At 72.7% G+C, this 56,219-nt stretch carries 55 protein-coding genes and 2 tRNA genes (2 of these 57 running past the window's edge); 28 read left to right on the top strand and 29 right to left on the bottom strand.

Going from position 1 to position 56,219, the window contains the following annotated elements:
- From lysA to ABTY40_RS14960, 3 genes are all read right to left on the bottom strand, one after another.
- Positions 1-369: the beginning of a diaminopimelate decarboxylase gene (lysA, locus tag ABTY40_RS14970; RefSeq protein ID WP_352059868.1), read on the bottom strand. 1,023 nt of this gene lie to the left of the window's left edge; the window shows 369 of its 1,392 coding nt (coding positions 1-369); the start codon lies at positions 367-369; the stop codon falls past the left edge of the window.
- 16 nt (positions 370-385) lie between these two features.
- Positions 386-1,360: an ArgS-related anticodon-binding protein NrtL gene (gene nrtL / locus ABTY40_RS14965; protein ID WP_352059867.1), complete on the bottom strand. Its 975-nt coding sequence runs from the start codon at positions 1,358-1,360 to the stop codon at positions 386-388.
- Positions 1,361-1,467: 107 nt separating this feature from the next.
- Positions 1,468-2,001 (bottom strand): response regulator, encoded by a 534-nt coding sequence (locus ABTY40_RS14960; protein ID WP_352059866.1) that lies wholly within the window; start codon positions 1,999-2,001, stop codon positions 1,468-1,470.
- Between the two features lie 160 nt (positions 2,002-2,161).
- On the opposite strand from ABTY40_RS14960, the gene ABTY40_RS14955 reads away from it, so the two are divergent.
- Both ABTY40_RS14955 and ABTY40_RS14950 read left to right on the top strand, forming a co-directional pair.
- Positions 2,162-2,233 (top strand) — tRNA-Arg (locus tag ABTY40_RS14955).
- Positions 2,234-2,465: 232 nt separating this feature from the next.
- Positions 2,466-3,188, top strand: coding sequence for a hypothetical protein (locus ABTY40_RS14950; protein WP_352059865.1), 723 nt, complete (start codon positions 2,466-2,468; stop codon positions 3,186-3,188).
- 8 nt (positions 3,189-3,196) lie between these two features.
- On the opposite strand, the gene ABTY40_RS14945 is transcribed toward ABTY40_RS14950, so the two are convergent.
- The 10 genes from ABTY40_RS14945 to ABTY40_RS14900 form a co-directional block, all read right to left on the bottom strand.
- Entirely contained in the window at positions 3,197-4,672 is a 1,476-nt protein-coding gene (locus ABTY40_RS14945; RefSeq protein ID WP_502990585.1) for a tyrosine-type recombinase/integrase, read from the bottom strand.
- Positions 4,669-4,860, bottom strand: coding sequence for a helix-turn-helix transcriptional regulator (locus tag ABTY40_RS14940; RefSeq protein ID WP_033206761.1), 192 nt, complete (start codon positions 4,858-4,860; stop codon positions 4,669-4,671). Before ABTY40_RS14940 ends, ABTY40_RS14945 begins: the two co-directional genes overlap by 4 nt.
- A gap of 329 nt (positions 4,861-5,189) precedes the next feature.
- Complete coding sequence (locus ABTY40_RS14935; RefSeq protein WP_352059864.1) at positions 5,190-7,169, bottom strand: DUF3987 domain-containing protein; 1,980 nt, start codon at positions 7,167-7,169, stop codon at positions 5,190-5,192.
- A gap of 86 nt (positions 7,170-7,255) precedes the next feature.
- On the bottom strand, positions 7,256-7,714 hold the full coding sequence (locus ABTY40_RS14930) for a hypothetical protein (protein ID WP_352059863.1): 459 nt from the start codon (positions 7,712-7,714) through the stop codon (positions 7,256-7,258).
- A gap of 3 nt (positions 7,715-7,717) precedes the next feature.
- The gene (locus tag ABTY40_RS14925) at positions 7,718-8,326 is read right to left on the bottom strand and encodes a hypothetical protein (RefSeq protein WP_352059862.1); all 609 of its coding nucleotides are present in this window, start codon (positions 8,324-8,326) and stop codon (positions 7,718-7,720) included.
- Between the two features lie 15 nt (positions 8,327-8,341).
- Positions 8,342-8,536, bottom strand: a complete 195-nt coding sequence (locus ABTY40_RS14920; protein ID WP_033206753.1) for a hypothetical protein — start codon at positions 8,534-8,536, stop codon at positions 8,342-8,344.
- A gap of 23 nt (positions 8,537-8,559) precedes the next feature.
- A complete protein-coding gene (locus ABTY40_RS14915; protein ID WP_352059861.1) occupies positions 8,560-8,811 on the bottom strand; it encodes a hypothetical protein in 252 nt (83 codons plus the stop codon).
- 139 nt (positions 8,812-8,950) lie between these two features.
- Positions 8,951-11,176 carry a cell division protein FtsK gene (locus ABTY40_RS14910; protein WP_352059860.1) on the bottom strand — a complete coding sequence of 742 codons (2,226 nt, stop codon included), beginning with the start codon at positions 11,174-11,176 and terminating at the stop codon, positions 8,951-8,953.
- A 76-nt stretch (positions 11,177-11,252) separates the two neighbouring features.
- On the bottom strand, positions 11,253-11,588 hold the full coding sequence (locus tag ABTY40_RS14905) for a hypothetical protein (RefSeq protein WP_352059859.1): 336 nt from the start codon (positions 11,586-11,588) through the stop codon (positions 11,253-11,255).
- Positions 11,585-12,235, bottom strand: coding sequence for a GGDEF domain-containing protein (locus ABTY40_RS14900; protein WP_352059858.1), 651 nt, complete (start codon positions 12,233-12,235; stop codon positions 11,585-11,587). The genes ABTY40_RS14905 and ABTY40_RS14900 overlap by 4 nt, the downstream gene beginning before the upstream one ends.
- Positions 12,236-13,331: 1,096 nt before the next feature.
- Here ABTY40_RS14900 and ABTY40_RS14895 point away from each other — a divergent pair.
- Positions 13,332-14,102, top strand: coding sequence for a helix-turn-helix domain-containing protein (locus ABTY40_RS14895; RefSeq protein WP_352059857.1), 771 nt, complete (start codon positions 13,332-13,334; stop codon positions 14,100-14,102).
- On the top strand, positions 14,099-14,572 hold the full coding sequence (locus ABTY40_RS14890; RefSeq protein ID WP_352059856.1) for an NUDIX hydrolase: 474 nt from the start codon (positions 14,099-14,101) through the stop codon (positions 14,570-14,572). Before ABTY40_RS14895 ends, ABTY40_RS14890 begins: the two co-directional genes overlap by 4 nt.
- Here the strand turns inward: ABTY40_RS14890 and ABTY40_RS14885 are convergent.
- From ABTY40_RS14885 to ABTY40_RS14875, 3 genes are all read right to left on the bottom strand, one after another.
- Positions 14,560-15,129, bottom strand: coding sequence for an HD domain-containing protein (locus ABTY40_RS14885; RefSeq protein WP_352059855.1), 570 nt, complete (start codon positions 15,127-15,129; stop codon positions 14,560-14,562). The two genes, ABTY40_RS14890 and ABTY40_RS14885, sit on opposite strands and share 13 nt — an antisense overlap.
- 10 nt (positions 15,130-15,139) lie before the next feature.
- Entirely contained in the window at positions 15,140-15,586 is a 447-nt protein-coding gene (locus ABTY40_RS14880; RefSeq protein ID WP_352059937.1) for a GntR family transcriptional regulator, read from the bottom strand.
- Positions 15,587-15,656: 70 nt separating this feature from the next.
- Positions 15,657-17,363 carry a PIN domain-containing protein gene (locus ABTY40_RS14875; protein WP_352059854.1) on the bottom strand — a complete coding sequence of 569 codons (1,707 nt, stop codon included), beginning with the start codon at positions 17,361-17,363 and terminating at the stop codon, positions 15,657-15,659.
- 218 nt (positions 17,364-17,581) lie between these two features.
- On the opposite strand from ABTY40_RS14875, the gene ABTY40_RS14870 reads away from it, so the two are divergent.
- From ABTY40_RS14870 to ABTY40_RS14850, 5 genes are all read left to right on the top strand, one after another.
- Positions 17,582-17,649 (top strand) — tRNA-Arg (locus tag ABTY40_RS14870).
- Between the two features lie 174 nt (positions 17,650-17,823).
- Positions 17,824-18,087 (top strand): CopG family transcriptional regulator, encoded by a 264-nt coding sequence (locus ABTY40_RS14865; RefSeq protein ID WP_352059853.1) that lies wholly within the window; start codon positions 17,824-17,826, stop codon positions 18,085-18,087.
- A complete protein-coding gene (locus tag ABTY40_RS14860; protein WP_352059852.1) occupies positions 18,084-18,497 on the top strand; it encodes a PIN domain-containing protein in 414 nt (137 codons plus the stop codon). Before ABTY40_RS14865 ends, ABTY40_RS14860 begins: the two co-directional genes overlap by 4 nt.
- Positions 18,498-18,612: 115 nt before the next feature.
- A complete protein-coding gene (locus ABTY40_RS14855; RefSeq protein WP_352059851.1) occupies positions 18,613-19,443 on the top strand; it encodes a glycoside hydrolase domain-containing protein in 831 nt (276 codons plus the stop codon).
- Positions 19,444-19,536: 93 nt separating this feature from the next.
- The gene (locus ABTY40_RS14850) at positions 19,537-20,571 is read left to right on the top strand and encodes a DUF5954 family protein (RefSeq protein WP_352059850.1); all 1,035 of its coding nucleotides are present in this window, start codon (positions 19,537-19,539) and stop codon (positions 20,569-20,571) included.
- Here ABTY40_RS14850 and ABTY40_RS14845 read toward each other — a convergent pair.
- Both ABTY40_RS14845 and ku read right to left on the bottom strand, forming a co-directional pair.
- Positions 20,564-22,123 (bottom strand): M4 family metallopeptidase, encoded by a 1,560-nt coding sequence (locus ABTY40_RS14845; RefSeq protein ID WP_352059936.1) that lies wholly within the window; start codon positions 22,121-22,123, stop codon positions 20,564-20,566. The genes ABTY40_RS14850 and ABTY40_RS14845 overlap by 8 nt on opposite strands.
- A gap of 276 nt (positions 22,124-22,399) precedes the next feature.
- The gene (ku, locus tag ABTY40_RS14840; RefSeq protein ID WP_352059849.1) at positions 22,400-23,494 is read right to left on the bottom strand and encodes a non-homologous end joining protein Ku; all 1,095 of its coding nucleotides are present in this window, start codon (positions 23,492-23,494) and stop codon (positions 22,400-22,402) included.
- A 50-nt stretch (positions 23,495-23,544) separates the two neighbouring features.
- On the opposite strand from ku, the gene ligD reads away from it, so the two are divergent.
- From ligD to ABTY40_RS14805, 7 genes are all read left to right on the top strand, one after another.
- The gene (gene ligD, locus ABTY40_RS14835; protein WP_352059848.1) at positions 23,545-24,429 is read left to right on the top strand and encodes a non-homologous end-joining DNA ligase; all 885 of its coding nucleotides are present in this window, start codon (positions 23,545-23,547) and stop codon (positions 24,427-24,429) included.
- Positions 24,426-25,535, top strand: a complete 1,110-nt coding sequence (locus ABTY40_RS14830; protein WP_352059847.1) for an ATP-dependent DNA ligase — start codon at positions 24,426-24,428, stop codon at positions 25,533-25,535. The genes ligD and ABTY40_RS14830 overlap by 4 nt, the downstream gene beginning before the upstream one ends.
- A gap of 195 nt (positions 25,536-25,730) precedes the next feature.
- The gene (locus ABTY40_RS14825; protein ID WP_352059846.1) at positions 25,731-28,067 is read left to right on the top strand and encodes a PBS lyase; all 2,337 of its coding nucleotides are present in this window, start codon (positions 25,731-25,733) and stop codon (positions 28,065-28,067) included.
- Positions 28,068-28,170: 103 nt separating this feature from the next.
- Positions 28,171-29,019: a hypothetical protein gene (locus ABTY40_RS14820; RefSeq protein WP_352059845.1), complete on the top strand. Its 849-nt coding sequence runs from the start codon at positions 28,171-28,173 to the stop codon at positions 29,017-29,019.
- Complete coding sequence (locus ABTY40_RS14815) at positions 29,016-30,377, top strand: ATP-binding protein (RefSeq protein WP_352059844.1); 1,362 nt, start codon at positions 29,016-29,018, stop codon at positions 30,375-30,377. The genes ABTY40_RS14820 and ABTY40_RS14815 overlap by 4 nt, the downstream gene beginning before the upstream one ends.
- A 92-nt stretch (positions 30,378-30,469) precedes the next feature.
- A complete protein-coding gene (locus ABTY40_RS14810) occupies positions 30,470-31,852 on the top strand; it encodes an FtsW/RodA/SpoVE family cell cycle protein (protein ID WP_352059843.1) in 1,383 nt (460 codons plus the stop codon).
- Entirely contained in the window at positions 31,849-33,378 is a 1,530-nt protein-coding gene (locus ABTY40_RS14805) for a penicillin-binding transpeptidase domain-containing protein (protein ID WP_352059842.1), read from the top strand. The genes ABTY40_RS14810 and ABTY40_RS14805 overlap by 4 nt, the downstream gene beginning before the upstream one ends.
- 128 nt (positions 33,379-33,506) lie before the next feature.
- Here ABTY40_RS14805 and ABTY40_RS14800 read toward each other — a convergent pair whose 3' ends face one another.
- Together ABTY40_RS14800 and ABTY40_RS14795 are read right to left on the bottom strand one after the other, a co-directional pair.
- Positions 33,507-33,935, bottom strand: coding sequence for a VOC family protein (locus ABTY40_RS14800; RefSeq protein ID WP_352059841.1), 429 nt, complete (start codon positions 33,933-33,935; stop codon positions 33,507-33,509).
- Positions 33,936-34,193: 258 nt separating this feature from the next.
- Positions 34,194-35,315: a ferritin-like domain-containing protein gene (locus tag ABTY40_RS14795; RefSeq protein ID WP_352059840.1), complete on the bottom strand. Its 1,122-nt coding sequence runs from the start codon at positions 35,313-35,315 to the stop codon at positions 34,194-34,196.
- Between the two features lie 173 nt (positions 35,316-35,488).
- Here ABTY40_RS14795 and ABTY40_RS14790 point away from each other — a divergent pair, with 173 nt between their 5' ends.
- The 4 genes from ABTY40_RS14790 to ABTY40_RS14775 all read left to right on the top strand — a co-directional run bounded on the left by ABTY40_RS14790 (position 35,489) and on the right by ABTY40_RS14775 (position 39,107).
- Positions 35,489-36,424 (top strand): AurF N-oxygenase family protein, encoded by a 936-nt coding sequence (locus ABTY40_RS14790; protein ID WP_352059839.1) that lies wholly within the window; start codon positions 35,489-35,491, stop codon positions 36,422-36,424.
- A 113-nt stretch (positions 36,425-36,537) separates the two neighbouring features.
- Positions 36,538-37,260 (top strand): TetR/AcrR family transcriptional regulator, encoded by a 723-nt coding sequence (locus ABTY40_RS14785; RefSeq protein WP_352059838.1) that lies wholly within the window; start codon positions 36,538-36,540, stop codon positions 37,258-37,260.
- Positions 37,261-37,286: 26 nt separating this feature from the next.
- Positions 37,287-37,592, top strand: a complete 306-nt coding sequence (locus tag ABTY40_RS14780; protein ID WP_352059837.1) for a DUF8847 domain-containing protein — start codon at positions 37,287-37,289, stop codon at positions 37,590-37,592.
- A gap of 78 nt (positions 37,593-37,670) precedes the next feature.
- Positions 37,671-39,107, top strand: a complete 1,437-nt coding sequence (locus tag ABTY40_RS14775; protein ID WP_352059836.1) for a C40 family peptidase — start codon at positions 37,671-37,673, stop codon at positions 39,105-39,107.
- Positions 39,108-39,136: 29 nt separating this feature from the next.
- Here ABTY40_RS14775 and ABTY40_RS14770 read toward each other — a convergent pair whose 3' ends face one another.
- The 6 genes from ABTY40_RS14770 to ABTY40_RS14745 all read right to left on the bottom strand — a co-directional run bounded on the left by ABTY40_RS14770 (position 39,137) and on the right by ABTY40_RS14745 (position 45,689).
- Positions 39,137-39,655 (bottom strand): DUF6584 family protein, encoded by a 519-nt coding sequence (locus ABTY40_RS14770; RefSeq protein ID WP_352059835.1) that lies wholly within the window; start codon positions 39,653-39,655, stop codon positions 39,137-39,139.
- Positions 39,656-39,719: 64 nt separating this feature from the next.
- A complete protein-coding gene (locus ABTY40_RS14765; RefSeq protein ID WP_352059834.1) occupies positions 39,720-40,955 on the bottom strand; it encodes a styrene monooxygenase/indole monooxygenase family protein in 1,236 nt (411 codons plus the stop codon).
- 34 nt (positions 40,956-40,989) lie between these two features.
- Positions 40,990-41,592: a GTP-binding protein gene (locus tag ABTY40_RS14760; protein ID WP_345288991.1), complete on the bottom strand. Its 603-nt coding sequence runs from the start codon at positions 41,590-41,592 to the stop codon at positions 40,990-40,992.
- A 94-nt stretch (positions 41,593-41,686) separates the two neighbouring features.
- Complete coding sequence (locus ABTY40_RS14755; protein WP_345288910.1) at positions 41,687-42,109, bottom strand: DUF742 domain-containing protein; 423 nt, start codon at positions 42,107-42,109, stop codon at positions 41,687-41,689.
- The gene (locus ABTY40_RS14750; RefSeq protein WP_352059833.1) at positions 42,106-42,591 is read right to left on the bottom strand and encodes a roadblock/LC7 domain-containing protein; all 486 of its coding nucleotides are present in this window, start codon (positions 42,589-42,591) and stop codon (positions 42,106-42,108) included. The genes ABTY40_RS14755 and ABTY40_RS14750 overlap by 4 nt, the downstream gene beginning before the upstream one ends.
- Positions 42,588-45,689, bottom strand: a complete 3,102-nt coding sequence (locus ABTY40_RS14745; RefSeq protein WP_352059832.1) for a sensor histidine kinase — start codon at positions 45,687-45,689, stop codon at positions 42,588-42,590. The genes ABTY40_RS14750 and ABTY40_RS14745 overlap by 4 nt, the downstream gene beginning before the upstream one ends.
- Positions 45,690-46,048: 359 nt before the next feature.
- Between ABTY40_RS14745 and ABTY40_RS14740 the strand changes: the two genes are divergently transcribed.
- Positions 46,049-46,882, top strand: coding sequence for a hypothetical protein (locus tag ABTY40_RS14740; RefSeq protein ID WP_352059831.1), 834 nt, complete (start codon positions 46,049-46,051; stop codon positions 46,880-46,882).
- Positions 46,883-46,930: 48 nt separating this feature from the next.
- Here ABTY40_RS14740 and ABTY40_RS14735 read toward each other — a convergent pair whose 3' ends face one another.
- The gene (locus ABTY40_RS14735) at positions 46,931-47,413 is read right to left on the bottom strand and encodes a MarR family winged helix-turn-helix transcriptional regulator (RefSeq protein ID WP_352059830.1); all 483 of its coding nucleotides are present in this window, start codon (positions 47,411-47,413) and stop codon (positions 46,931-46,933) included.
- 242 nt (positions 47,414-47,655) lie between these two features.
- On the opposite strand from ABTY40_RS14735, the gene ABTY40_RS14730 reads away from it, so the two are divergent.
- Positions 47,656-48,486, top strand: coding sequence for a lysozyme (locus tag ABTY40_RS14730; protein ID WP_352059829.1), 831 nt, complete (start codon positions 47,656-47,658; stop codon positions 48,484-48,486).
- 255 nt (positions 48,487-48,741) lie between these two features.
- Positions 48,742-49,698, top strand: coding sequence for a lytic polysaccharide monooxygenase auxiliary activity family 9 protein (locus ABTY40_RS14725; RefSeq protein WP_352059828.1), 957 nt, complete (start codon positions 48,742-48,744; stop codon positions 49,696-49,698).
- 31 nt (positions 49,699-49,729) lie between these two features.
- On the opposite strand, the gene ABTY40_RS14720 is transcribed toward ABTY40_RS14725, so the two are convergent.
- Positions 49,730-50,395 (bottom strand): DUF4240 domain-containing protein, encoded by a 666-nt coding sequence (locus ABTY40_RS14720; protein ID WP_352059827.1) that lies wholly within the window; start codon positions 50,393-50,395, stop codon positions 49,730-49,732.
- Between the two features lie 89 nt (positions 50,396-50,484).
- The gene (lon, locus tag ABTY40_RS14715; protein WP_352059826.1) at positions 50,485-52,899 is read right to left on the bottom strand and encodes an endopeptidase La; all 2,415 of its coding nucleotides are present in this window, start codon (positions 52,897-52,899) and stop codon (positions 50,485-50,487) included.
- A gap of 148 nt (positions 52,900-53,047) precedes the next feature.
- Here lon and ABTY40_RS14710 point away from each other — a divergent pair, with 148 nt between their 5' ends.
- From ABTY40_RS14710 to ABTY40_RS14690, 5 genes are all read left to right on the top strand, one after another.
- Entirely contained in the window at positions 53,048-53,560 is a 513-nt protein-coding gene (locus ABTY40_RS14710; protein WP_352059825.1) for a hypothetical protein, read from the top strand.
- 132 nt (positions 53,561-53,692) lie between these two features.
- Positions 53,693-54,121, top strand: coding sequence for a hypothetical protein (locus ABTY40_RS14705; protein ID WP_352059824.1), 429 nt, complete (start codon positions 53,693-53,695; stop codon positions 54,119-54,121).
- Between the two features lie 517 nt (positions 54,122-54,638).
- Positions 54,639-55,310, top strand: coding sequence for a spermidine synthase family protein (locus ABTY40_RS14700; RefSeq protein WP_352059823.1), 672 nt, complete (start codon positions 54,639-54,641; stop codon positions 55,308-55,310).
- 60 nt (positions 55,311-55,370) lie between these two features.
- Positions 55,371-56,105, top strand: coding sequence for a response regulator transcription factor (locus tag ABTY40_RS14695; RefSeq protein WP_309054624.1), 735 nt, complete (start codon positions 55,371-55,373; stop codon positions 56,103-56,105).
- Between the two features lie 107 nt (positions 56,106-56,212).
- Positions 56,213-56,219 carry the beginning of a HAMP domain-containing sensor histidine kinase gene (locus tag ABTY40_RS14690; protein ID WP_345288976.1) on the top strand. The gene runs 1,046 nt beyond the window's last position, so 7 of the gene's 1,053 nt are visible here — the first part of the coding sequence; the start codon lies at positions 56,213-56,215; its stop codon lies beyond the right edge, outside the window.

Below are 56,219 nucleotides of genomic sequence, written 5' to 3'. Positions count from 1 at the left end.
CGTCAGCTCGCCGCCGGAGCACACGTCGAGGTTGAGGCCCTCCTCGTGCAGCCACCGCACGATCGCGCGGGACAGGAACGCCTTCCCCGCGTAGAACACGTCGGCGTCCTGGCCGAAGGCCTCCGCCCAGGCGCGGCAGCGGGCCCGGAAGTCGGTCTCGTCGAGGAAGTAGGCGGGGGTGCCGAACTCCTCGGCGAGGTCGGTGACGGCGAGCCCGCCGAGGGTGACGACCCCCCGCTCGTCCCGCGCCACGGTCCGCGCCCAGACCTTCGGGTCGAGCGCGTTGAGGTCGGCGGGGGGCGCGCTGTAGTGGCCCTCGGGGAGGACGTCGGCGTGGCGGGGGCCTGCGGGGTGGGCGGAACGGCTCATGTCTGGCTCTGCTCTTTCAGATCCGGTCGGGTGCGCTGATGCCGAGCACGAAGAGGCCACCGGCGAGCACCGTCCCGGCGGCTTCGGCGAGCGCGAGCCGGGAGCGGTGGGCGGCCGAGGGTTTCTCGTCGCCGAGCGGCAGGACGGTGTGCTGGAAGGCGAGCAGCGCGTCGGCGGTGCTCTCGAGGTGCCGGGCGACCCGGTCGGGGGCGCGGAGGCGGGCCGCGGCGAGCAGGGCGGCGGGGTGGTCGCCGAGGGCGCCGAGGAGTGCGGGGGCGTCGACGCCGGTCTCGTACGCGGGGGTGATGCCGAGCTGCCGACCGTTGACGAGCAGCCGGCACGCGCGCGCGTGGGCGTACCGCACGCGGAAGAGGGAGTTGCGCTCGTGCTGGACGAGGAGCGGCGGCCCGTCGAGGGGCCGGTCCTGGGGGGCGGCGCGCAGGAGGCGCCAGCGGGCCGCGTCGGTCCCGAGCGTGTGGGGGTCGTACGCCCCGGGCCGTACCGGGATCCGCTCGCCGTCCCCTTCCCCGTACGTGACGTCGGCGCCCTGGCCGCGGAGCAGCCGTGCGACGGTCTCGGTGACGATCCGGGCCCGCTCCTCGGCCGGCTCGGCGAGGCGGACGGTGGTCCCGGCGAGCGCGCTGCCGTGCCCGTACGAGAGCCCGGCGCCGAGGACGGTACGGATCAGCTCGCCGCCCGCCTCGCGCCGGAGCGTGAAGTTGAGGAACCCGGGTCCGGTGATCTCCACGGCTCCCAGCCCGGGGGCGTCGCGCAGCCGCTCCTTCAGGATCCCGGCGACGTCGAGGGCGCTGAGCCCGGTGGGCCCGGCGAGGGCGAGGGCGATGCTGCTGGCGTACTCCCCGGTCCCCCCGGCGCGCGCCCGCTCCACCTTCACCCGCGGCACGGCCGCTTCGTCCACCCGCAGCGCACCGTCGCCGACCGCGCGGCGCACGGCGTGCAGCACGGTGAGGGAGAGGTCCGCGGGGGTCACGGGACCAGCCTAGGGGAGGAGGGGGGGCGGAGCGCGAACCGGTTTCGCGATGCGGGACCGGGGGGTGGAGGCGGGTGACAGGGGGAGGCCCGGGGGACCGCTCCTGATCAGCTCGGCGGCTGCCCGAGGGCCGCACCGCCGGCGGACCGCGCCTGTCCCTGCGCCTGCTCGCCCTCCGGCTCCCGCGGCGCGGCCTCTTCCTCCTGGCCGACAGCGGCCGGCTCCTCTCCCGCCTCCGCCGCACCGTCCTGCCCGGCCGCACCGGGCCGCTCTTTCCGCTCGCGGTGCATGAGCTGCCGCACGACGCGCACGAGTTCGGTGGGCTCGAAGGGCTTCGCGAGGAACGCGTCGACGTCGGACGTCACCTCGCCCTCGCCGCAGGCGCTGATGAGCGCGACGGGCAGATGTCTGGTCCGGGGGTCGGCGCGCAGCCGCTCGGCGGTCGTGATCCCGTCCAGCCGGGGCATGACGACATCGAGGGTGACGACATCAGGACAGACCCGATGCACGACATCCAGACACTCGGCACCATCGGCCGCGGTCACGACCTCGAACCCCTCGAGTTCGAGATTGACCCTGATCAACTGCCGGATCACCTTGTTGTCATCGACAACGAGCACCCGACCGGACATGCCTGACACACGAACGAGAGTAGGACCCCCCGACCCCCCGCGTCCGGCTTTTGCCCACTTCTGACCCGACCGAGGGACCCCACCCCTCGTGACACCACGGAAATACCTGTTCACAGGCACCCCTCGCGAGCTGGTAGGGTTCTACCCGTCGCCGCCGAACGCGGCGGACGCCCCCGTAGCTCAGGGGATAGAGCAACGGCCTCCGGAGCCGTGTGCGCAGGTTCGAATCCTGCCGGGGGCACTCCAGCTCGGACAGCGTGATCAACCCGCTGACCAGTGAGAGTGCCAAACACAGAGACCCGGACTCAGTCCCACTGAGTCCGGGTCTCTGTCGTTGTGTGTCACTGATCGCGAGTGAGTGGCGAGTGAACCACTCGGGCCGTCACAACCCCGGAGACCGCCCCTGCACCTACAGAAAGCTCGCATCTTCAAACATCCTGCATGCACCCAGGGCCGCTCCCTAGGATCACTCCATGAGTGAGGACCAGGACAGGACAAGGCAGCGGACCTCCAGTGAAGTGGTCGTACACGCAGCCACGAGCACCGTCGCAGGAGTCGCTGGGGCCCTGAACCCGGTTGCCGGCATTGCGGCAGCGGCCGTCAAAGAGTTCGCGGACCCGCATCTGGTTCGACTCTTCGAGAGGGTTCGGCAGGATCGAGGTGAGCGGTCCGCACGCGTGTTGGCTACGGGGGCAGACGAGGCCAACGTCTCCCTTGACCGATTGGTACACACGGTCGAGAGCAGCCCTGACTTGATGGCGCTTATGGCTGAGGCCGTACAAGCCGCTGCAAACACCCCGTTGGAAGCGAAGATCATCGCCCTTGGCCGCTGCCTGGGGCGGGGAGTAAGAGACGACACCCGTGTGGATGCGGAGCGCCTTCGCGTACGCGGGCTTGCAGGAATCGAAAGCCCTGAGGTCAAGCTCATGGAACTACTCGACACCGAAACTCTCCCCGTACGTGAGCATGGCGGTCGATGGCCAGGCTGGAGGCGTCCCGAGATTCTCGATTCACTCCCCGGCTTCGCTTCGTCCCTCGACGCATCGATTGCCCGCCTGACTGCCGAGGGACTCGTACGCGACGATGGAATCGGGCGCTACCCAGGAGAAGACGGCTACAGGGAGATGTGGATCCTCACCAGCTTCGGCCAAGACTGCCTAGCGCTGCTGAGGGCTGTCGCTCCCCCACCCTCATAAGGCCACCATCACGGCCCTGCTGTTTCACTCGCCCATCCCATCGCTCTTTCGATCTTTCGATTGTTCAGCTCTTCATGACCATCGATGCACCCTTCGTATCGGCGGTGTATGACCTCGGGTGAGTTACCAGCGCGACGGGCCACTTCGGCGACAGGAACACCAGCGTTCAGCCAATTCGTGATGCAGGTGTGTCGCAGGTCGTACGGCCGATGGGCAAGCGGAGATTGCACCTTGTCTGGCGGAAAGGCGATCGGCCGGGCCTCCTGCCAGACCCTCCAGTAGCTAGAGGTCCCGAGCACGGCGCCACGCTCGTTGGCGAAGAGCCGGCCGTCTTTCGCCGTGCCGAACTCCTCTATGTGCGCGCGGAGCATAGCGACGAGTGCCGGAGGAATCGGTACGGGGCGGTCTGCCTTAGGCTCCCGGGACTTGAGCCCGCGCTTGTCGTGACGCTGCCCCGAGTCCGTCCACCGCTTGCCGGACACTGGCCGGGTCTCCTTGAGGGTGAGCGTTCCCCATCCCTTCTCGGGGAGGTAGCAGTCCTTCGCTCTGAGCCCCACCGTCTCGGCCGGCCGCATTGCCGCGTACAGCTGACAGGCGAAGAAGGCGACGAGTCGGCGTCCACGGTTCCGGTGAACGGAGCCCACGTAAGAGACGGCCGTGAGGAGCTGCTCGCCCTGGACGGCGTTGACTAGGACCCGGGGGTCCACGACGTCGCCCTTGGTGGACCCCGCGCGCTTCACTCCCGCGAGCGGGTTCTCCTCCAGGTACCCGCACTCGATGGCGTACTCCACGGCCGTGTTGAAGCCGCGGCGCCGACGCTTATAGGTCTCCCCCGCTGCCGGGGTGTCGTCCAGCTTGAACGAGAGCCGGTACTGGACGTCCCGCACCACCTTGGGGTCGGTGAGAGCCGAGAGCGCCAATGACCGGGTCTGGAGCCACGTGCACGCCGCTACAAGTTCCGGCGGCGGCTCCTCGTCATGGTGCGCCGGTACAACCGCCCACCGCATCGCGAGCCGCGTCTCTTCCGGCGTGGGCGCCTTCTTTCCGTCCTCCACCATCGCGAGCGCCACCGTGGCCAGGCTGTCGGCCAGCCCCTCACGGGTCTTCGCCGCCGCCGTACGCCACCGGCTCGCCATGTACTCGCGGCTAAAGTCCCACCACGACGGATCGGGCCTCTCGTTCTCCTTCGCAGCAGCCGCCCGGAGTTCCGACTCCGGCAGGCCGGACGCCACGTCGAACGCCTCGCCCTTCCGCATCGCCTGCCACAGCTCGGAGCGGCGGCTCTCCGCGAGGGCCACGGTGGCGAAGCTGGCAGCCTTCACCTTTCCTGCGACCGTCCAGCGGATCTGATACGGAGCCTTCTTGCTCCGTACCTGGTTGACCTTCCAGACCCGTACGTCCGTGGAGAGGGTCAGGTCCCCGGAAACGGGCGGGCGCCCGCTGTTGCGGGCGCCCGGGGTGGTACTGGACTTACGGTAGGTCACGCGGCTTCCTCCAGAGTCTCGATCCAGCGCTCCAGGTCCGAGCGGCGGATGCGGACCGCGCCGTTCGGGAGCTTGATGGCCTTCGGGCCCTTCTTGAGCTGACGCCACCGGTAGAAGGTGGCTCGGGGTACTCCGATCTCCTTCACGACCTGGGGAATCGTGAGCATCTCGTCACGCGTCGCGGACACGGGTCCTCCTCGACTGGCTACCGGACACAGGGCGCGGCGCCGCAGAAACCGCAGAATCCGCAGAAACCTGCGAATCTGAGGCCTGACCTGCGGCGTTGGGGGTGCGTGGGTGGCTGCCGCAAAAATCGCGAGAATCGCCGCAGAAATGGATGGCGGTACCGAGGGCCGGGCGTCGCGTGACTGGCGATGGGATTTGTGCGGCGGTTTCGCTGATTTTTGCGGCTGTCGGGCCGACGGGCCGTTTCCGCAGGTGGGCACGGCCGCCCGGGGGTTTCTGCGGATTCTGCGGTTTGTGCGGCGGGGTCCCACGCGAAGGCGGGTGGGGAGGCTCACGCCTTGGGCTCGCGGACGCTCGGGTGAATCAGGTACCGGGGCGCCGGCGGGCGCCCCCGCTTGCCGGTGCGGGGCGGGGTCTCGCTGCGGAGGTAACCGTGCTCCTCCAAGACGGCAGCGGCGGCCTCCAGTTCGGCGATGGTGGGGAACTCGGAACGGGAGAGCTTGGCGAAGAGGTCCCGCCGGCTGACGCTCTCCCAGCCGTTGTCCTCCAGGACGGACAGCAAGCTCCGGGCGCGAGCCAGGGTGGCGTCGGCGCCCATGAGGTCGAAGACGGTCAGGGCGTGGGCGGCGAAGTAGTCGGCCAGTTCGATCGCCGCGCCCATCGTGGTGGCGCTGATCGGGGTGTTGGTACCGCCATCGATGCGCTCGGCGAGGTGGAGCAGACCGGCGATCCGGGCCGCGGCTCCCACAAGCTTCCCAGCCCACTTCCCGATGTGCCCGAGACGCCCGCCCTTGGTGCGGAGCTGCGGCTCCAGGTGCTCGCCGTACGCCTTGAGGGCGGCATCGGCTTCGGGACCCACTTGAACCACAAGAGGGTCGGTCCAGTCCGCGAGCTTGAGCGTGAGGGCGAAGACGTTCCGCTCGTACGTCGCACCAACGGCGGGCGGGACGGGGTCCGGGTCGATCTTCCGATAGCCGACCAGGGATTCCGGCAGGCAGTAGAGGAAGCGGGCGAGCAGCCCGCGGCCGTCGAAGCCGCGGTTCTTGCCGATGTCCTCCAGGACGCTGGGCTGGACGGCGAGGCCCATGGTGAGCGCGGGGGCCTCGATGAACTCCTGGCGGGTCCGGCGGTCGACGCGCAGCCGGTCGCCGGCGTGGCCCTTGAGGAAGACCTCCATGTTGGGCACTCCGGAGTACCGTCCGGCGATGATGTCGAAGATGCCGCCCTCGGCGGACATGACCGCGAGCCTGCCGCCCTGCTCGGCGAGCAGAGTGGTGACGGTCTCCGGGGTGGCGTCGTCGGCGAGGAGCCGCGGGCGCGGCGGCACGGTCAGGGACTCGGCGGTCTGGGCGAGGCCGATCGCCTCGGCCACCAGGTTGTCCCGCTCGGGGCCCTCCGCCTTGGCGGCTTGAGCGGCGGCCTTGTCGGCGGCCTCGCGGGCCATGCGGGCGGTGACCTCGGCCTCCACGATCGTGAGGTTGGAGCCCTCCACGAGCGTGTTCTCCGCCTCGTAGAGCGGGGCGGTCATGGCGGCGAAGACGGCGGACTTCCGGTTGGCCGGGCCGAGGGCGACGACGACGAAGAGGTTCGTGGGCTCGCGCCACCGCCCGCGGACCTGGACGACGGCCCGGCCGCCGGCCGCAGTCGCGAGGACGGAGAGGGCGAGGGCGCCCGCAAGGTCTACCGGGGTCTGGGTCTCCTCGGCGAGCGCGACGACGAAGTCCGAGACCCAGCCGGGGAGGGCGTGAACGGGGAACGGCGGCAGCTTCGGCTGACGGTCCAGCGGGATCGGCTCCGGCCACGCGGCCGGGACGGTCGCGGCGCCGAGCGCGAGGGCCTCGCGGAGGTCATCCTCGGTGGCCTCGGCCGACATGCCGGCCTGCACGATGCGGGTGCCGACCTCGATGCTCCGGCGGCGCCGGGCAAGGTCGTGGACGATCTCGGCGTAGTAGGTGGCGTTGGCCGTGGAGGGCACGGCCTGGATGAGGGTGTGGAGGTAGGGCCGGCCGCCCGCGCGGACGAGTTCGCCGGTCTGCTCCAGGTGGTGCCCGAGGGTGATCGGGTCCACGGGCTGGCCCTGGGCGTGCAGGGCGAGGATCGCGCGGTGGATCGTCTCGTGGGCGGGCACGTAGTGGTCGGCCGGGTCCATCGAGCCGTTCACGTCGCCGATGACGTCGGGCGCGAGCATGAGCGCACCGACGACGGCCTGTTCGGCTTCCCGGTCGTGCGGTGCCATCCGCTCCGTGCCGTCGGGCACGCTGTGCAGTGGCACCACGGGGGCGTACTGCCCGTGGGCGGGCTCAGGTGTCATGCTGAGGGTTCTCCTGTTTCTGTCGAAGGGACGGAGAGCCGGGGCGGTCGCGGTCTTGTGGTGAGAGGCGACCGCCCCGGGCATAGCTACTTCTGCTTGAGCCACCGCTCGTACTGCTGGCGTACGTAGGCGCGGGGGTCGCAGATGACCGTGGCGTCGTCGGTGTCCATGAGGCGGCGGGCCGCCTCGGTGGCCATCTCCGCCGCGTCGCTGCGTACGCGCTCGCTCTCGTCGCCCAGCGCGATGCGGTCGAGGAGCGCGGCCTTGCGGAGCCAGAACTCTCGGCCGAGGCCCTTGCCGAACGGCTTGTCGGCTGCGGTGCCGGCGGTCCAGCCGACCTCGCTGATGATGCTCGGGGCGAGCGCGTATGCCTCTTCGGGCGTCGGCCACCGCTCGGCCCGGAGGTCGGCGGTGAGGTAGAGGCGCTCGCGCTTGCCGTCGCGGGTGGCGTACTGGCGTACGGCGCCGGTGGTGAAGGCGCCGCCGAGCGCGGCGGTCACCCGCTCGGTGTCGTCGGGGTCGCAGATGACGCGGATCTCGAACATGGGTCAGTACTCCTTGGTGTTCTCGGTGGCGGGGAGTTCGGGCAGTCCGGCGCGGGTGAGGGTCTGCGGGTCGAAGCCGGGCAGAGCCGCGCGCGTGAGTAGGGCGGTGGCGAGCTGCTCGGCGTAGAGGGCGCCGGTGCGGGCGGCCTCGATCTGGGCTCCGGCGCGCAGGGCTTCCACGCGCTCGATGTGGGCGTGGTCCTCGCGCCGCTCGGCCGTGTGCCGCTCGTGAGCGACGGTGGCGCGGCGATCGGTGCGCCAGTAGCGGGCGGCGAGGCCGTAGGCAACGGCGGTGGCGAGCACCCACAGCAGTAGCGGGAGGGACAGTCCGTCGGCGTATCCGGCGACCCCGGCGAAGGCGAGGCCGCCCGAGGTCGCGAAGGCAGCTCCGGCGAGGACGCTGTCCCCGCGGTGTCCGGCGGAGGCGAAGGCGCCGGCCGTGGCGGCTCCGGCGGCGAGGACGACCATGAGGGCGGCGTTGCCGACGGAGTGTTCGGCACCGTTGGCGTTCCAGATCCGGCCGAGTACCAAGACCGTGGACGTGGCGAGGACGGGGGCCGCCTTCGGCATGGCCGTGGTGAGCCAGTGCGGGGCGGTGATCGGCTCGTTCATCGCGTGCTCCTTCGGCTAGTTGGCGAGGTCGGAAAGGGCCGTGGCGGAGGACTGGACGAGGTTGGCGATCGGCTCGTACGCGCCGGTCCCGGCGGCGAAAAACCCGAAGAGGAAGAGCACGATGGCGGCGCCGGCGCCGGAGGACTTGCTCTTCACGGCGAAGGCGGACGCGGCGCCGAAGAGCAGGACGGCGGAGATCTCGAAGTTCATGTCAGGCTCCTGTCGTTGCGGGGTCAGCGGGTGCCGTCGCGGTGGAGGCGGGCGGCGATGTTGAACAGGTGGCGTCCGACGCGGATGCGAATGCCGTGGCCCTTGCAGCGGCGGCAGGTCTTGCCGCGCTTGGGCTTGCCCTTGCGGTCCGTCGTGAGGGCGAAGCCGAGTCCGTTGCACTTGCGGCAGTTGCCGAACGGCGAGGCCGCACACAGGGCGGAGTAACCGAGCGTGATGGCGAGCAGGAGTGAGCTAGCGGCGAGGAAAGGGGTCATCGGGGGCGTCTCCGGCGGTTTTCGGGGTATGCGCAGGTCAGCCCGCTAGGAATTAGCGTGCTGATCAGATGCGGTATGGGGTGCTAGCGGTGCCGCTAGACCTAGCGGGGCTTGCTGCTAGGTCTAGCGGCGATCCGTGTCAGCTCGCGTCCCGGTTTCCGTCACGTTCCGTGATGATGGCGGAGATGCGGGAGCGCTCGATGCCGCGCCGGTTGGCGCCCTTGCCGCTCTCGGTCTTGCCCCACACCTGGGTGGTGGAGATGCCGTGCGGCTTGAGGGCAGCGGCCAGTCCCTCGGGGTCCCAGCCGCCGTAGACGTCGGGGCGCAGCTCGGCGAGCCGGGCCACGATGACTTCTGACCAGACCTTGGGCTCCTCGGCGGGGACGACGGCGAGGATGTCGCGCAGCAGGTCGTACGCGCTGGTCTCGCCGGTCTCGAACGACTCCCCCAGCGCGTGGCCGGAGAGGGTGCCGGCCTGTTCGCGGAGCTTGCGGGCTCGCAGGCCGATGGTCTCGGCGGTGGGGGCGTCGACGTAGACGGAGGAGACGATCCGGGCGTCCGCTCCTTCGCCGACGAAGTAGTGGATGCCCTTGTCCTTCCAGGAGAACATCGTGGCCCGCACGCCTCGCTTGTACGAGGACGTACCCAGGACCATGTCGTTCTCCAGCTGGCCCATGACCTTCAGGCAGAACCGGGCCGACGCGTTCGCGCTGATGCCGGTCGGCAGAGCCTTGGCGTCGGGGCGCTGGGTGGCGAGCAGCAGCACTATGCCGGTGGGCGGGCCGCGCTTGACCAGGTCGGTGCAGATCTCCTCGAACTCCGCCCCGTGCTTGGGGTGCTCGAACCACATCTGGCACTCGTCCACGCCGACGACGATCGGGTGGAGCCCCAGGTTCTTCATGTTCGCCAGCTCGCTGGTGACCTTTGACTCCGGGCAGATGTCCCGGGGCAGGGAGCGGATCATCTTCGCCCGGCGCCGCAGCTCATCCCTCAGTTCCCGCAGGTCGGCGAGGGCGTACTCGATGTCCTCGTCGTCGTCCCCGGCGCGGTGGCGGTGCGAGACGCGCTCGCCGACCGGGTCGAGGTCGCCGGTGCCCTTGAGGTCGTAGGTGTGCAGCTCGGCCCGCGGGTCGAGAGCGGCGATCAGGAGCAGCAGGCGCAGGAGGAACGTCTTGCCCATGCGGGGGATCGCGCCGATGACGGCCGCGATGTACATGAGCGTCATCTCCACCCAGCGTCCGCGCTGGTCGGTGCCGAAGGCGACCGGCTTGAACAGGTCCGTGGTCCCGCTCTTGAGTAGCGGCCACACGGGCTTCCGCGCGGTCGACATGTCCTGGTCGCCGACCCACAGCACCAGGTGCCCGGTGTGCTCCTCCGGGACAGCCTCGGGCCAGACGCAGCCCAGCGGGCGGCGCAGGCCAGACGCGAGCTTGTCGCGGCGCTCGATCACGTCCGTGACGGTGACGCCGTACGGCAGGTCACCCTCCGCACGCCAGCCGGGCCCGTCGCGGGTGATCGGGGCGGTGAACGTGAAGCCGTCCCGGCCCTTGCCCTGTGCCTGGTTGATCGCCGGGATACCGAGAGCCCCCAGCGCGCGCAGGACGATGTCGCTGGTGAGCTTGGGCGCCTTGGTGACCTCCACCGCCCGATTGATGACCGGCGCGTCGGCCTGCCCGCCGGCCGACCCGAGGGCGAGCAGCAGCGCGCCGACTGAGACGACCTGGAGCCAGCCGGGGGCGAGGACGTAGAGGGCGAGCGCGGTGCCCATGCCGACCAGTGCGGCGAGGGTGGCGACCAGGGTCCGCAGCCGGACCCGGCCGTCGCGCTGCCGGGACAGCTTGAGGTACTCCGCCGCGTCCTCGCGCCGGACGGCGGCGAGTCGAACGGGCTCGCCCTCGCGGTCGGCGACCCAGCGCATCGTGCCGCCGACGAACTTCGCCGCACCGCGCGGGGCCTGGAGGGCGAGGCGCCCGGCGTAGACCGGGGAGCGGAGCGCGTGGTACCCGGCGAGGTGGGTGTAGTGGCTGGCGACCCAGCGGGCGGCGGTCTTGAGTTCGGCCGGCGACCGCAGCCACGCGGGGACGATCCGTCGCCGCTTCGCGCCCGCGAGTCGGCCGAGGTATCCGGGCCCGGCGAGCGCCGGACCGTCGACCAACCGGCGGGCCGACGGGTCGCCCGACTCGTCGGCCGACCCGTCCGTGTGGGAGTCGGGCGACGCGTCGGCGGTGGAGTTGGCCGACTCGGTGCGGGCGGATCGGGCCTTGTCGAGGTCGACCACGTCGGCCCCGGAGTCGGGCGACCCGGTGGTGGCCATGTCGGCTTCGAGTCGGTCGAAGAAGTCGTTCTCGTCGTCGGGGTGCTTCACTGAGACTCTTCCTTCTCTCGGGAGGGATGGCGGGGTCCGGCCGCTGCTTTGGTCGGTCGTGACCGGGCCCCGTGGCTCACAGGTCGAACAGGCCGCCCTGGTCGTCGCCGGGCGCCGCGGCGGTGCGCTGGGCGGCCCGGCGGGCGGCGGTGAAGCAGGGCGGGCACCAGGCGCGCAGCTCGCTCGCGGGCAGGGCCGCGGCGGCGAGCTCGGTGGTCAGCGGGTCGGCCGCGGCGGCCATGAGGCGGATTGGGCCGCTGTGCTTGCCCGCGTGGCGGCCGTGCTCGCGGGTGCAGCGCCCCTCGCCCTTCGTGTGGGGCTGTCCGCATGCGCCGGCGCACTGGCAGCGGTGCTGTGCGGCCTCCATCACGGTGTGGAGGAGGTCGGCGGCGGCGAGCTGGCCCGGCGTCATGCCGCCGCCCCCACCGCCGGTGCCCCGGTCGGGGCACCTCGGCGTCCCGACCGGCGACCGGTGACCGCCGAGAGCAGCCGACCCAGCCGGGCTCCCTTGATCCCGGCGCGGCTCTGCTTGGCCGCGTGCATGGCCTCATCGGCCCGGCCGAGGAGCGCGGAGAGGTCCTCACCGGGGAAGTCGGCGGCGCGGACCCAACCGAGGGACACCGTGGTGGACACGTGCGGGTTGGCCTTGTCGGCGGGGCGGGCCAGTACCCCGTGAAGGACGGCGAGCAGGTCCGCGACGGTGCCGTCGGTGTCCAGGACGACGGCCGCGAACTCGTCGCCGCCGAGGCGCCCGGCGACACCGTTCGGGCCTACGTAGTGGGCGAGGCGGTCGGCGGTGGCCTTCAAGAGGGCGTCGCCGGCCGCGTGGCCGTGGCGGTCGTTGATCTGCTTGAAGTGGTCGACGTCCGCGAGGACGACCACCGCCCTGTCGTCGCGCAGGAGCGCGTCGGCCCGGCGGGTGAAGCCTTCGCGGGTCCGCAGCCCGGTGAGCGGGTCGCGGCGGGCGGTGCGGAGCCGACGGCGCAGCCACAGCACGTGGCCGGACCATCCGGCCGCGAGCGGGCCGGTCGCGGCGAGGATCGTGGCGAGGGTGTTCATGCGGCGACCTCCTCGGCCGTCTCGGCGGACTCGTCCGTGTCGCTGCCTTCGTTCGTGTCGACGGAGTGGAGATCCGGGCGGCTGGCCCGCTCGGCGAGCAGCTCGTCACGCAGTACGCGGGAGTTGGCTGCCGAGCAGTGCAGTGCGGTCCGGATCGCCTCGGCGTTGATCCCCGCCAGCGGCCAGTCGGCGGTCAGCTCGCGGGCCTCGGCCAGCAGCTCCGCTGCCGAACGGGGGGGGCTTCGCGCCCTTGGGCTTCTGGCGGGTGGTGCGCTTGCGCGGCTTCCGCTCGTCCTGCTCCTTGTCCGGCGGTGGAACGGGCGGCGTGGCGGGCTCCTGCTCCGGCTCCTCTACGACCCCATCGGGAGCAAGCTCCCCGAGCCTCAGGAGGACGCGCTCGCGGCGCGGGGTCTTTGACCGCCAACGCCGGCCGTAGGTCTCGCGCAGCTCGGCCAGCGCGGCGGGGTCGGAATCTCTCCGGCTCCCCCTGCCTCGCCCGTACGGCACCCCGTGCGGGGCCCGGACGGGCGAGGGAGGCAACCGGCCGCAGCAACCGCTGCGCAGGTGACCTGACGTCCGCGAGTCACCGGCTATCCCGGTGCGTCGAAGCGGCGGATCAGGGGACGCGGTGGGCGTGGTCGCCGTGCTGGTCGAGCACGGGCGACGCCCAGAGTCTTCGTCGATACATGGGGACCCCCTCGGTCGGTTGGATCGGATGAAGCACTGCAAGGGGGACCTGTGTCCCCACCCTCCGGCCGTTGCTCGCGGTCGCCGGGCCACCTCGCCAGCACGGGCCGAAACCCTGTTCCACCTGGCCTTTAGCGGGATTGCAGCGTCCCCGCCCTGTGCTTGTAGACAGCACCTCTCTTCGAGCCGAAGCTCGATGAGATACATGTATTACCTGTCCCTCATCATGGAGAGACGGGTTGGGGTCGTCAAGTCCCTTGTTTTTCAAGGAGTTCGTGAACCCGCCCCGCTCGATGCCTCAAGCTTGGCCTGATCAGGGCAGACGCTGGACTCCACACATGTACGGCTGCGGGACGACTTGGCTACGGTGAAGTCGTCCCAAGTCGTCCCGCGGGTGGGAGAGTGCGACATGGCCAACGAACGACTGCGCGGCGCCATCATCGAGAGCGGCATGACGCTCGATCAGGTCGCCAAGCGGCTCGGGGTGTCGGCGAAGACAGTCGAGCGCTGGATCAACGACCCCAAGCGCCAGCCGTACCGCCGATTCAAGTACGCGACGGCCTCGCTCCTTCAGCGCGAGATGTCTTACTTATGGCCTGAGGAGCGGACGTCCGCAGAGGTCACCGAGGCAGGCAACGCCGAGCTGATCAAGCTCTACCCCCACCGCTCGGTCGTGCCGAATCGGCTCTGGACGCAGCTCTACGCCAGCGCTCAGCGGTCCTTCGACGTCTTGGTCTACTCGGGGTTCTGGCTCACCGAGGACGCGGCCTTCCACCAGGTCGTCAAGGAGAAGTCGGCCGCCGGCATCCCGGTCCGGTTCATGCTCGGCGACCCCGACTCAGCTGCGGTGGCAGTGCGCGGAGCCGACGAGGGGATCGGCGGGGCCATGGCAGGCAAGATCCGAAATGCCCTGGTCAACTATGCGCCACTCTTCGGACTCCCCGGCGTGGAGTTCCGCCTCCACTCCACCACGCTCTACAACTCCCTCTATCGCGCGGATGACCATATGCTCGCGAACGGGCACCTGTACGGCGTCGGCGCGTACATGGCGCCGGTGTTGCACATCCAGCGGGTGGCCGGCGGCGAGCTCTTCGACGCTTACGCCGAGAGCATCGAGCGAGTCTGGGAGAGTGCCCACCCCATCACCTCACCCACTGACCTGGGAGGCTCAGACGCATGAGCCGGATCGACTACTTCCGTGACCCCACCGCTCCAAAGGCCAACTCGGTGGTGCCGTCCGTGACGGTCGTCGTACGCGACGACGAGGGGCGGCTCCTCCTCATCCACAAGACCGACAACGACCTGTGGGCTCTCCCAGGTGGGGGCCACGACATCGGCGAGCGAATCGGCGACACCGCGGTCCGGGAGGTCCGGGAGGAGACGGGGATCGAAGTGGAGGTGGACAACATCGTCGGCCTCTACACGGACCCGGACCACGTCCTGGCGTACGACGACGGAGAGGTCCGCCAGCAGTTCTCCATCTGCTTCCGGGCCCACCCGGTCGGTGGATCCCTCCGCACGAGCAGCGAATCGAAGGAGGTCCGCTGGGTGAATCCAGCGGACCTCGATGACCTGGACATCCACCCGTCCATGAGGCTGCGCATCCGGCACGGCCTGGACGAGTCGCGACGAGAGCCCTACCTCGGCTGAGCGCCGGCCGCAGCAGCGGCCATACGGCGCTCCACCCGCTCGTTGGCGGCGTAGATCTCGGGCGCCGCGCGCTGGATGAACCGCCCCACGATGGTGTCCGGCCCGTACCGCTGCACGATCTCGTCCAGCCGGGCGACCGGGGTGGTGTGCCCACCGTCGGGCGTTGTCGTCATGTCGGAGACGATCAGCGCGTCCACCAGCTCGGGTCGCTCAAGCTCGAACTCAGTCTCAAGCTCATGCCGGAGCCCTCGCTCCTCAGCCTCCAGGAGCGCACAGGAGTGATGGGCCACGAGCCGCACCACCCGCTCGTCGGCGCCCTCCTGCTCTCGAAGGAAACGAGCCCCGTCGAGCGGGTGGAAGCCGGTGGTCGCGATGGCCGGCGAGTACCCGACGTCGTGCAGAACGGCCGCGGCCTCCAGCAGCTCGGCGTCGGCGCAGAGGATCGGGCTCAGAGACCGAGCCCGCTTGGCCACGCCGAGGGAGTGTGCCCAACGACGCGGCAGCGGCTCGGACAACATCGATTCGGAGAGCGAGTACGCCCACTCAGTAAGGCCCATGGACGCCACGCTACGGCTGCCGGGCCGAGGCGGGGAGAGCGCGTACCGTGCGCCCCTTGCCGTGGACGGTGTCAAGCAACCCGCTGCCCTCCATCTGGGCAGCAGCTCGGCGCACTGCCGTTCGCGAGGCCCCAAAGCGCTCACACAGTTTGGCCTCGGAAGGGTAGGCGTCTCCCACCGCGAGCGAGTCCGTGACAATCAATTCAGTCATTCGTTCGACCAAACTTCTACGGTCGCCCTTCTCACTCACTCGCCACCCTGCACCCGGAGTCGAGTACACAACACCCTCGGCTTCGAGAACTTTCAGGGCTCGCCGAACGGTGTTACGCGAAACGCCAAGCAGTTGCATAAGCTTAGCCTCCGACGGGAATGACTCGCCGATTTCCCCATTGACTACCCGCGTCCGTATCTCATTCGAAATCAGCAAATACGTACCGCGTGGACTAGATTTCAACAGGTCACCCCACCTTCCCACATTCCTAGCCGCATCCGATGACTCTCAGTTTCGAAGTCCCGGCAGGTAGATCTCACTGAGGCCCTGATTTACGCATGGCCCTCATTAGCGCCCGAGTCAAGGCTGCATCATCGTCCGGACCTCGCCATTGCACGACTTCCAGGCGCCGACCATCGATTCCCGAAGATCCATCAATAGTGGCATTGAACTCCTGCACCCGAGGCATCAGGGAGCCGTTAGTTACCACGAGCAGCGACGTGACATCGACTGGCATGGAGGCAAGTTTACCGGCCTCCTCCCTTAGATTCCTTTCATGGAATAGCCCGTCCGATACGAACTTGGCCTCGACAGCAACAAATGAATCAGTCCGCGAGTCATCAGCAACCAGGAAGTCGTACTGAGAGCGACCCGCTTGCTGTTGCGCAACAGTAAATCCTCCTCGATTAAGCGCTTCGTAGATCGCATCTTCAAGTCGCATCGCTTGCGAACGAGGAGCGCTTGCAAGAGCCAGAGAGTCCGCAACTTCTTTGGCTTTCGCCACAAAGGTTCGTGCACCCTCCTGAGTCAGCTCAATTTCACTGCTGTGCACGATTTGATTTCGGATCTCCCGCAGCTCTCTGACCCTCCTCATAATGTCAGCGGAACCGCCATAGCTTTCGCTCAGGGCCTTCAAGCGCATCCCAGGCGTTACGCGCCGCTGCCCAAAGGTGCCGTCCGGCACGAGCCTCCCGAGGGCTCCTTCCACCTCGCGCCACGCCCCGAGGACAGCTCCCGTGGCGTCGTACTCCGCCATCTCGCCAAGAGCCCGGAACGCTGCGTCCGAGGTGGACTGGGCAGCCACCATCTCAACGTTCTGAACCGAATCCTCAGTCACCTCGACCTGTAGAAAATCTCTCGCGTAAGACAGGAGCTTGTCAGGCTTAAGCATATACAGTCGAGCCCCAGCCTCTCGCTTTAGCTCCTCAGCCAATTCATTTCGGGGGCCCACGGGGATATTATTGCGCGTTCGCCACCAATCCTCTTTGGTGTCTCCAGTCACCAAGAGAACATCGACACCCCTAGCCTTCGCCTCCCTAATGAGCTGAAGCCACACAAGGTAATCACCTACCTCGGAGTTGTCCCCACGGGCAGATTTCGCCTTGTCTTTATAACCCGGTGGGACCTGGGCTTGAATACGCCTCTTCCCCTCCGCTATCTGCTCAACGAGATCCTCTTGATCCAACGGCGGTCCCACTTTCCCCTTCAGGAGAACATCCAGGGCAGCGACTACTTTATCTTGCGAAGTGTCATGAGACATTTCCCCCTCGCCACCGTTGACAACTTCAGCCATGGCCGCGATCACCTGATCAAAGGCCCCAGAAAGAGTCGACTCAAGCTTTTCAACATTAGATCGCTCAAGCGAGACTCTGTTTGTCCAGCTACGGAGGTCCTCCACGGCCTTCTGCAGCCCCTTCTTCAAGGCTGCTTCAGAGGCATCTAGTTGCTTCTGGGGGTCCTCAATCGCGCTCTCCCTATTTCGCCAAAACTCCTCCATCACCTGATGAGGAACCCAGAGACATGATCCGAGACTCTGGAGCGTTTGCATGAAAGTCTCGCGCGCCGCCTGATTGTACCGATACAGGTTCAATAGCACATTCGTGTCAATAACCACGAGACCGTCGCGCAGTACACTCCTCCAATCGTCTTCCGTTGGAGTTACGTAACCGGAAAACCCGTCGAAGACGCCACGCTGTGCGGCGGTATCGCTTTCACTGGCCTGGGCCGACTCTTCATGCTCCACAGCCGCAGCGTAGCGCCGCCTTCTGCACCTCGGGGAGCTTCCGCACAAGCCGTGAGCTAGGCCAAGCGACCGACACCGTAGGCCGGCGGACCTCCACCGCCTTACCGGAGCCTGGGCCTGCCCAACTGCGCTTGAGGAACCACCACCACGAGGTACGCGTGAGGGACGCGTGAGTTACCGCACGAAGATGCCCTCTTCCGCATAGATGCAGGTCAGAGGCCTACGCAACGCCAAGTCGATGTGGCCTCCGGAGCCGTGTGCGCAGGTTCGAATCCTGCCGGGGGCACTTCGCAGGAAGTGCTCAGGAAACCCTCGACCCGCAGAAGCGCGAGTCGGGGGTTTCTTCGTTCATCCCGGGACCCCAGGCTCCTCCGAGCGTCGCGCCCTCGCCTCTCTCCGGCGCACCTCGTCGCATGCGACGCCCATCGGTCTCGGGAGGATGCAGAGTAGGATAGGTGGCATGAGCGAGCCTACCGGCAAGTACTCGATCACCATGCCGCGCGACATCGCCGAGGCCGCCAAGGCCCGCAGCGGCCACTCCGGTTTGTCCGCCTACGTGGCCGCGGCCGTTGCCCGGCAGATCGAACGCGACAACCTCAACGAACTCATCGCCGTCGCCGAAGCCGAGCACGGACCCGTCACCGACGAAGAGATCCAGTCCCTGCGCGACCAGCTTTCCCAGGCGCGGCGCGAGCAGACCGAGGGCGGAGCGAGCGCCGCGTGACCCGCTCCCCTGCGGTTCCCGGCGGCACTCTCGTCCTGGACAGCGAAGGACTGGCCAAGGCCGTCCTGCGCGACCGGGCAGTCACCGCCTGGCTGGCCCTGGCACGGGCGGACGACCTCCGCGTGATCACATCGGCGGCCACCCTCGTCGAAGTGGTCCACCCCGGCATCAACCGCCCGGCCCTGGAGTGGACGCTCTCCCGCCTGGTCGTCGAACCGATCACCGAGCCGATCGCCCGCCACGCGGCAGCTCTGCTCGCCGAAGCCGGCCTGCACGGCCATAAATACGCCATCGATGCCATGCTCGCCGCCACCGCCCTCGCCGCACCCGGGCCGGTCACGATCCTCACGTCCGATCCCGAGGACTTCATCGTCTTGTGCGGCGGACGCGCCACTGTGACCGGAATCTGACAGTCGCGGTGTGGGGTGGGCAACCACCATCCACCCCGCACGGGCACACGGTGATCGGCGGAGTCGCTCCCGGTAGGGTGGCCCGGGTCCGATCGTGGCGTGTGTGGGGTGGGGAATGGCGAAGCACCGGTTGTCCAGGAGAGGGCGTTACATCGCTCTGGCGGTGACGGGGGGTGTCGTCGTGGCCGGGGCCGGGGTCGCGGCGCAGAGTTCGATGGCGGCTCCGGCGTGGCCGGCGCAGAAGACGTACACCGGGCGGGCCTTCGACGCCTGTACGGCTCCGTCGCTCGGTGCGATGAAGGCGTGGAAGAAGGACGGGTACTACGGCGGGGTCGCCGTGTACATCGGCGGCAGGAACCGGGGCTGTGCGCAGCCCAATCTGACGAAGTCGTGGGTGAAGTCGGTCGACACGCTCGGCTGGCGGGTCATTCCGCTGTACGTCGGGGCCCAGCCGCCCTGCCAGAAGAGCCGGAACAAGGAGCGGTTCACCGCGGCCACCGCCGCGTCGGTCGGGGTGAGCAACGCCAACGACGCGATCGCCAAGGCGTCGGCCCTGGGGATGAAGGCCGGCAGCCCGATCTACCTCAACATGGAGTCGTACGACATCGCCGACAAGGCGTGCAACGAGGCCACGCTGACGTATGTCCGGTCCTTCACCAGGACCCTGCGCGCCAAGACCTACCGGGCCGGCCTCTACGGGTTCAGCAGCTCCAGCGCCAAGGCGGTCGCGACCGCCAAGAACCGCACCGACCTGCCGGGCAACCTCTGGTACGCCCAGTGGAACGGGCAGGAGACCACGACCAGGGACTGGCCCTGGGACCCGAAGCTGTACACCGACCACAGCCGCGGCCACCAGTACAAGGCCAACAGCAAGGAGACCCGCGGGGGTCACACCATCAACGTCGACCGCAACGCCTGGGACGCGCCGGTCGCCGTCATCGGCTGACCGGCCGCCGTCGGCGCGCCTCCGCCCGCCCCGCTCGGGGGATGTTCCGGTGTTCCCCGTACGGGAGCGGGCGGGCGGGAACACAATGCGCGCATGGACGATGACTGGGGGCGACGGATCGCCCAGGTGCAGGCCGAGCTCGTCAGGGGTGGGGATCCCGTGGCGTGGGTGACCGAGGCCGACGCCGTCGAGGGGGCCATGCGGTACCGGGGGCTCGCGGTGCGCGGGGCGTTGTTCGGGGTGGCCGCGCGGGAGGTGGGCGGTGCGGGGCCGTGGCGGCTGGTGGTGCCCGTGCGGGCCGGGATGCCGCAGGAGTCGCGGGACGGTCTGCAGTCGCTGCTGTTCTTCCGGGCGAAGGACGACACCGACGACCCGGCCGTGCGGCGGGAGTTGATCGCGGCGGTGCGGGTGCTGGAGCGGGAGCCGGTCGACGAGATCGACGTCCTGGGGATGCGGTACCGGGTCGTGCGGGCCGACGAATTCGCGCGGAGCGGCACCGACGGGAGCCTGGAGCCGCCGCGGCCCACGGATCCCGAGCCGGTGTTCCGGGTGTGGGAGGGGCGGTCGGCTGTGTCGGATCCCGACGTGGACGTCGTACTGGATCCGGACCGGTCGCGCGGGCCGATGGCGGAAGCCATGCGGTTCGGACTGCGGAGCTTCCACTACGGGGCCGAGCGGTATCCGGCGGCCGTACGGGCCGATTCGGAGCGGGCCGTGAGGACGCACCCCGACATCGCGCTGCTGCCGGTCCGCTTCGGGGTCGTGGAACGCACCGGGGAGACGTGGGAACCGCACGATTCGCTGCTGCCGACACCGCACGAGGCGCGGCGGTCCCTGTACGAGGACATGATCAGGGTCTGGCCGCTGGTCCACCGGTGGAGCGCGCGGGAGTGCGAACCGTACCGGCGGGCGGCCGAGTTGTTCCGGGCGGCCGGGCGCGCGGACGTGGCCCGGGTGCGGGGGCGGGAGTTCCGGATCTTCCGGGCGGAGCGGATGGTGCGGTTCGGGCCGGACGGCCCCGAGGGGCCGCGCCCGTCCGATGTGGACGAGTACGGCCCCCAGAAGCTGCATCCGACGATGGACGAGGACGGCACTCTGCGGCAGAGCGACGACCCGGCCGCTACTTGACGTTGACCGCCGCCCAGGCCGCGGCGACCGCGTTGTACTCGGCGCTGCCCGCGCCGTACAGGTCCGTGGCCGCCGACAGGGTGGCCGTGCGGGCGCCGGCGTACGTGGTGGAGGAGGTCATGTAGGTGGAGAGGGCCTTGTACCAGATCTTGTAGGCCTTCTCGCGGCCGATGCCGGTGAGGGTGGAGTTGTCGTACGTCGGGGAGTTGTAGCTGACTCCGTTGACGGTCCGCGCTCCGCTGCCCTCGGCGAGCAGGAAGAAGAAGTGGTTGGCCGGGCCGGACGAGTGGTGGACGTCGAGGCGGCCGAGGCTGCTCGACCAGTAGTCGGCGGAGGAGCCGTCGCGGCTGGGCTTGTCCATGTAGCGGAGCGGGGTGCCGTTGCCGCGGATGTCGATCTTCTCGCCGATGAGGTAGTCGCCGGTGTCGGCGGCGTTGGCGGCGTAGAACTCGACGGAGGTGCCGAGGATGTCGGAGGTGGCCTCGTTGAGTCCGCCCGACTCCTTGCTGTAGCGCAGGCCGGCGGTCGCCGAGGTGAGGCCGTGGGTCATCTCGTGGCCTGCCACGTCGAGGGAGGTCAGCGGCCTGGCGTTGCCCGCGCCGTCGCCGTAGGTCATGCAGAAGCAGGAGTCGGACCAGAAGGCGTTGACGTACGCGTTGCCGTAGTGGACGCGCGAGTAGGCGGCGGCGCCGTCGCCGCGGATGCCGTTGCGGCCCAGCTCGTTCTTGTAGAAGTCCCAGGTGACGGCGGCGCCGTAGTGGGCGTCGGCGGCCGCGGTCTCGCGGTGGGTGGCGAGGCCGTTGCCCCAGATGTCGGTCGTGTTGGTGAAGAGGGTGCCGGTGCCGCTGGTGGCGCCCTTGAGGTCGTACGTCTTGTGGCCGCCGCGCGCGGTGTCGGTGAGCGTGTACGAGGGGGCCGTGCCGAGCGTGACCTGGCCGCTGTACTGGGTGTGGCCGGTGCCGGTGGCGACCGCCTCGTAGGAGTACAGCTCCTTGCCGGTGGTGGCGTCGGTGACGACGTGGCGCTCGCTCGGGGTGCCGTCGTGCTGGAGGCCGGTGACGACCGTCTCCCAGGCGAGGGTGGGCCTGCCGGTGGCCGCCCAGATCACCTTGCGGGTGGAGGTGGGGTTCTCGGCCTGGTTCTCGCCGGAGGCGAGGGCGGCCTTGCCGGCGGCGGCCGCGGGGACGGCGGCCGTGGTGGTCGGCACGGATATGCGGGCGCCGGTCGCCTTGGTGGCGGAGTGGGCGCCGGACTTCTTCCGGTGGACGACGAGGTCGCCGCCGAGGACCGGGAGGCCGTCGTAGGTGCGCTCGAAGCGGGTGTGGACGGTGCCGTCGGCGTCCTTGACGACGTCGCGGACGACCAGCTTCTCCCGGCCGGAGAGGCCGAGGGCCCGGGCGGTGGTGGTGGCGCCGGCCTGGGCCTCCTGGACGGCGGCGGCGCGCTGGGAGCCGGTGAGGACGAGCGCGGTCGCGCCGGCCTCGCGCTGGGCGGCGGCGTCGTACCGGGTGTCGGCGCCGGCGGTTCCGGCCTGGACGCCGACGACGACCATCGCGGCGGAGGCGAGCAGGGCGGCGGCGCGGACGGTGGTGGCGCGGGTGGTGCGGAGGTGCGAGGACGGGAGGCGGGTCACGCGGGCTCCTTCGCTGGAACACGTGGGGGATTCGTGGGGGGTGATGCGGAGGTGAGCGTGCCAGCGAAAGACGATCTTTGACAGGTATGCAACAAGAATTTGACCATCTGTTGTCCGAAGGACGACCAAACCCGTCCGCTATGCGGCGAGTTGGCCGTCCTCCGGGAGGGGGCCCATCGCCCCTCGGTCCGCGCCTCAGGCGGTGCGCTTGCGCGGCGACGCCGTCTTCTTGCCCGTCGCCTTCTGCGCCGTCTTCTTGGCGGTGGTCTTCTTGGCCGTGGTCTTCTTCGCCGCCGCCTTCTTCGCGGCGGTCTTCCTGGCGGGGGCCTTCTCCTCCGGCGCCGCGTCCTCGGAGGCCGCGTCCTCGGAGCCCTTCTCCGCCGGAGCCTTCCGTGCCGTCCTGCCGGCCGTCGCCTTCTTCCGGCCGGTCTCCCCCGCCCCCTCCGTCCGCCCGCGCGGCTTGAGCTCGGTCACCTCGGCGGCCTCCCGCTCCGCCGGCGCCTCCCCGCGCGCCTCCTTCGCCGCCCGCACACTGCTCTCCAGAGCCGCCATCAGGTCGATGACCTGCCCGCCGCGCCGCTCCTCGCCGGGCTCCGGAGGCGCCACGCCCTCGCCGCCGGCCGCCTTCGCCGCGATCATCTCCTCCACGGCCGTGCGGTAGTCGTCGTGCAGCGTGCCGATGTCGACCTCGCCGAGCGTGGCCATCAGGGCGTCGGCCAGGTCGAGTTCGGCCTCGCGCACGCTCACCGGGGTCTCGGGCGCCACGCCCTCCGGGGCGCGGATCTCGTCCGGCCACAGCAGTCCGTGCATCGCGATCACGTCGTCCACGACCCGCAGCATCCCGAGCCGCTCCCGGCCACGCAGGGCGAACTTCGCGACCGCCACCTTGTCGCTGCGCTTGAGCGCCTCGCGGAGCAGGGTGTACGGCTTGGCGGCCGGCACGCCGTTCGCGGAGAGGTAGTACGCGGTGTCGATCTGGATCGGGTCGATCTCGGCGGCCGGGACGAACGCCACGATCTCGATCGTCTTCGCCGTCGGCAGGGGCAGCGAGGCCAGGTCCTCGTCGGTGATCGGGATCATGGTCCCGTCGGCGTCCTCGTACGCCTTGCCGATGTCCGCCGGGGACACCTCCTCCCCGTCGAGCTCGCAGACCTTCTTGTAGCGGATGCGCCCGCCGTCCTCGACGTGGACCTGGCGGAAGGAGACGGACCGGCTCTCCGTGGCGTTCACGAGCTTGATCGGGATGCTGACCAGCCCGAAGGAAATGGCGCCATTCCAGATGGAACGCACGGTTCGCTCCCTTCACACCATATGGACGGGAATCATGGGATTCTCATCGTATGACGCCCATCACAGAGGTGGAGGGGCGGCGCCTGGCGCTCAGCAACCTGGACAAGGTGATCCATCCGGTCACCGGCACCACCAAGGGCGAGGTGCTGCACTACTACGCGACCGTCGGGGCCGCGATCCTCCCGCATCTGCGGGACCGGCCGGTCTCCTTCCTGCGCTATCCGGACGGGCCTGACGGTCAGCTGTTCTTCACCAAGAACCCTCCGCCCGGCACGCCCGCCTGGGTGAACACCGCCCCGGTGCCCCGGTCCGAGGACCCCGGGGCCCGGCAGGTGGTGATCGAGGACCTGGCCTCGCTGATGTGGGCGGCGAACCTCGTCGTGGAGTTCCACACGCACCAGTGGCGGGCCTCCTCCCCCGCCGTCGCCGACCGGCTCGTCCTCGATCTCGACCCGGGGCCGCCCGCGACGGTCGTGGAATGCTGCCGCGTCGCCCTCCACCTGCGGGAACGGCTCGCCGCCGACGGCCTGCAGGCCTTCGCGAAGACCTCCGGCTCCAAGGGCCTCCACCTCCTCGTGCCCGTGGAGCCCACGCCCTCCGAAGAGGTCTCGGCGTACGCGCGGCGGCTCGCCGTCGAGGCGGAGGCCGAGCTGCCCCGGCTGGTCGTGCACCGGATGGCCAAGGCGCTGCGGCCCGGGAAGGTCTTCGTGGACCACAGCCAGAACGCGGCGGCCAAGACGACCGCGACCCCCTACACCCTGCGGGCGCGGGCCCTGCCGGCCGTCTCGGCGCCCGTCACCTGGGAAGAGGTGGAGGGGTGCCGGAGCCCCGGGGACCTCGTTCTTCTCATGGACGACATCGCGCCACGTCTGGAGCGGTACGGCGAGCTCCTCGCGCCCCTTTTCGCGCCGGAGCGGGCCGGGAGCGTGCCGTGAGGCCGGCCGCGCCGGAGCCGGCCGGCGGGCCCGGGCCGGACCCCGGGGGCGGCACCGGAGCCGTCTCCGGATCCGGCCCCCGGGCGGCGCCCGGGAGCGGACCGGGAGCGGAGCGGGGGACCGGTTCCCGCGGCCCGCGCGGGACCCGCGGCGGGAAGGACGCGCCCGGCCCCGGCGGCACGGGCGGCGAGGGCCGCGCCGGGCGCTCCGCCTCCCCCTCCCCCGTCGTCCTCGTCCCGCCCGTCGACGTCGTGCGGCCGCACTCCGCCGACGCCGTCCCGCCGCAGAAGCCGCCGCCCCACGACCTCCAGTACTCCCTCAAGCTCGACGGTTTCCGCGCCCTCGCCTTCGTCCTCGACGCCGGCCGGGTGGTCCTCCAGTCCCGCACCCACCGGGACCTCGCGCCCGAGTTCCCCGGCATCGCCGCGGAGCTGCGCGCCCAGCTCCCGCCCGGGATCGTGCTGGACGGCGAGCTGTGCGCCTACCGGGAGGGCCGGTTCAGCTTCCCCGACCTGCTGCGCTCCCACGCCGACCGCGTCCAGTCGGGCGTCCCCGTCTTCTACGTGGCCTTCGACCTGCTCGCCATGCCGGGCCGGGACCTGCGCGGCCTGCCGCTGCGCGACCGGTGGGAGCTGCTCGGCGCGGCCCTGCGGCACGCCGAACCGCCGCTCCAGCGGGTGCTCGCCACGCGGGACGAGGAGACCGCCCACGACTGGTTCCGGGACCTGCGGGAGGCCGGGGTGGAGGGGATCGTCGCCAAGACGCTGGCCTCGCCGTACCGGCCGGGCCGCAGCTGGGCGTGGCGGAAGGTCCGGCACGCCGACACGACCGACGGCGTCCTGCTCGGTCTCACCGGCCCGGCCGACCGGCCCCGGGCGCTGCTCGTCCGGCTGCCCGACGACCGTACGGTGCTCACCTCGCCGCGGCTGACCCCGGCGCAGGCCCGGCTGGTCGGCGAGCTGGTGCGGGGCCGGCTCGGCGCGCCCGCGCGGGACCCCGAGCACGGGCCCGTGACGCCGCTCGACCGTCCGCTCGCGGTGGAGCTGCGCCAGGTCGCCGGACGGCACGAGACGGCCGCGTTCGTCCGGGTCCGGGGCGAGCCCTGAGCGCGGCGCGGGGAGCCCTCGTTCAAGTCCCGCTCCACCACGCTGCGCAACTGCCGGACAGCGCACCGCACATGGCGCAAAGCGAGCGCAACTCGCCCGCCGGGCAGGGGCGATACGGACAGTAAGGGGCTGTCCTCCCTGCCGTGGTGCACACTTGCTGCCTGGTACAGCGCTCACGGGGAAGGCGGCCTGGCAATGCTGACGGGGATCGAGGAGGTCGACTGGGCCTCACTGGGGCACGCGTACGGCCCCGCGGACGACGTACCGGCACTGCTCCACGGGCTCGCCTCCCCCGATCCGGCGGAGCGGGAGACCGCGCTCGACGGCATGTACGGCGCGGTGCACCACCAGGGCGACGTGTACGACTCGACGCTCGCCTGCATCCCCTTCCTCCTCGAACTCGTCGCCGACCCGGCCGTCCAGGACCGCGGCTGCATCGTCGAGCTGCTCACCAGCATCGGCGGGATCGAGCTGGACGACGACGAGGACGAGCTGGACGAACTCGGGCCGGACGACGACGAGTTCATTCCCGCCGCCAACTACGCCATGGCGGCCGCCGCCGTCGCCGCCGGGGCCGACGTCTTCCTCGGGCTCGTCGCCGACCCGGACCCCGAGGTACGGCTCGCCGCGCCCTGCGCGCTCGCCTCCCTGCACCCGGAGCCGGGCCGGGTCCTGACCCTGCTGCGGGAGCGGCTCACCGTCGAGCGGGACACCGAGGTGCTGCTCGCGCTGGTCGCCGCCGTGGGGCAGATCGCGCTGCGGCACGCCTTCCTCCGCGACGAGACCGTCGAGTGGCTGGACTGGCTCGCCCGCGCGGCCCAGGACCCGGGGCTGCGGCTCGCGGCCCTCGCGCAGCTGGCGCGGTGCGCGCCGGCCGCCATCCCGGACGACGTGGTCGAGCGGGTGACCGGGCTCCTGGAGCAGATCAGGACCGCGCCGCGCGGCACGGGGACGGGTGCCGGGTCCGGGCCGGTGGCGGGTCCGGGTTCCCCCTCCCCCGCGGGCCCGGGCACGGGGAACGGATCATCCGGTGCCGGTGCCGCTGCCGGTGAGGTCCGGCCGCCCTCCACCCCGACGCTGGTCGGGCAGGTCCGCGAGCTGCTCGACGAGCACACGGCCGGGCGGCCGGCCCCCTGGACGGAGGAGCTGCTGCGGACCCTGCACACCGCCCTGGACGACCGGGTGGACGACCGCATCGCCCTCGTCCTGGCCCAGTTGCGCAGCCCCGACTGGGGGCAGCGGGCGGACGCGATCTGGCTGTGCGGGGGGTTGATACGGCGGTGGCGGGGACGGTACGAGGAGGTCGTCCGCCTGGTCGGTGCGCAGCTGCACGACCCCGAGCCCCGGCTGCGCGAGGCCGCGACCGCCTTCCTGGAGCGCCTCTTCGAACTGTGCGGCCCGGCCTCCGACGCGCTCGCCGCGCGCGTGGGGGCCCGGCCGGCCGTCTCCTACGTGCCGTACGAACCCCTGGAGACGTACGGGACGCGCGAGGCGTACGGGACGGGTGCGTTCCGTGGCTCGAACGGCTCCGGCGGTACGGACGGCTTCGGCCGTTCCGACGCGCCGGGCGGCGTCCGCACCGGCCTCGGTGACGCCCCGGACGGGGGCGGGGGCGGCGACCGGCCGGGCGGCGACGGGGCGCTCCTCGCGCTCGCGCGGGCCGGTGACGCCCGCGCCGTACCCCTGCTGGCGCGCGCCCTGGAGCGGGGGGAGGTCCGGCGGGAGCTGCTGTACGCGGTGGACGGCCTCGGGCCCGCCGCCGCCGCGCTCACACCGCTGCTGCGGCTCAGGCTGGCGGAGGTCGACCTCGACGAGCGGCTCTACGACCGGGCCGCCCCGCTCCTCTACGCGCTCGGCGCCGTCCGGGGCGGCCAGGCCCTGCCGGAGGTGCTGCGGGTGCTGCGCGGGGCCCCTCCGAACCGGCGCGCATGGGTGTGGGAGTCGGCGCTCCGCACGCTCGCGGCCTTCGGCCCGGCCGCGCGGACGGCCGCCCGGGACCTGCGCCATTTCCTGACCGCCGACGCGGCCCCGGTCGCCACCTGGGCGGCGCGCGCCCTGTGGGCGGCGGAGGGGGACACGCGCGAGGTGCTGCCCGCCCTGGAACGGTGGCTGCGGCCGGGCGTCCCCGCCGGCGACTGGTGCGCGGCCGCCCAGGCCCTGGGCGCGATCGGCCCGGCGGCGAGCGCCGCGGCCCCCGCGCTGCGCCCGGGCCTGGCCTCGCGGGACCTGTGGGTACGCGTCCACGGCGCGGCGGCCCTGTGGCGGGTCTCCGGCGAGACGGACCGCACGCTGCCGGTGCTGCTCACCGCGTGGGAGGAGGACCGGCACACGCGCCCCGAGATCGCCGCGTGCCTGGCGGAGATGGGTCCGGCGGCGGCGGAAGCGCAGCTGGTGGTCCTCACCGAACTGACCCGCAGACGCCGCCACAACGCCCGCGAGGGCACCTCGGGCAGCCATGACATCCACGAGGACGAGAAGCTGCTGACCCTCTGCCGGGCGGCCCTCGCCCGGATGGAACGCCACCTCCCCTGAGGGTGTCGCACCGATCTTGCCGCCGGACAAAAGGGACTTCCGTACGAATCAGGCTTTAAGGTCTACGGGAGACCTCCCTGTCCCCGGCCCCGCGAGGAACACCGTGACCCGCCGCTCCGTGCCGCCGGCGGCGGCCTTCGTCGCCGCCGGTGTCCTCACGCTCGCCGCCGGCTGCGGGGCGGCGGGCGAGGGGCGGCTGGAGAGCGCGGGGCCGACGTCCACGGCCGTGGGGCCGGTACGGCTCTGGCCCGACCTGCCGCCCGCCACGAACCCGCCGATCGACTACGGCGAGACCGACAACGAGCGTGTGCCCGGCATCGCGGTCACCGCCGGGGACGTGCACACCGTCGACCCGCTGGCGGTCGTCCGCGCGGAGGTCCGCGCCCGTCCCGACACGGTCTCGGGCCCGAACGGCGTGTACGCGGGCACGGTGCGGGCGATCGGGGCCTGCGCCGGCGGGGCCGGGTCGGCCGGGTGCCCGCTCATGGAGCCGTACTACCACGACCTCACCGGCGACGGCCGGGACGAGCTGATCGCGGGGATCCGGCTGCCCGACCAGCAGGTGGCCGTGCTGGTCTACCGGGCCGAGCGGGGCGGGCTCACCCGGGTGCTGTCCACCGTCGAGCAGGTCATCAGCGTGGAGCTGGCCGGCCGGGACCTGATCATGCGGGTGGGCTCCGCCGGCATCCCCGGATACGAGTACCGCACCGCCTGGTCGTGGGACGAGGACCAGGGCAGCATGCTGCCCGCCCGGGACGAGATCGTCCGCGTCCGGCCGCCCGGGAGCGTGCCCTCCGTCGCCGCCCCGTCCGCGCCGCCCACCCCGCCGGCCACTCCCCGGGTCTCGCCGCCTCCCGCGGCACCCGTTCCCGCGCCCGACGGGACCGCGCCGGAGGAGACCGGGCCCGGTTCCGCACCCGAGGAGACCGGGCCCGACGGGACCGCGCCGTGAGGCTGCCCCGGCCGCCCGCCTGGACGGCGACCCTGACCTGGAAGGCCGCCGTCTTCATCGCGGTGATGTGCTGCTCCCTGGCCGCGCTGCTCGGCGTCCTCGTCCACGTGTCGGTGACCGACCGGACGGTGGACGACTCCCGGGAGAAGGCGCTCGCCCGGCTGACCGAGGCGAGCCGCACGTACGAGGCGGGGGAACCGCTCCCCCGGTTCGCCGCGATCGACCCGCCCGGCCTGCCGGCGGCCCTGCGGGCGCTCGCGCTGCGGGGCGAGCACGGCACGATGGTCTCCGACGACGAGGGGCGGCCGACCATGTGGGCGGCGGGCCCGGCGGACTCCCCCCGGACCGGCCGGGTGGAGGGGCCGGTGGCCGTGCGCGCCCTCGCGGTGCGGGTCGACCACACGCAGAGCGCCGAGACGATCGAGGCGCTGGACCGGGCCATCCTCGGCTCCTCCGTGCTCGCCATCGGGACGACCCTGCTGGTGGGCGCCTTCGCCGTCACCCGGATCACGCGGCGGCTGCACGCCACCGCCCGGGTGGCGCGCCGGATCAGCGCCGGTGACCTCGACGCGCGCGTGGACGATCCGCGCACCAAGGACCCCTCCCGCCCGCAGGACGAGGTGGCGACGGTCTCGGGAGCGCTCGACACGATGGCGTCCTCGCTCCAGCGCAAGCTGCAGAGCGAGCAGCGGTTCACGGCCGATGTCGCGCATGAACTGCGGACCCCGCTGACGGGCCTCTCGGCGGCGGCCGAGCTGCTGCCCGAGGGGCGGCCCTCGGAGCTCGTACGGGACCGGGTCCGCGCGATGCGGTCGCTGACCGAGGACCTGCTGGAGATCTCGCGCCTGGACGCGCGCAGCGAGACGGTGGACCTGGCGGTGCACCGGCTGGGCCCGATCGCCGAGCGCGTGGTCCGGGCCTCCGCCGGGGGCGATCCGCGGACCGGGGCGCTGCCCGCCGGCGCCCCGGCCGAGCTGCGGATCGTGCGCGACGCGGAGGTCGAGACCGACCGGCGGCGCCTGGAACGGGTGCTGGGCAACCTGGTGGCCAACGCGCACCGGCACGGGGCACCGCCGGTGGTGGTGACCGTGGACGGCCCGGTGGTGACGGTGCGGGACCACGGGCCCGGCTACCCGGCGTACCTCCTGGAGGCGGGACCGCAGCGGTTCCGTACGGAGGGCGGCGGCAAGGGCCACGGTCTCGGCCTGACCATCGCGGCGGGCCAGGCCCGGGTGATCGGCGCGGAGCTGGTCTTCACCAACCCGCCGGGCGGCGGCGCCGAGGCCCGGCTCCGCCTGCCCGCGTACGGTCACGGCGCGGAGGACGGCGGCGGGGAGGCGGGGGGCGGAGGCGCGTGAGGACGGGCGTCCACCGCCACCCGCACGACGACCGCACGGCACACCGTCACACAAAAGGGACATAGGGCATACGGCTTGCTACGTTGCGCACCATGACCGCACCCCCGAGCCCGGACGCGCCGCCGCTCGGGGTCCGTGTGCCGAAGCGCCGCGGGGTGGAACTCTCCCTCCTGGTCGGCGCGGTCCTGCTGTCCGTGCTCGGGTACGCCGAGGTGGGACTCGCCCGGAACGGTGCCGTCCCGCCCGACGCCGCCCGCTACGGCGCGGGACTCGGGCTGCTCGCGCTCGTGGCGCATCTCGCGGTGCGGTTCCGTGCCCCGTACGCCGATCCGCTCCTGCTGCCGATCGCCGTCCTCCTCAACGGCCTCGGGCTCGTCCTCATCTACCGTCTCGACCTGGAGACCCCGCACGACCGGGCGGCGGCGCCCCAGCTGGTCTGGTCGACGCTCGGGGTGGCGCTGTTCATCGTGGTGGTGCTGCTGCTGCGGGACCACCGGACGCTCCAGGGGTACGCGTACGTGTCGGTGGCCGCCGCGCTGGCGCTGATGATCCTGCCGATCTTCTTCCCCGCCGTGAACGGCGCCCGGATCTGGATCCGGATCGGCGGGCTCTCCTTCCAGCCCGGCGAGTTCGCGAAGATCCTCCTGGCGGTGTTCTTCGCCGCGTACCTGGCCGCCAACCGGCACGCGCTCGCGTACACCGGCCGCCGGTTCCGGCAGCTGCGGTTCCCCACCTGGCGGGTGCTGGGGCCGATCGTGGCGATCTGGGTGCTGAGCGTCGGCGTCCTCGTCCTCGAACGGGACCTCGGCACCTCGCTCCTCTTCTTCGGGCTGTTCGTGATCATGCTGTACGTGGCGACGGGCCGGACCGGCTGGATCGCGATCGGCCTGGTCCTCGCCTCCGCCGGGGCCTTCCTCATCGGCTCGGTCGAGCCGCACGTGCACAGCCGGGTGGAGGACTGGCTCGATCCGTTCGCCTCGATCCGGGCGGGTGAGGGACCGGGGCAGCTGGCGCAGTCCCTGTTCTCCTTCGCCGCCGGCGGGATGCTCGGCACGGGGCTCGGGCTCGGCCACTCCGTCCTGATCGGCTTCGCGACCAAGTCGGACTTCATCCTCGCCACGGCCGGGGAGGAACTGGGCCTCCTCGGCCTCACCGCCCTCTTCGTCCTCTACGCGCTGCTCGTCGGCCGCGGCTTCCAGGCCGGCCTGTCGCTGCGCGACGCCTTCGGCCGGCTCCTCGCGACCGGGCTCGCCTCGATCGTCGCGCTCCAGGTGTTCGTGATCGCCGGCGGGGTGATGGGACTGATCCCCCTGACCGGCATGGCGATGCCGTTCCTGGCGCAGGGCGGTTCGTCGGTGGTGACCAACTGGATGATCGTGGCGCTCCTGATCCGGGTCAGCGACTCGGCGCGCGCCCCGCTGCCCGAGGCGGCGGACACCGGCCCGGTCGCACCGGTGCGGGAGGGAGTGCGGTGATCCGGTACATCCGGCGGGCGGCGGTGCTCTGTCTCGTCCTCCTCGTCGCGCTGCTGGTGAACGCGGCCCGGGTGATGATCTTCGAGGCGGCCGAGCTGGACGGCAACCCGGCCAACCGGCGGATCGCGATCCAGCGCTACGCGCAGCCGCGCGGGGAGATCGTCGTGGACGGCCGCCCGGTGACGGGTTCCCGCGACAGCGGGCAGCAGCTGCGCTGGGAACGGACGTACCGCGAAGGGCCGATGTACGCCCCGCTGACCGGTTACGCCTCACAGACGTACGGCACCACGCTGGTGGAGCACGCGGAGGACGCCGTCCTGGCCGGTACGGATCCGGTGCTGGCGCCGCTGCCGCTGTGGAACGACCCCCGGCGGGGCCGGCAGCCGGGCGGGGACGTGATCACGACGATCCGCTCCTCGATGCAGACGGCGGCCTTCCGGGGACTCGACGGCAAGCGGGGTGCGGTGGTGGCCCTGGAGCCGCACAGCGGCCGGATCCTGGCGCTGGTCAGTTCGCCCTCGTACGACCCGGGGGTCCTGTCGGGGACGGGCCGGGCGGTGAAGGACGCCTGGCGGCGGCTGAACTCCTCGCCGAACCAGCCGATGCTGAACCGGGCGCTGCGCCAGACGTACCCCCCTGGCTCCACCTTCAAGATCGTGACGGCGGCGGCCGCGCTCGACGCGGGGGCGGTACGGGACGTGGAGGCGCCCACGGACACCCCGGACCCCTTCGTCCTCCCGGGCACCCGGCAGGTGCTGCCCAACGAGGCGAAGGGGTGCGGGGACGCGTCGCTGGCGTACGCGATCCGGTGGTCGTGCAACACGGTGATGGCCGGGCTCGGGGTGGAGGTGGGCGCGGCCGGGATGGTGGAGGCGGTGGAACGCTTCGGCTTCAACGACACCGGGCTGCGCGTGCCGTCCTGGGTGGCGCGGTCGAACTTCGACCGCGGGATGAGCCCGGACCAGCTGGCGCTCTCCTCCATCGGGCAGTTCGACACGACGGCGACGCCGCTGCAGATGGCCATGGTGGCGGCGGCGGTGGCGAACCACGGGGAGATCGCCTACCCGTACCTGGTCGACCGGACGACGACCTCGGGCGGCACGACCGTGGGCCGGATGGCGCGCCGCACCTACCGGCAGGCGATGACCCCGTCGACGGCCGTCCAGCTCCAGCGGCTGATGGTGCGAGCGGTGGAGGAGGGGACGGGGGGCAACGCGGCGATTCCCGGGGCGCGGGTCGGCGGCAAGACCGGCACGGCGCAGCACGGTTTCGGCAACACCGGGACGCCGTACGCCTGGTTCATCGCCTGGGCGCAGGCCCTGGACGCGGCGCAGCCGGCGGTGGCGGTCGCGGTCGTCGTGGAGGACGCCGAGGCCGCCCGTACGGACATCAGCGGCGGCGGCAGCGCGGCTCCCGTCGCCCGGGCGGTGATGGCGGAGGCGCTGCGCCTGGAGGCGGAGGCGCGCGGCCGGGGCGCGGGCAGCGCCTCCGCGGCGGGCGGCTTCCCGGCGCGGACCGGGCCGTGAGCCGTGTCCGGCACGGGGGCGCGGACGTCCGGGGGCACCGCCGGGCCGGCGCCCCCGGGACCGGCTGGGCCGGGGCCGTGAAGGAGCGGCGACCGCCCGCAGGGCAGGCGCGACTTCACGGACACGGCTCAGGGCCGGACGTACGGCCGCGTCATGACCTCCATGTTGTGGCCGTCCGGGTCGGCGAAGTAGGCGCCGCGGCCTCCGAAGAGGCGGTTGATCCGGCCGGGTTCGGTGTGGGCGGGGTCGGCGTAGTAGGTGACCCCGACCGCCTCCAGGCGGGCGATGACGCCGTCGAACCGTTCCTCGGGGACGAGGAAGGCGTAGTGCTGGGACTGGATCGGCTCGTTCCTCTGCTCGTAGTGGTCGAGCGTCACGCCGTTGTCGAGGTCGACGGGCAGGAACGGGCCGAAGGGGGCGCCGACCCGCAGGCCCAGGACCGCCGCGAGGAACTCGGCGGACAGGTACCGGTCGCTCGCGTGGACGACGGTGTGGTTCAGCTGGACGCCGGCCGGGGACGGCTCGGGCGCGCGCGGACGCGGTGGGTGAACGGACATGGGTGAGGTGTCTCCGGTCGTGTGAGGTGCGGGGAAGAGCGCCCAGGGCGCGGGCCGCGAAGACGCGGAGAAGGAAGGCGGGCCTCTCGCCCGCCCCGGCCTCACGCCGGAGCCGGGACCCTCACTCGTGCGTGGCCCATGGCCGACCCGGCAGTCACCCGCCCGACCCTAGTGACCGTCCCGGGCGGAGGCAAGATCGTTTCCCGGTCCGCGCCGGCGGGGCCGGGGCCGCCGCCGGGTACGCCCGGGTGCCCCGCGCTACTCCGTCGCCGCGCCCTGGGCGATCGCCTCCTCCACTTCCGCCACCCGCTCGCGCTCCTCCCGTGCGAAACGCTCCGCGTCCAGCCGTTCCGCGACCTCCTCGTCCTGGGCCATGAGGAGGTCCAGGTTGGAGTCGCCCAGCTCGAAGACGCCCATGTCCAGGTAGGCCTTCTGGAGCCGCTCGCCCCACAGGCCTATGTCCTTCACGCAGGGGACGATGCGGCTGAAGAGGAGCTTGCGGAAGAGGTGCAGGAAGGCGCTCTGCTCGCTCATCTCCTCGGCCTCCTTCCTCGGGATGCCGAAGTTCTCCAGGACCTCGACCCCGCGCAGCCGGTCGCGCATGAGGTAGCAGCCCTCGATGACGAACTCCTCGCGTTCGCGCAGTTCGGCGTCGGTGAGCTGCTGGTAGTAGTCGCGCAGCGCCATCCGCCCGAAGGCGACGTGCCGGGCCTCGTCCTGCATGACGTAGGCGAGGATCTGCTTGGGCAGCGGCTTGTCGGTGGTGTCGCGGATCATGCCGAAGGCGGCGAGGGCGAGACCTTCGATGAGGACCTGCATGCCGAGGTAGGGCATGTCCCAGCGGGAGTCGCGCAGGGTGTCGGAGAGGAGCCCCTGGAGGTTGTCGTTGATCGGGTAGAGCATCCCGATCTTCTCGTGGAGGAAGCGGCCGTAGATCTCGGCGTGCCGGGCCTCGTCCATGGTCTGGGTGGCCGAGTAGAACTTGGCGTCCATGTCGGGGGCGGACTCGACGATCCGGGCGGCGCAGATCATGGCGCCCTGCTCGCCGTGGAGGAACTGGCTGAACTGCCAGGAGGCGTAGTGGCGGCGCAGGTCGCCCTTGTCCCTCTCCGAGAGCTTGGCCCAGTGGCGGGTGCCGTGGAGCGTCATGGCCTCGTCGGGGGTGCCCAGCGGGTCGAACGGGTCGACCTCCAGGTCCCAGTCGATGCGCCGGGCGCCGTCCCACTGCTTGTCCTTGCCCTTCTGGTAGAGGGCGAGGAGCCGGTCGCGGCCCGGATCCTGCCCGTCGTATTCCCAGGTGAAGCGGGCGCCGGCGCCGGGCGAGGGCACCTCCCACCGCGGCGCTCCCGGGGGGTTCGCATAGAGGTCGTGGGTCGACACTGACGACTCCTCACTGCCGTTCGCCGGCAGGCTCACACGGTGTGGACGGGGTGGTCGACACGTCCCGCGCGGGGGATTGACGACCCTGCTGACGGGCGGTCTCATAAGGAGATACCCCGGGTAACCCCGGTCGATCCGTGGACGTGCCGGCGAGCGCGACGAGGTGCCTCATCATGACCCCCTTCACCGAGCCCGACTTCTCACTCCTCCGGGACGCCCTGGGGCCGCTGCGCGACCGGGAACAGGTCGCCGAACGCCTCCTGGAGTCCTCCCGCAAGCACTCCTTCGACCCGGACACCGAGCTGGACTGGGACAGCCCCTTCGAGGACGGCGCTTGGTTCTGGCCGCCGGAGCTCGTCTCCCTCTACGACACGCCGCTGTGGCGGCGGATGTCCGAGGAGCAGAGGATCGACCTCTCGCGTCACGAGGCCGCCTCGCTCGCCTCGCTCGGCATCTGGTTCGAGATCATTCTGATGCAGCTGCTCGTGCGGCACATCTACGACAAGTCACTGACCAGTCATCACGTGCGCTACGCGCTCACCGAGATCGCGGACGAGTGCCGGCACTCGATGATGTTCGCCCGGCTGATCCGGCACGGCGGCACGCCCGCGTACCCGGTGCCGCGGCGCTACCACAACCTCGCGCGCGTCCTGAAGACCGTCTCCACCACCCCCGGCTCCTTCGCCGCCACCCTCCTCGGCGAGGAGATCCTCGACTGGATGCAGCGCCTGACCTTCCCGGACGAGCGGGTGCAGCCGCTCGTCCGCGGCGTCACCCGCATCCACGTCGTGGAGGAGGCCCGGCACGTCCGGTACGCCCGCGAGGAGCTGCGCCGCCAGATGGTGACGGCCCCGCGCTGGGAGCAGGAGTTCACCCGGCTGAGCTGCGGCGAGGCCGCGAGGGTCTTCTCCGTCTGCTTCGTCAACCCGGGGGTGTACGAGGCCGTGGGCCTGGACCGGCGGGAGGCGGTGGCCCAGGTGAGGGCGAGCGGCCACCGGCGCGAGGTCATGCGGACCGGCGCCCGGCGTCTGACGGACTTCCTCGACGACATCGGCGTCCTGCGCGGCCCGGGCCGCCGGCTCTGGAAGTCCTCGGGGCTGCTGGCCTGAGGAGGGACGGCGGCCGGTTCCCCGCGCACCGGGGCGGGGGCCGGGCTCGCGGGCGGCGGCGGGTTCCCCACGCTCCCGGACCGGGGCGCGGGGGCCGGGGTTACGCTGCGGGCATGACGAGCGCCGCCTCTCCCGCCTACCGCAGGCTCAGCGTCGAGGAGCGGCGCGGCCAGCTCCTCACCGCGGCTCTGGGCCTCTTCGCCCACCGGCCGCCCGACGAGGTGTCGCTCGACGACGTCGCCGAGGCGGCCGGGGTCTCGCGCCCCCTCGTCTACCGCTACTTCCCCGGCGGCAAGCAGCAGCTGTACGAGGCGGCCCTGCGCTCCTCCGCCGACGTGCTGAACCGGTGCTTCGCCGAGCCGCCCGCCGGACCCCCCACCGAACGGCTCGGGCGGGTCCTCGACCGTTACCTGGCCTTCGTGGAGGAGCACGACGCCGGGTTCAGCGCGCTGCTGCGCGGCGGCAGCGTCGTGGAGACCTCCCGGACGACCGCGATCGTGGACGAGGTGCGCCGGGCCGCCGCCGAGCAGATCTACGTCCACCTGGCGGCGGAGCGGCCGGGGCCCCGGCTGCGGATGCTCGTGCGGACCTGGATCGCGGCCGTCGAGGCGGCCTCCCTGATCTGGCTGGACGAGGGGAAGCAGCCGCCGCCGGGTGAGCTGCGGGACTGGCTGGTGGACCACCTGGTCGCCGTGCTCGCCGCCGGCACGGCGAGCGACGCGGAGACCGCCGGGGTGGTCACGCACCTGCTGGCCCAGGAGACGCCGGACGGTCCGGTCGCGCGCCTGGCCCGCCGGGTGATACCCGTGGTGGGGGTGGCCGCCCGTCTGCTGTGACCGGGGGGCCGGGGGAGACTGGAGGGGTGAGAAGCGAGAACACCCCTTTCCGCGGCGGTCCTCTGGACGGCCGGGTCCTGCCGATCCTGGTCGGGCCGACCGGCCACCCGCCCAAGTGGTACGAGGTGCCGGTGCCGGCCCATGACGGCCGGCCGCCGACCGTGTACGCGTACCGCCGCGAACCGGCCGGCTACACGAGGCGGCTGGGGCTCCAGCGCGGGTGGGTGTACGTGTACGCCCCCGAGGGACGGGAGCGGCGCGAGCTCAAGTGGCCCTGGTCCAAGCCGGCGCCGGCGGCGGAGCCGCGGCGGGACGCGGAGCCGAACGGGTGACGCATCGGGAACGCGCCCCGATGCGTACGGTAATCGGATGAAGTGACGCGTCATCATCCCGGTGGAGGTGGTGATGACGTGTCGCGATGGCTGCTGCGCACGGTCTGCACGGGGATGCTCGCCGCGTCGACCGCGCTGACGCCGGTCACGGGCCTGTCGGAACCGGCGGGAGCCACCGCCGCGCCGGCCGGTACGCCCGCCGGCCCGCCGGCAGGGCCCACCGCGCCCCCGGCGGCCCCGGACCGCGAGGCACCCGCCGGGGAAGCGGGCGAGCCACCCGTCACGGCACCGCCCGCCGGTGAGCCGGCCCCCGGCGAGGAACCGCCCACGGGGGAGCCCGCCCCCACCGGGCCGCCGCGCTCCGACGTCCCCGCCCCCGCCGAAGCGCCCGCGACGGCACCGCCCGGCGGTGAGCCCGCCCCCGTGGAGCCCCCCACTACCGCCGGACCCCACGCCGGGGACGACGACGCCGCCGCGCTCCCGCCCTCCGGAGGTGACTCCGTCACCACGCTGCTGACCCGGCTCCGGACGCTCTACCGGCAGGCCGAGGAGGCCACCGAGCGGTACAACGCCACGGCGGAGGCCCTGAAGCTCCAGGCCGCCGACGCCCGGAAGGTCACGGCCGAGCTGGCCGACACCCGCCAGGCCCTCGCCCGGGCGCGGGACGCGGCCGGGCGGCTCGCGCGGGAGCAGTACCAGGGCCGGTCCGCCCTCTCCCCGGCGCTGCGGCTCCTCCTCGCCCCCGACCCCCGGGCCGCCCTGGACCAGAGCCACCTGATGGCGCGCGCCGCCCGGGACCGGGCCACGACGATCGCCCGGCTGAGGGACGCCGAGCGGCGGGCCGGCACGCTCGCCGCCGCCTCCGCCGAGGCCCTGGAGCGGCAGCGGGCGCTCGCCGCGCGGCAGCGGACCCAGCACACGCAGGTCACGGCCCGGCTCCGGGAGGTCGAACGGCTGCTCGCCTCGCTCTCCCCCGCGCAGCTGACCCGCCTGGCCGAACTGGAGCGGGCACAGACGGCGGGCGCCCAGCGAACCCTGCTGGACTCGGGGGTCCTCGACGGCCTGCGCACCCCGTCCCGGGCGGGCGCGGCGGCCCTCCGCTTCGCGGTGGACCGGATCGGCACCCCGTACGCGTGGGGGGCGGAGGGCCCGGACGCGTACGACTGCTCGGGGCTGACGCGGCGGGCGTGGGCGGCGGCCGGCCGGGACATCCCGCGCACCAGCCAGGAGCAGTGGGCCCGGCTGCCCCGGGTCCCGCTGACCGAGCTGCGCCCGGGCGATCTGGTGGTCTACTTCCCCGGCGCCACCCATGTCGCCCTCTACCTGGGCGAGGGACTGGTGGTGCACGCGCCGCGGCCCGGCGGCCGGGTGAAGGTCTCCCCCGTCGCCGCGAACCCGCTCCTCGGCGCCGTACGTCCCGACCCGGACGGGGCGGCGCTCCCCTCCTACGAACCGCCACGGCTTCCGGCGGGCGCGCGGGACGGCTCGGACGAGGGGTACGACGCGACGGCCTGAACCGGGAGCGCCGGGGCGCCGCCCGAGGCTCACTCGAAGAGGGAGAGGAGGCCCTTCAGCCAGATGCCCGCCATCACGGTGCCGCCGAGGAACGCCCCGACGGTGACCACGACGCAGCCGGACCGGCCGCCCTCGTCCGGCAAACCCTCCCCGTCCTCGTCGAACGGGACCGGCTCGTCCCAGTCCACCGGTCGCCCCACCTCGGCCGCGCAGGCCTCCCGGACCTCCGCGAGCCGCTCCGCCGCGAAGGCGGTGGCCGCGAGCGCCTCCGGGCCCCGCCAGGCGAGGGCCTTCATGCGCCACCGGGCGGAGACGTACCGACGCTCGAAGGCGGCGGTCTCCTCCGGCGCGCGGTCCTCCTCCAGGTACGTCCAGCGCCCCGCCTCGGCCGCGTCCCCGTACAGCCGGTAGACCTCGGCGAGCCGGCGTCGGAGCGTCAGGTCCCACGGGTACGACCCGACGAGGCCGCGCAGGCGCTGTCGTGCCAGGGGCACGCGCCCGGCGGCCAGGTCGGCGTCCACCCGGGCCAGGGTCTCGTCGAGGGGCATGGCCCCATGATCCCGGCCCGCGCCCCGGTTCTCGACCGGTTTTCGCCGGTGGGAAGGCCCTGCCTCAGGCGCCGGTGAGCGAGGCCAGGTAGGCGTTCGTCTTCTCCGGGTCGTAGAAGAAGTTCTCGAAGTCCGCCGGGTCGTTGAAGCCGTTGGCGAAGCGGTCGGCGGCCGGCTGGAGCTGTCCCGCGGCGCCGAGGAGGTTCAGGACGTGCTCCGGCGGCGGGGCGAGCATGGCGTTGGTCCACTTGGTGACGTGCTGGGCCGTCTGCCAGTAGCGGTCGAAGGTGGCCCGCATCCACTCCTCGTCGAAGGGGCGGTCGCCGTGCTCCACGATGGCGGCGAGGTACGCGGCGGCGCACTTGGAGGCCGAGTTGGAACCCTGGCCGGTGATGGGGTCGTTGGCGACGACCACGTCGGCGACGCCGAGGACCAGGCCGCCTCCGGGCAGGCGGCCCACGGGGTTGCGGACGGTCGGCGCGTACCGGCCGGCGAGGGTGCCGCCCGCGTCGGTGAGTTCGACCTTGGTGGCGCGCGCGTACTCCCAGGGCGTGAAGCGCTCCATCAGTTCCAGCGTCAGCGCCAGGTGCTCCGAGGGGTCCTTGACGCCCTGGAAGACGTCGAGCGGGCCGCCGGGCACGCCCTCCCAGAAGAGGATGTCGGCGCGGCCGCCGGTGGTGAGGGTCGGCATGACGAAGAGTTCGCCGACGCCGGGGACGACGTTGCAGCGCACCGCGTCGAAGTCGGGGTGCTCGGGGCGCGGGCCGAGGCCGTGGACGTAGGCGACGGCGAGGGCGCGCTGCGGCTCGCTGTAGGGGGAGCGGGAGGCGTCCCGGCCGAACATGGAGACCAGTTCGCCCTTGCCGGCGGCGACGAGCACCAGGTCGTAGCGGCGGGCGAAGAAGTCGAGGTCGCCGACGGCGGCGCCGTGGATGACGAGCTGGCCGCCGCGCTGGGCGAAGGTCTCCATCCAGCCGGCCATCTTCACGCGCTGGTCGACGGACTGGGCGTAGCCGTCGAGCCTGCCGACCCAGTCGATCGCGCGGCCGCCGTCGGGGGCGGCGACGGAGACGCCGAGGCCCTCGATCCTCGGGGCCTGCGACTCCCAGAAGTTGAGGCCGAGGTCGCGCTCGTGCTGGAGGGCGGTGTGGAACATGCACTGGGTGGACATGACCCGGCCGGAGCGGATCTCGTCCGCCGTCCGGTTCGACATGAGGGTGACCTCGTAGCCCTGCGACTGGAGGCCGAGGGCGAGCTGAAGACCGGACTGTCCGGCCCCGACTATGAGTATCTTCCGCATGGGTGGTGCTCCTGGCGTGACGTGACGGGGAGGGCTATTCGGGGGTGGCTTCGAGCGCGTGGGCGACCATGGCGAGCAGCGTCTCCACGACGCTGTAGCGCTTGCGCGCGTCCATGATCACCACGGGGACGTGCGGGGGCACCGTCAGGGCCTCCCGTACGTCCTCCACCTCGAACCGCTCGGTGCCCTCGAAGTGGTTGACGGCCACGATGTACGGCAGCCCGCAGCTCTCGAAGTAGTCGAGGGCCGGGAAGCAGTCGGTGAGCCGGCGGGTGTCGGCGAGCACGATCGCGCCGATCGCCCCGCGCACCAGGTCGTCCCACATGAACCAGAAGCGCTGCTGGCCGGGCGTGCCGAACACGTACAGGACGAGGTCGTTGTCGAGCGTGATCCGGCCGAAGTCCATGGCCACGGTCGTGGTCAGCTTGTCCGGCGTGGCCGTGAGGTCGTCGGTGTCCTCGCTGGCCCGGGTCATCAGGGCCTCTGTCTGGAGCGGGGTGATCTCCGAGACCGCGCGGACGAAGGTGGTCTTGCCGACGCCGAAGCCGCCCGCGACCACGATCTTCGTGGCGATCGGGGCGCGGCTGTGGTCCAGTTGCCAGTCCTGGGCGCCCTCCTCGGTGTCGGCGCCGGGCAGGGGATCGCCGGCCCGCGGCTGGGCGGGGACGGTGACGGTGGCCGCCGCGGGCTCGGGGACGACGGCGGTGTCCGCCGGTACGACGGCGGTGGCGTCAGAGACGACGGAGTCCACTCAGCACCCTTTCGAGGAGCGCGCGGTCGGGCTGGCCGGTGCCGTGACCGGTCCCGTACACACGGATCTTTCCCTGGTCGGCCAGGTCGCTGAGCAGCACCCGGACGACTCCCAACGGCATCTTCAGAAGTGCCGAGATCTCCGCGACGGTCCGCATCCGGCGGCAGATCTCGACGATGGCCCGCATCTCGGGCATCAGCCCGCGGGCTCCCGGCCCGCCGTCCGTCAGGACCTTGCGGGCGGCCGGCGCCTCGAGCGCGGCCACGAAGGTCTCCACGAGCAGCACGTGGCCGAAGCGGGTGCGGCCGCCGGTCAGCGAGTAGGGGCGCACGCGGGCGGGGCGGCGCCCCTCCCCCCGTACGGGCAGCCTGTGGGGGTGGAACCCCGACGACAGCGACGTCACCGGCCGCCCTCCATCGACTTGCGCAGTTCGCTGCGGACCTCGGGGGTGAGGACGTGGCCGGCCCGGCCCACGAAGAGGGCCATGTGGTAGGCCACGACGCTCATGTCGCAGTCGGGTTCGGCGTGGACGCCGAGCAGCGAGCCATCGCTGATCGACATCACGAAGACGCTGCCCTCCTCCATCGCCACCATGGTCTGCTTGACGCCGCCGCCGTCCATCAGCCGGGCGGCGCCGACGGTGAGGCTGCCGATGCCCGAGACGATGGTGGCCAGATCGGCGCTGGAGCCCCGGGGGCCCTGGGGGCGGCCGGCCTCGTCGGCGGTGACCGGCTGGGCAGCCGGGTCGGAGGAGAGCAGCAGCAGTCCGTCGGAGGAGACGACGGCGACCGAGCGGACGCCCGGCACCTCCTCGACGAGATTCCCCAGCAGCCAGTGCAGGTTGCGGGCTTCCGTGCTCAGTCCGAATGTTCCGGTCGCGGTCAACTGCGTGCCTCCTCGACGGTGTCCCCCGTGTTCTCCTCTGTACGCGCGGTTCCCGCCGCGGCTATCTCCGCCTCCACGTCCCGGCGGCCGTTCTTGGCGCCCTGGTGGAAGCCGCCGAGCCGGCGGCGCAGGGCCTCGGCGTCGACGCTGCCGCGGCGCCGCGCCGCGGACCCCTCGGGCTGGCGGACCACCTGCGGGGTCCGCTTGGGCAGCCCCTTGTCGGTGACCCGCTCCCACTGCGCGGGACGCGGTCCGGGGACGGCCTGGTCGGCGGCCGTTCCCTGTGCGGGGCCGGGGTGGACGGGGCCCGGTGCGGGCTCCGGCACCGGCTGCTGCGCGGGGCCCGTGGCGGGCTCCGGAGCGCCGGGAGTCTCGTCGTACGCGCCGGGGGGCTCGCCGTACGGGTCGTACGCGGGGTCCTCGGGCGCGCGGTCGTGCGCGTCCGGCTCCGGACGCGGGTCGGGCAGCCGGACCTGGAGCGTGGTCTCGGAGACCGCCTCAGGGACGTCCACGCCGGGCCGCACCGGCGCGGAGGTCTTCTCCGGCGCGGGGGCCTGCTCCTCGGGCGCGGAGCGGGCCTGCTCCGGTGCGGGGGCGTCCGGCCCGGGGGCGTCCGGCGCGGGCTCGGCCTCGTCCCGTACGGGCTCCGCGGGGACCGGCGGCCGACCGGCCGCCGACTCCGCCACCGGGCCGGGTCGCGCCGGTGCCTCGGGCGCGCCCTGGTCCCCGGCCGCGTGGAGGGCCCGCTCGGCGGCTTCCACCAGCGGGTCCCTGGTGCGGGACGGGAGGGTGTTGGAGTTGGCCTCGGCGACCGAGCCCGGCAGGTTGATCGTGGGCGCGGAGCCCCCAGCGCGCACCGGCTCGGGGACGGCCGAGGCCGGCGGGGCGGAGGGCAGCAACGGCAGCGGCAGGACGACGACGGCCGCCGTCCCGCCCGGCTTCTGCTCGCGCAGCTGGACGCTGACGCCGTGGCGGGCGGCGAGCAGGGCGACGACCCGCATGCCGAGCCCCTCGCCCTCGAAGGCGTCCGGGTCGGCCTCGGCGAGGCGGGCGTTGAGCTCGGCGAGCCGGGCCGGGGCGACGCCGATGCCCGCGTCCTGGACGGAGAGCATGACCTCGCCGCTCTCCAGGAGCCAGCCGGACAGCTGGACCTCGGCGTCCGGCGGCGAGAAGGAGGTGGCGTTCTCCAGGAGCTCCGCGATCAGGTGGCTGAGGTCGTCGGCGGCGAAACCGGCCACCTGGGCGTGCGGCGGGAGGGACTGGATGGTGACCCGCTCGTAGCGCTCGATCTCGCTGACGGCGGCGCGCAGCACGTCGACGAGCGGGACGGGCCCGGCGTGGCCGTGGACGTGCTCGTGGCCGGCGAGGACGAGGAGGTTCTCGCTGTGGCGGCGCATGACCGTCGCCATGTGGTCGAGCTTGAAGAGGGTGGCCAGGCGGTCCGGGTCCTGCTCGCGCTCCTCCAGCTTCTCGATGACGCCGAGCTGGCGCTCGACGAGGCCGAGGCTGCGCAGGGAGAGGTTGACGAAGGTGTGCTGGACGGTGCCCTTGAGCCGCTCCAGGTCGGCGGTGAGCAGCGCCACGCGGCCCTGGAGGTCGGCGCGCTGGGCGGCGAGCTCGGCGCCGACGGCCTCCTTGTCGGCCTCCAGGTCGGCGTTCCGGCCGGCGAGCCGCTCGGCGTGGGCGGAGAGGCCGGACAGCTGGGCGTGGAGCGTGTTGAGCGAGCGGACGACCTGGGCGAACTCGTCGTTGCGGCCGGTGAAGCGGACCGGCTCCTCGGTCTGCGGCGTCGGCGCGGCGGCGAGCCGGGCGGCGCCGATGCGGAGCACCGCGAGCGGCCGGGTGAGGCTGCGGGCGACGTACGTGGAGACGCCGAGGGCGACGAGCAGGCAGCCGCCGAGGAAGGCGACGCGCAGTTCGAGGGCGGTGACGTCGTCGTCGCGGAGGGCGGCGATCCGCTCGACCCGCTCGGCGGCGAGGGCGGACTCGACCCCGCGCATCTGCTCGATGCGGGCGGAGAGCGCGGACTCCAGGGCGGCCGGGGACGTCGTGCGCTCGCGCTCGGTCAGCCGGGGCTGGTCGGTGAGGGAGGCGAGGGACCGCTCGGCGTTCTTGACGTCGGGCCCGGCGACGGTGGCCGCGAGGGAGTCCCGGGCGGCGGTGCCGGCGGACTGGTCGAAGTCGCCGAGGGCGGCGAGTTCCCGGACGCGGGCCTGCTGGGCGGCGGCGGTGAGGGCGTCGCGGACGCGGTCGGCCTCGGCCGCGCCCTCGGGCTCCTCGGGGACGTAGGTGCCGGTCGTGGGGTCGTAGCGGACCTCACCGGTGGGCTCGGGCCGCGGGACGGCGAGGGCGGCGACGAGCAGTCCGCGGGTGGCGGAGGCCTGTTCGACGGCGCGGCCGAGGGCGGCCGGGGCGCGGGTGGCCTCGGTGAGCGCGGCGTCGGCGGCGCGGGCCGGGGTCTTCTCGGCGAGCTCGTCGGCGAGGGCCTGGAGCTTGACGATGATGTCGGTGTACGCCTTGTGGGCCTCCAGGGCCGTGCCCTTGCCGGTGAGGGCGGTGCGGCGGACGGAGGGCACGCCTGCGAGGTCGCGGCGCAGTTCGTCGGGTGCGGCGGGCCGGATCTCGTCCATCTGCCGGTCCACGCGGGCGGAGCGGGTGGAGGTGATCTGCCGCTTGTCCTGGGCGGAGCCGGTCTGGGCGTCCCGGCCGGCGGCGATGAAGGCGACGACCTCGTCGCGCTCGTCGGCGAGCGAGTGCGCCAGGGTGACGGCCTGCCGGTCGAGTTCGGCGAGGGTGACGAGGCGCTGGGACTCGGTGAGCTCGGCGGAGGCGGTGAGGACGGCGGGGGCGCCGGCGGCGAGCACGGTGACGCCGACGAGGGCGACCCCGGCGACGAGCCGGTTGCGCACGCGCTTGGCCCGGCCGGTGGGAGCCGCGGGGGCCGGGACGGCGGGGGCGGTGTCGGGGGAGGCGGCGGGACGGTCGGCGGAGGCAGCGGGGGTCGCCGGGGCGCCGCCGGAGGCCGGCGGCTCACCGGGGGTCCGACTCCGCGTGCCGTTGTTGCTCCGAGGCCGCTTCTTCTGCACCGGTGCTCGCATTCTTGACTCGTCCGCCCACAAAGCAGAGGTGACGACCGGTCACATGGAGCGCCCCCACCCCTGGTACGGATTCCGACCATTCCAGCGCTTCGGGTAAGGGGGCGCGCATCGGCCGCACCGCCACCCGAACGAGTGAACAACACTCATGAGTTGGCGAACAACTCGCCACCCCGCCTCCGGAGGGCCCGGAAGGGGCCCCGGTTGGATCTTCCGCGCGGGCTTTGGCAGGATGCCCGCCCGCAGCTCGCCGGAGCCTCCGGTTCCGCCGGGATCGCACCCCGCCACCCCTTGGTACAGGCCTTTTTGCCGCCGTTTGCAGGTGTTGTGAAGGTCCGGGCGCGGCCAGCAGACTGGCCGTCATGCGCAGCCACGTCGCCTCCTTGCCCGGCAGCCCCGAACGCCCCAACGAGGACTGGGGAGCCGCTGCTCCGGCCGCCTGCGGACGCGGGGGGACGGTCGTCCTGCTCGACGGGGTGACACCACCCGCCGGGGACGTCGGGTGTGTGCACCCGGTCCCGTGGTTCACCGCCCGCCTGGGCGGGGCTTTGACCGAACTGTCCGCTTCCCGGCCCGAGATGCCCCTCCGCGAGATCCTCGCGGAGGCAATCCGGCGCACCACGGACGCCCACCGCGCCACCTGTGACCTTTCTCACGCCCGTACGCCCCAGGCGACGGTGGTCCTCGCCCGCTGGGACGAGAGCACCGTCGAGCATCTGGTCCTCTCCGACTCGGCGCTGCTCCTGGAGGCGCCGGGCGGGGCGGTCCGGGCCGTCCTCGACGACCGGCTCGACCGGGTGCCGGACGAGGTGCGGCGCTCGGTGGCGGCGACCGACCGGCTGCGCAACCGGGAGGGCGGCTTCTTCACGGCGGCGGCCGATCCGGCGGTCGCGGAGCGTGCGGTGACCGGTACGACCCCGCGGGCGGAGGTACGGGCCCTGGCGGCGCTCACGGACGGGGCGAGCCGCTGGGTGGAGCTGTTCGGCGCGGGCGGCTGGGCGGAGTGCTTCGGGGTCCTGCGGAAGGAGGGCCCGTACGGGCTGCTGCGCCGGGTGCGGTCCCTGGAGACCCGGGACGCGGCGCGGGGCGGCGCCCGCCGGTGGAAGCTCCACGACGACGCGACGGCGGTGTACGCGGAGCTGGGGGACGGACTCGGCGACGGCGGTGGGGCCGGCCGGTGGGGGCGCACCGGGTGAGCCGGGGCGGCCGGGGTGCGGTGCGGAGGGTGGCCGGGGGCCGGGGGTTCAGCTCTCCGCGCGGACATTGAACTGGTGGAGCAGGCGGGCGAGTTCCGCCACCTCCGCGCGGTCCCAGTCGGCGAGCTTGCGGACGTAGCGCTCACGGCGGGCGTCGCGTACGCGCCGGAAGCGGTGGCGGCCCTCCTCGGTCAGCCGGACCAGGGAGGCACGGCCGTCGGCGGGGTCGGGGTCGCGGGCCACCAGACCGAGGTCCTCCAGGGCCCGCAGCTGACGGCTCATGGTCGCCTTGCCGACGCCGAAGTACGCGGCGAGTTCGGTGGCGCGCTGGGGGCCGGCGTCGTCGAGTCGGACGAAGAGGCCGTAGGCGGCCGGTTCCAGTTCGGGGTGGACCTCGCGGGCCATCTCGCCGGACTGGGCGCGGGCGCGGCGCAGGAAGACCGCCAGTTCGCGTTCGAGGGCGAGGAATTCGCGGTCGACGCCCGCCCCCGGCGTGGCTCCGCCGTCACTCCCCGTACCGCTTCCGTGCACGTCAGCACCCTCCACGCGCCTTCCGGCCGCTGAAAGTTTCCCGGCGCGGCGGCCATCGCCGCAGCTCTTTCAGTATTTCGCAGGCGTAGACCAACGGCGCCACCCGGCACCCCTTCCGCCACCGGTTCTACGTGCGTAGCGTCATTCCCGGCGACATCAATGACATGTCCACACCAGGACATGCCGTCCCGCTCTCCCCCCGCGGAGCTCATCGAGCTCACCGAGCCTTTCGGAGGCACGCAATGCGTGTGCGCAGATCCGGAACGACCCTCGCCGGCGCCGCCCTCGCGGCCCTGGCCCTCCTCCCCCTCTCCGGCCCGGCCGGCGCCGCCCCCGACCCGGGCACCCGCCAGGTCCCGGCCCGCGGCACCGCCCACATGGGCATGGGCGTCATCGAGCACGACGGCCAGAACGGCAGGCCGGGCGGCATCTCGGTCCAGGCCGTCCAGACGGAAGGCGTGGACGTCTCCAGCCACCAGGGGAACGTGGCGTGGACCACGCTGTGGAACAGCGGCGTCAAGTGGGCCTACGTGAAGGCCACCGAGGGCACGTACTACAAGAACCCCTACTTCGCGCAGCAGTACAACGGCGCGTACAGCGTGGGCATGATCCGCGGCGCGTACCACTTCGCGACCCCGGACACGGCGAGCGGGGCCGCCCAGGCCGACTACTTCGTGAACAACGGCGGCGGGTGGTCGAAGGACGGCAGGACCCTGCCGGGCGCGCTCGACATCGAGTGGAACCCGTACGGCGCGACCTGCTACGGCAAGACCCAGGCCGGAATGGTCTCGTGGATCCGGGACTTCCTGAACCGGTACAAGTACCGGACCGGGCGGGACGCGGTGATCTACACCGCCACGAGCTGGTGGAAGCAGTGCACGGGGAACTACTCCGGCTTCGGCACGACGAACCCGCTGTGGATCGCGCGGTACGCCTCCGAGGTGGGCGAACTCCCCGCCGGCTGGCCGTACTACACGATGTGGCAGTACACCTCGTCCGGCCCGACGGTCGGTGACCACAACCACTTCAACGGGGACCTCTCGCGGGTGCAGGCGCTCGCGAACGGCGGCTGACGGCCCGCCCCGCGCGGCCGCTCCGGGCGCGGCCGCGCGGGGCGGCGGCTCCCCACGGAGCGGCGGACGGCGGCTCCCGGGTGTGCGGCGGCACCCCGGGGGCCGCTCCCGCTTTTCCGGCCACCCTCTTGCCTATTGGTATGGACCAATGCGAGGCTCTACGGCGGCCGGACGTGTCCCCAACTCGCCCGCGCCCGCAGGTCGTTGTGCCACCGCTCGTCCCGTACTCCCCCACGCACGAGAGAGAGCCGCCGCATGAGGTCCCACCGCCGTGCCGCCGTCACCGCCACCGGCGCCGCCGCCCTGTCCCTGTCCGCCGCCGCGCTCGTCGGCCTCACCCCCGGCACCGCGAGCGCCCACGGGGCCGTCTTCAACCCCGTCAGCCGCATCGCCGCCTGTTTCGCCGAGGGGCCCGAGACCCCCAGGTCGCAGGTGTGCAAGGACCTCGTCGCCGACTCCGGCACCCAGCCGCTCTACGACTGGAACGAGGTCAACATCGCCAACGCGGCCGGCAACCACCGGGCCGTCATCCCGGACGGCAAGCTCTGCTCGGCCAACCGCGAGAAGTTCCGGGCACTGGACTGGGCCCGCACCGACTGGCCCGCGACGGCCGTCACCCCCGGCTCCTTCGGCTTCAAGGTCCGGGCGACGGCGGCGCACGTGGGCACGATGACCGTCTACATCACCAAGCAGGGCTTCGACCCCACCCGGCCGCTGAAGTGGTCGGACCTGGACCCGACGCCCGTGGCGGTCCACGCCACCGCCCGGTCCACGACCGACGGTCACTACTCCTTCACCGGTACCCTCCCGGCCAGGACCGGCCGCCACGTCGTCTACAAGGTGTGGCAGCGCAGCGACAGCCCCGAGGCGTTCTACAGCTGCTCGGACGTCACCTTCGGCGGCGCCACCGCCACGGCGGCGAAGGCGCCGGCGGAGTCGGAGATCGCGGCGGGCGCCGCCCTCTCGACCGTGAGCCACGCGGGTCACGGCGGCGACGAGCGGCCCCCGGCCCTCGCCGCCGCCCAGGCCCGGCCGGTCGGGGCCGCCGGAACGACGGAGACGGGGCCGGAGAGGGGGGCCGTGACGAGCCGGGCCGCCGCCGAACCGGCCGCCTCCCCGCTCCCCCTCGCCCTCGCGGGCGCCGGAGCCGTCACCGTCTTCGCGGCGGGCAGCCTGCTCCTGGGCCGCCGCCGGCACTCCCCCTCCGCCTGACGCCCCGCACCCCGGCCGGGCGGTGGGCCGCCTAGACGGACCGCCCGGCCGGGAAGAGGGCGGCCAGCCGGGGCAGCGCGGTGCTCCCGCCGGCCGGGCCCACGGGACCGGCCGGTGACCCGCCGCCCCCGTCCCAGCCGCCGGAGTCCCCGGCCTCGTCATCCCCGTCGAGGCGGTCGTCTTCACCGTCCCGTTCCCCGTCGGCGTCCGGCTCCTCCGCGTCCAGGATGTCGTCGACCGCGGCGTGGAACTCCTCCCCCTCGTCGTCCTCCTGGCCGGTCAGCTCGTCGTACACGTCCTGCGCGACGTACTCGAGCTCCTCCCACTCCGGCCAGGCGTCGTCGTCCCACTCCTCCTGGTGGCGGCCCACCAGCGCCCGGACCTCCGGCACGTCCGCGAGCGCGTCCGGATCGGCGAGGACCGACTCGTACGTCTTCCGCCCCTGCCCCACCAGCCAGAGGGTGAAGTAGTGGAAGCCGTCGTCCGAGCAGCCCCCGCCCTCGATCAGGTCGGCCGCCCGCCACAGGGCCCGGGTGTCCGCCGCCTCGCACGCTCTCTCCAGCCGGACCTGGAAGGCCACGCTGTCGGCGGCCGGACGCCGCCGCAACTCCCCCGCCAGCCACTCCAGCCGCTCGTCCCGGTCGCCGGGTCGGCGGCTCAACTCGTCCATGAGAGCCCAGAAGGCGTCGTCGTTCATACCGTCGAGCATGCCAGCACCGGCCGACAACGGCGGTGGGGCGCCCCCCTTTCCGGGGAGACGCCCCACCTGCGTGCCCTCACGTCCCGTCAGGCCGCGACCGCCTCGACCGGCACCTCGGCCGGGGCCAGCGCGATCTCCAGGACCTGCCGGACGTCCGTCACCGGGTGGACCTCCAGCTTCTCCAGGATCTCGGCCGGGACGTCGTCCAGGTCGGCCTCGTTCCGCTTGGGGATCACGACCGTGGTGATGCCCGCCCGGTGCGCGGCGAGCAGCTTCTGCTTCACTCCGCCGATCGGGAGGACCCGGCCGGTGAGGGAGACCTCGCCGGTCATGGCCACGTCGGTGCGGACCAGCCGTCCGGAGAGCAGCGAGGCCAGCGCGGTCGTCATCGTGATGCCCGCGCTCGGGCCGTCCTTCGGGACCGCGCCCGCCGGGAAGTGGATGTGCACGCCCCGGTCCTTGAGGCCGGTGACGGGCAGTTCCAGCTCCGCGCCGTGCGAGCGGAGGAAGGAGAGCGCGATCCGCGCGGACTCCTTCATCACGTCACCCAGCTGGCCGGTGAGGGTCAGCCCGGCGGCGCCGGTCTCCGGGTCGGCGAGCGACGCCTCCACGAAGAGGACGTCACCGCCCGCGCCGGTCACGGCGAGGCCGGTGGCGACGCCGGGGACCGCCGTGCGCCGCTCCGCCGGGTCCTGGGCGGACTCCGGCACGTGGTGCGGCCGGCCGATCAGGCCCCGCAGGTCGTCCGGGGTGACGGTGCAGGGCAGCTCGCGCTCGCCCAGCTCGTGCTGGGCCGCGATCTTGCGCAGCAGCCGGGCGACGGACCGCTCCAGGGTGCGGACACCGGCCTCCCGGGTGTACTCGCCCGCCAGCTTGCGCAGGGCGGCCTCCTCCAGGACGACCTCACCCGGCTCCAGACCGGTCCGCTCCAGCTGCCGGGGCAGCAGGTGGTCGCGGGCGATGACGACCTTCTCGTCCTCCGTGTAGCCGTCGAGCCGGACCAGCTCCATGCGGTCGCGGAGCGCCTCCGGGATCGCCTCCAGGACGTTGGCGGTGGCGAGGAAGACGACGTCGGAGAGGTCGAGTTCGACCTCCAGGTAGTGGTCGCGGAAGGTGTGGTTCTGCGCCGGGTCGAGGACTTCGAGGAGGGCGGCCGCCGGGTCGCCCCGGAAGTCGGAGCCGACCTTGTCGATCTCGTCGAGCAGCACCACCGGGTTCATGGACCCGGCCTCCTTGATCGCCCGGACGATGCGGCCGGGCAGGGCGCCGACGTAGGTGCGCCGGTGGCCGCGGATCTCGGCCTCGTCCCGTACGCCGCCGAGGGCGACCCGGACGAACTTGCGGCCCATGGCGTGGGCCACGGACTCACCGAGGGAGGTCTTGCCGACGCCGGGCGGACCGACGAGGGCGAGGACGGCACCGCCGCGGCGTCCGCCGACGACGCCGAGGCCGCGCTCGGCGCGCCGCTTGCGCACCGCCAGGTACTCGGTGATGCGCTCCTTCACGTCCTGCAGGCCGGCGTGCTCGGCGTCCAGGATCGCCTGGGCGCCGGGGATGTCGTACTGGTCCTCGGTCCGCTCGTTCCACGGCAGTTCGAGGACGGTGTCGAGCCAGGTGCGGATCCAGGAGCCCTCGGGGGACTGGTCACTGGCCCGCTCCAGCTTGTCGACCTCCTTGAGGGCGGCCTCGCGCACCTTCTCCGGCAGGTCGGCGGCCTCCACACGGGCCCGGTAGTCGTCGGACTCGTCGCCCTCGGACTCGCCGTTCAGCTCGCGCAGTTCCTTGCGTACGGCTTCGAGCTGACGGCGCAGCAGGAACTCGCGCTGCTGCTTGTCGACGCCCTCCTGGACGTCCTTGGCGATGGTCTCGGCGACGTCCTGCTCGGCGAGGTGCTCGCGGAGCTGGGCGGTGGCGAGCTTGAGGCGGGCGACCGGGTCGGCGGTCTCCAGGAGTTCGACCTTCTGCTCGACGGTGAGGAAGGGCGAGTAGCCGGAGTTGTCGGCGAGGGCGCCGACGCCGTCGATCTGCTGGACGCGGTCGACGACCTGCCAGGCACCGCGCTTCTTGAGCCAGCTGGTGGCCAGCGCCTTGTACTCCTTGACGAGCTCGGCCACGGCGCCGGGCAGCGGGTCGGGGACGGTCTCCTCGACGGCGGTGCCCTCGACCCACAGGGCGCCGCCGGGCCCGGTCGTGCCGGCGCCGATGCGGACCCGGCCGCGTCCCCGGACGAGCGCGCCGGGGTCGCCGTCGGCGAGCCGCCCGACCTGCTCCACGGTCCCGAGGACACCGGTGGCGGCGTAGGTGCCGTCGACCCGGGGCACCAGGAGCACCCGGGGCTTGCCGGTCCCGGGGCGGGCCGCGGCCTGGGCGGCCTCGACGGCGGCCCGTACGTCGTTGTCGGACAGGTCCAGCGGCACCACCATTCCGGGCAGCACGACCTCGTCGTCGAGCGGCAGCACAGGCAGAGTGAGCGGCGCGGTCACCTTGGACTCAGAAGCCATGATCTCCCCTTCGGCAGTCAAGTTGAGCTGTACAGACTCAATGCTCATGAGCCGGTGAATGTTCCCCGGCCCGTGTTCGCTCTGAGCGATCACCGGGGGAACCGGCGTCCACCCGGCGCCCCGCCCCCGGGAGGGGCATGCTCGGACCATGACGCGACGCGTACGGGCACGGTGGTGCGGGGCCCTGCTCCTGACGGTGGTGGTGGCCGCGGGGGCGAGCGGCTGCGGGACGGAGGCGCCGTCTCCGCCCGGGCAGCCCTCCTCGCCCGCCCCGGCGACGACCGGGCAGGCCTCGCCGCCGCGCCAGGAGCCGAGCGGCCAGGAGGTGCTGGTGGAGGTCGTCGTCACGGGCGGCTTCGCCGGGGTGCGCAACCGGCTGGTCGTCCACGAGGACGGCGGCTGGACCCTGGACTCCCGCGCGAAGGAGCCGCGCGACGGCCGGATGACCCCGGACGGGGTGGCCCGGCTGCGGGCGGCGCTGGAGGACCCCGCGTACGACCGGGTGCCCGCCGAACCCACCGGCGAACCGGTCCGGGACGGCTTCCGGTACACCGTCACCCACGGGCAGCACCGCGTCGTCGCCACCGACGGCGCCGTACCGCCCGCGCTCCGGCGCGTCCTCGACGCCCTCCCGGAGGGCGGCCCGCCGACGAGCCCCTGATCCCCGCCCCGAGGGACGTACGGCCCGCCGTGAACCGAAGCGGCTCCGCCGGGCGATAGACAGGGCGTGAGACTGTTGCGCCCCTCAGGGGGAGGCCCTCGAAGGGACGACGAGGCGGAAGCACGGGCCGGGGTGAGCGGCACGGACGGGAGCGCCGGGCCGCCGGGCGGTGGTGGCGAGCGGACGGCCGGTGGACTGGCCGGCGCCGGTCGTCCGGGCGCCGGACCGGGAGACGTCGAGATCGCGGACGGGGCGGGGACGGCGGTCCGGGGGCGTCTCACCCGACCGGAGGTTTTCCGCCACGCGGCGGTGGGGCAGCCGCTGGCGCGGTCCTGCGAGGAGGACGCCTTCCGGAGACCGGGGCAGGAGCGCGCCGCCCTCGTGCACCTCGCCGTGCACGAGCGGCCGGCGCCGGCCCCGCCCGGGCACGGCACCGGTCCCTCCGGCGCCCAGGAGTACCTGGACCGGCCGCGCGCCAGGGCTCCCGCCGCCCAGCGCGCCTACCTGGCCCGCCGTCTCGCGGCCGACCACTGCCGCCCGGAGGAGGTGCCGGCCCCGTGAACCGCGGCTCCCCGTTCCTTCTGTACGCGCGCTCCCGTGGCCTGCCGGGGGCGGTCGCCGCCCTCGCCGGCACGGCGGCGGTCACCGCGTGGGGCGCCTGGTGGCCGGTCCCCCGTCCCGGTTTCGACCACGCGACCCGGCTGCCGGTGGTCGTCCTCGGCCCGCTGCTCGCCGCCGCGGGCGTCGGTACGAGCCCGCACACCCCGAGCGGCGTGCTGGACCGTACGGCGGTACGGCCCTGGTGGCGGCGGCACCTGGGCCGTCGCGGGGACGGCCTTCGTGCTGGGCACGGCGCTCTGCGCCTGGCGGGGGCCCCGGCCCACGGGCGGCTGACTTCCCGAACCACGAGGGGGCGAATTTCGGCCACCGCCGGAGCCAGGGCCGGACCCGTACCCCCGCCACCCCGTCCGGCCCGGGACCCCGCGCCCGGCCCCATAAGGCGTTTGTCCCGCCCCCGCCCCGCCCGACAGGATGACCGGGAGCCGTCAGCTGCCGAGACGAGAGCGGAGTGAACCCGATGTCCAGCCCCGTCACCCTCGACCGCCGTGAGGGACCGTACGGAGAAGTGGTGCTGCGGCGGCGCGCCGAGCACTTCGAGATCATCGCCAACGGCACGTTCCTGATGGACACCTCCGACGGGCGCTCCGAGCGGCTTCTCGTGGACGCGGCCAGGGACGCCCTGCCCGAGGAGGCCCGGGCCGGTGCCTCGATCCTCATCGGCGGGCTCGGGGTGGGGTTCTCGCTCGCGCACGCCGCGGCCGACCCGCGCTGGGGGCGGATCGCCGTCGTGGAACGGGAGGAGGCGATCATCCACTGGCACCGGCGCGGCCCGCTCGCCGCGCTCTCCGGGGCGGCGCTGGCCGACCCGCGGACCGTGATCCTGCACACGGACCTCGTGGAGTACCTGCGGACCTCCCCCGACACGTACGACGCCCTGTGCCTGGACATCGACAACGGCCCGGACTGGACGGTGACGGAGGACAACGAAAACCTCTACGGCACCGAGGGGTTGGCGTCCTGCGCGGCCCGGCTGAACCCCGGCGGGGTGCTCGCCGTGTGGTCCGCGCGGCCCTCCACCGATTTCGAAGAGTCGTTGCGGAATGCCGGATTCAGCGGGGTACGGACCGAAGAGATCCCCGTTGCCCGGGGCGTCCCGGACGTGGTCCACCTCGGCATCAGGCCTGCGTAGCCGGGACGCCGCCGGTACCTCTAGGCTGCTGCACCGACATCGGCGACGCGAGGCGGGGCAATGGAGCAGACACACACCACTCACCAGGGTGCGGCCACTCCGGGGGCCCAGCGCAGGGTGCTCGTCGTCGAGGACGACGCGACCATCCTGGAGGCCGTCTCGGCCCGGCTGCGGGCCGAGGGATTCCTCGTGCAGACCGCGGCCGACGGCCCCGCGGCCGTCGACGCCGCGGAGGCCTGGCAGCCGGACCTGATGGTCCTGGACGTGATGCTGCCCGGCTTCGACGGTCTGGAGGTCTGCCGCCGGGTCCAGGCGCAGCGGCCGGTCCCGGTCCTGATGCTGACCGCCCGCGACGACGAGACCGACATGCTGGTCGGGCTCGGGGTCGGCGCGGACGACTACATGACGAAGCCGTTCTCGATGCGCGAGCTCGCCGCCCGGGTGCACGTGCTGCTGCGCCGCGTGGAGCGGGCCGCGCTGGCGGCGGTGACCCCGCGCAGCGGCATACTGCGCCTGGGCGAGCTGGAGATCGACCACGCGCAGCGCCGGGTGCGGGTGCGGTCCGAGGACGTGCACCTGACGCCGACCGAGTTCGACCTGCTGGTCTGTCTGGCGAACACCCCGCGGGCGGTCCTCTCCCGCGAGCAGCTCCTCGCCGAGGTGTGGGACTGGGCGGACGCCTCGGGCACCCGGACGGTGGACTCGCACATCAAGGCGCTGCGCCGGAAGATCGGCGCCGAGCGGATCCGTACGGTGCACGGCGTCGGGTACGCGCTGGAGACCCCGGCGCCGTGAGCCGCGCCGCGGACCGCGTCCCCCACCGTGCCCCGAACCGGCCCGCGGGCCGGCCGGGCAGGCTCACGCGGGCCGGCGGGCCCCCCGCGGGGCGGACCGGGCGGCGGATCTCGA

Origin of the sequence: Streptomyces sp. NPDC126503 (genome assembly GCF_040302405.1) — a bacterium.
Taxonomy (GTDB): domain Bacteria; phylum Actinomycetota; class Actinomycetes; order Streptomycetales; family Streptomycetaceae; genus Streptomyces; species Streptomyces gulbargensis.
This window is presented reverse-complemented; position numbering and strand designations above follow the sequence as displayed.

Coding starts and splice junctions, on each gene's coding strand:
- ABTY40_RS14810 (WP_352059843.1), top strand. CDS start 30,470: ATGACCGCACCCCCGAGCCCGGACGCGCCGCCGCTCGGGGTCCGTGTG.
- ABTY40_RS14855 (WP_352059851.1), top strand. CDS start 18,613: ATGGCGAAGCACCGGTTGTCCAGGAGAGGGCGTTACATCGCTCTGGCG.
- ABTY40_RS14730 (WP_352059829.1), top strand. CDS start 47,656: ATGCGTGTGCGCAGATCCGGAACGACCCTCGCCGGCGCCGCCCTCGCG.
- ABTY40_RS14915 (WP_352059861.1), bottom strand. CDS start 8,811: ATGACCCCTTTCCTCGCCGCTAGCTCACTCCTGCTCGCCATCACGCTC.
- ABTY40_RS14765 (WP_352059834.1), bottom strand. CDS start 40,955: ATGCGGAAGATACTCATAGTCGGGGCCGGACAGTCCGGTCTTCAGCTC.
- ABTY40_RS14695 (WP_309054624.1), top strand. CDS start 55,371: ATGGAGCAGACACACACCACTCACCAGGGTGCGGCCACTCCGGGGGCC.
- ABTY40_RS14770 (WP_352059835.1), bottom strand. CDS start 39,655: ATGCCCCTCGACGAGACCCTGGCCCGGGTGGACGCCGACCTGGCCGCC.
- ABTY40_RS14845 (WP_352059936.1), bottom strand. CDS start 22,123: ATGGTCGTCGTCGGCGTCCAGGCCGGAACCGCCGGCGCCGACACCCGG.
- ABTY40_RS14825 (WP_352059846.1), top strand. CDS start 25,731: ATGCTGACGGGGATCGAGGAGGTCGACTGGGCCTCACTGGGGCACGCG.
- ABTY40_RS14920 (WP_033206753.1), bottom strand. CDS start 8,536: ATGAACTTCGAGATCTCCGCCGTCCTGCTCTTCGGCGCCGCGTCCGCC.
- ABTY40_RS14930 (WP_352059863.1), bottom strand. CDS start 7,714: ATGTTCGAGATCCGCGTCATCTGCGACCCCGACGACACCGAGCGGGTG.
- ABTY40_RS14925 (WP_352059862.1), bottom strand. CDS start 8,326: ATGAACGAGCCGATCACCGCCCCGCACTGGCTCACCACGGCCATGCCG.
- ABTY40_RS14800 (WP_352059841.1), bottom strand. CDS start 33,935: ATGTCCGTTCACCCACCGCGTCCGCGCGCGCCCGAGCCGTCCCCGGCC.
- ABTY40_RS14785 (WP_352059838.1), top strand. CDS start 36,538: ATGACGAGCGCCGCCTCTCCCGCCTACCGCAGGCTCAGCGTCGAGGAG.
- ABTY40_RS14710 (WP_352059825.1), top strand. CDS start 53,048: ATGACGCGACGCGTACGGGCACGGTGGTGCGGGGCCCTGCTCCTGACG.
- ABTY40_RS14720 (WP_352059827.1), bottom strand. CDS start 50,395: ATGAACGACGACGCCTTCTGGGCTCTCATGGACGAGTTGAGCCGCCGA.
- ABTY40_RS14790 (WP_352059839.1), top strand. CDS start 35,489: ATGACCCCCTTCACCGAGCCCGACTTCTCACTCCTCCGGGACGCCCTG.
- ABTY40_RS14885 (WP_352059855.1), bottom strand. CDS start 15,129: ATGGGCCTTACTGAGTGGGCGTACTCGCTCTCCGAATCGATGTTGTCC.
- ABTY40_RS14725 (WP_352059828.1), top strand. CDS start 48,742: ATGAGGTCCCACCGCCGTGCCGCCGTCACCGCCACCGGCGCCGCCGCC.
- ABTY40_RS14950 (WP_352059865.1), top strand. CDS start 2,466: ATGAGTGAGGACCAGGACAGGACAAGGCAGCGGACCTCCAGTGAAGTG.
- ABTY40_RS14700 (WP_352059823.1), top strand. CDS start 54,639: ATGTCCAGCCCCGTCACCCTCGACCGCCGTGAGGGACCGTACGGAGAA.
- ABTY40_RS14745 (WP_352059832.1), bottom strand. CDS start 45,689: ATGCGAGCACCGGTGCAGAAGAAGCGGCCTCGGAGCAACAACGGCACG.
- ABTY40_RS14850 (WP_352059850.1), top strand. CDS start 19,537: ATGGACGATGACTGGGGGCGACGGATCGCCCAGGTGCAGGCCGAGCTC.
- ABTY40_RS14865 (WP_352059853.1), top strand. CDS start 17,824: ATGAGCGAGCCTACCGGCAAGTACTCGATCACCATGCCGCGCGACATC.
- ABTY40_RS14935 (WP_352059864.1), bottom strand. CDS start 7,169: ATGACACCTGAGCCCGCCCACGGGCAGTACGCCCCCGTGGTGCCACTG.
- ABTY40_RS14900 (WP_352059858.1), bottom strand. CDS start 12,235: ATGAACACCCTCGCCACGATCCTCGCCGCGACCGGCCCGCTCGCGGCC.
- ABTY40_RS14895 (WP_352059857.1), top strand. CDS start 13,332: ATGGCCAACGAACGACTGCGCGGCGCCATCATCGAGAGCGGCATGACG.
- ABTY40_RS14740 (WP_352059831.1), top strand. CDS start 46,049: ATGCGCAGCCACGTCGCCTCCTTGCCCGGCAGCCCCGAACGCCCCAAC.
- ABTY40_RS14905 (WP_352059859.1), bottom strand. CDS start 11,588: ATGACGCCGGGCCAGCTCGCCGCCGCCGACCTCCTCCACACCGTGATG.
- ABTY40_RS14890 (WP_352059856.1), top strand. CDS start 14,099: ATGAGCCGGATCGACTACTTCCGTGACCCCACCGCTCCAAAGGCCAAC.
- lon (WP_352059826.1), bottom strand. CDS start 52,899: ATGGCTTCTGAGTCCAAGGTGACCGCGCCGCTCACTCTGCCTGTGCTG.
- ligD (WP_352059848.1), top strand. CDS start 23,545: ATGACGCCCATCACAGAGGTGGAGGGGCGGCGCCTGGCGCTCAGCAAC.